The 57671-nt window shown below is 74.8% G+C and carries 39 protein-coding genes (1 of these 39 cut by a window edge); 25 read left to right on the top strand and 14 right to left on the bottom strand.

The annotated features are described in order from the left end of the window. The 4 genes in view from ACIPSC_RS23465 to ACIPSC_RS23450 are tightly spaced (at most 41 nt apart) and all read left to right on the top strand, a layout consistent with a single transcriptional unit that may run on beyond the window. Window positions 1–609: the final stretch of a hypothetical protein gene (locus ACIPSC_RS23465; protein WP_400828042.1), read on the top strand. The gene continues 738 nt to the left of window position 1, outside the view; 609 of the gene's 1347 nt are visible here — the last part of the coding sequence; its start codon lies off the left edge, out of view; its stop codon occupies window positions 607–609. Further along, complete coding sequence (locus ACIPSC_RS23460; protein ID WP_400828041.1) at window positions 606–2813, top strand: hypothetical protein; 2208 nt, start codon at window positions 606–608, stop codon at window positions 2811–2813. The genes ACIPSC_RS23465 and ACIPSC_RS23460 overlap by 4 nt, the downstream gene beginning before the upstream one ends. Window positions 2814–2854: 41 nt before the next feature. Then, entirely contained in the window at window positions 2855–4024 is a 1170-nt protein-coding gene (locus tag ACIPSC_RS23455) for an AAA family ATPase (RefSeq protein WP_400828040.1), read from the top strand. Beyond that, window positions 4021–8157: a TIR-like protein FxsC gene (locus ACIPSC_RS23450; RefSeq protein WP_400828039.1), complete on the top strand. Its 4137-nt coding sequence runs from the start codon at window positions 4021–4023 to the stop codon at window positions 8155–8157. The genes ACIPSC_RS23455 and ACIPSC_RS23450 overlap by 4 nt, the downstream gene beginning before the upstream one ends. A gap of 50 nt (window positions 8158–8207) precedes the next feature. Here the strand turns inward: ACIPSC_RS23450 and ACIPSC_RS23445 are convergent, their stop codons facing one another. From ACIPSC_RS23445 to ACIPSC_RS23435, 3 genes are all read right to left on the bottom strand, one after another. Continuing rightward, entirely contained in the window at window positions 8208–9248 is a 1041-nt protein-coding gene (locus tag ACIPSC_RS23445; RefSeq protein WP_400828038.1) for a hypothetical protein, read from the bottom strand. Further along, complete coding sequence (locus ACIPSC_RS23440; protein WP_238859173.1) at window positions 9235–9756, bottom strand: SigE family RNA polymerase sigma factor; 522 nt, start codon at window positions 9754–9756, stop codon at window positions 9235–9237. Before ACIPSC_RS23440 ends, ACIPSC_RS23445 begins: the two co-directional genes overlap by 14 nt. A gap of 461 nt (window positions 9757–10217) precedes the next feature. Beyond that, window positions 10218–11723 carry a M1 family metallopeptidase gene (locus ACIPSC_RS23435; RefSeq protein WP_400828129.1) on the bottom strand — a complete coding sequence of 502 codons (1506 nt, stop codon included), beginning with the start codon at window positions 11721–11723 and terminating at the stop codon, window positions 10218–10220. Window positions 11724–12181: 458 nt separating this feature from the next. Here ACIPSC_RS23435 and ACIPSC_RS23430 point away from each other — a divergent pair, with 458 nt between their 5' ends. Next, on the top strand, window positions 12182–13099 hold the full coding sequence (locus tag ACIPSC_RS23430) for a carbohydrate kinase (RefSeq protein ID WP_400828037.1): 918 nt from the start codon (window positions 12182–12184) through the stop codon (window positions 13097–13099). Window positions 13100–13148: 49 nt separating this feature from the next. On the opposite strand, the gene ACIPSC_RS23425 is transcribed toward ACIPSC_RS23430, so the two are convergent. Further along, window positions 13149–13691, bottom strand: coding sequence for a GNAT family N-acetyltransferase (locus ACIPSC_RS23425; RefSeq protein WP_400828036.1), 543 nt, complete (start codon window positions 13689–13691; stop codon window positions 13149–13151). Between the two features lie 420 nt (window positions 13692–14111). On the opposite strand from ACIPSC_RS23425, the gene ACIPSC_RS23420 reads away from it, so the two are divergent. Continuing rightward, on the top strand, window positions 14112–14900 hold the full coding sequence (locus ACIPSC_RS23420) for a polysaccharide deacetylase family protein (RefSeq protein ID WP_400828035.1): 789 nt from the start codon (window positions 14112–14114) through the stop codon (window positions 14898–14900). Window positions 14901–14982: 82 nt separating this feature from the next. On the opposite strand, the gene ACIPSC_RS23415 is transcribed toward ACIPSC_RS23420, so the two are convergent. Continuing rightward, on the bottom strand, window positions 14983–15420 hold the full coding sequence (locus tag ACIPSC_RS23415) for a YchJ family protein (protein WP_400828034.1): 438 nt from the start codon (window positions 15418–15420) through the stop codon (window positions 14983–14985). A 470-nt stretch (window positions 15421–15890) separates the two neighbouring features. On the opposite strand from ACIPSC_RS23415, the gene ACIPSC_RS23410 reads away from it, so the two are divergent. The 3 genes from ACIPSC_RS23410 (at window position 15891) to ACIPSC_RS23400 (ending at window position 27146) form a co-directional block, all read left to right on the top strand. Next, the gene (locus ACIPSC_RS23410) at window positions 15891–20915 is read left to right on the top strand and encodes an amino acid adenylation domain-containing protein (RefSeq protein WP_400828033.1); all 5025 of its coding nucleotides are present in this window, start codon (window positions 15891–15893) and stop codon (window positions 20913–20915) included. Beyond that, window positions 20912–26428 (top strand): amino acid adenylation domain-containing protein, encoded by a 5517-nt coding sequence (locus tag ACIPSC_RS23405; protein WP_400828032.1) that lies wholly within the window; start codon window positions 20912–20914, stop codon window positions 26426–26428. Before ACIPSC_RS23410 ends, ACIPSC_RS23405 begins: the two co-directional genes overlap by 4 nt. Before the next feature lie 214 nt (window positions 26429–26642). Further along, complete coding sequence (locus ACIPSC_RS23400; protein WP_400828031.1) at window positions 26643–27146, top strand: hypothetical protein; 504 nt, start codon at window positions 26643–26645, stop codon at window positions 27144–27146. Between the two features lie 78 nt (window positions 27147–27224). On the opposite strand, the gene ACIPSC_RS23395 is transcribed toward ACIPSC_RS23400, so the two are convergent. Next, window positions 27225–27881 (bottom strand): NADPH-dependent F420 reductase, encoded by a 657-nt coding sequence (locus ACIPSC_RS23395; RefSeq protein WP_400828030.1) that lies wholly within the window; start codon window positions 27879–27881, stop codon window positions 27225–27227. Between the two features lie 156 nt (window positions 27882–28037). Here ACIPSC_RS23395 and ACIPSC_RS23390 point away from each other — a divergent pair, with 156 nt between their 5' ends. After that, window positions 28038–29630 (top strand): PQQ-binding-like beta-propeller repeat protein, encoded by a 1593-nt coding sequence (locus ACIPSC_RS23390; protein WP_400828029.1) that lies wholly within the window; start codon window positions 28038–28040, stop codon window positions 29628–29630. 221 nt (window positions 29631–29851) lie between these two features. On the opposite strand, the gene ACIPSC_RS23385 is transcribed toward ACIPSC_RS23390, so the two are convergent. Together ACIPSC_RS23385 and ACIPSC_RS23380 are read right to left on the bottom strand one after the other, a co-directional pair. Then, a complete protein-coding gene (locus ACIPSC_RS23385) occupies window positions 29852–30937 on the bottom strand; it encodes a polyprenyl synthetase family protein (RefSeq protein WP_400828028.1) in 1086 nt (361 codons plus the stop codon). Next, window positions 30934–31353 (bottom strand): hypothetical protein, encoded by a 420-nt coding sequence (locus ACIPSC_RS23380; RefSeq protein ID WP_400828027.1) that lies wholly within the window; start codon window positions 31351–31353, stop codon window positions 30934–30936. Before ACIPSC_RS23380 ends, ACIPSC_RS23385 begins: the two co-directional genes overlap by 4 nt. A 452-nt stretch (window positions 31354–31805) precedes the next feature. Here ACIPSC_RS23380 and ACIPSC_RS23375 point away from each other — a divergent pair, with 452 nt between their 5' ends. Next, window positions 31806–32210 (top strand): hypothetical protein, encoded by a 405-nt coding sequence (locus ACIPSC_RS23375; protein WP_400828026.1) that lies wholly within the window; start codon window positions 31806–31808, stop codon window positions 32208–32210. Between the two features lie 104 nt (window positions 32211–32314). Here ACIPSC_RS23375 and ACIPSC_RS23370 read toward each other — a convergent pair whose 3' ends face one another. Further along, a complete protein-coding gene (locus tag ACIPSC_RS23370) occupies window positions 32315–33967 on the bottom strand; it encodes a cytochrome bc complex cytochrome b subunit (protein WP_400828025.1) in 1653 nt (550 codons plus the stop codon). A gap of 375 nt (window positions 33968–34342) precedes the next feature. Here ACIPSC_RS23370 and ACIPSC_RS23365 point away from each other — a divergent pair, with 375 nt between their 5' ends. Then, window positions 34343–34750, top strand: coding sequence for a hypothetical protein (locus tag ACIPSC_RS23365; RefSeq protein WP_400828024.1), 408 nt, complete (start codon window positions 34343–34345; stop codon window positions 34748–34750). Window positions 34751–34846: 96 nt separating this feature from the next. Here the strand turns inward: ACIPSC_RS23365 and ACIPSC_RS23360 are convergent, their stop codons facing one another. Next, a complete protein-coding gene (locus ACIPSC_RS23360) occupies window positions 34847–35272 on the bottom strand; it encodes a DUF2267 domain-containing protein (RefSeq protein ID WP_400828023.1) in 426 nt (141 codons plus the stop codon). A 256-nt stretch (window positions 35273–35528) separates the two neighbouring features. Here ACIPSC_RS23360 and ACIPSC_RS23355 point away from each other — a divergent pair, with 256 nt between their 5' ends. From ACIPSC_RS23355 to ACIPSC_RS23335, 5 genes are all read left to right on the top strand, one after another. Continuing rightward, window positions 35529–35897 (top strand): STAS domain-containing protein, encoded by a 369-nt coding sequence (locus ACIPSC_RS23355; protein ID WP_400828022.1) that lies wholly within the window; start codon window positions 35529–35531, stop codon window positions 35895–35897. Window positions 35898–36160: 263 nt separating this feature from the next. Continuing rightward, window positions 36161–40393, top strand: coding sequence for a HAMP domain-containing protein (locus ACIPSC_RS23350; RefSeq protein ID WP_400828128.1), 4233 nt, complete (start codon window positions 36161–36163; stop codon window positions 40391–40393). Continuing rightward, window positions 40390–42939: a SpoIIE family protein phosphatase gene (locus ACIPSC_RS23345; protein WP_400828020.1), complete on the top strand. Its 2550-nt coding sequence runs from the start codon at window positions 40390–40392 to the stop codon at window positions 42937–42939. The genes ACIPSC_RS23350 and ACIPSC_RS23345 overlap by 4 nt, the downstream gene beginning before the upstream one ends. 150 nt (window positions 42940–43089) lie before the next feature. Continuing rightward, the gene (locus ACIPSC_RS23340; RefSeq protein WP_400828018.1) at window positions 43090–43746 is read left to right on the top strand and encodes a hypothetical protein; all 657 of its coding nucleotides are present in this window, start codon (window positions 43090–43092) and stop codon (window positions 43744–43746) included. Between the two features lie 73 nt (window positions 43747–43819). Next, window positions 43820–44173: a hypothetical protein gene (locus ACIPSC_RS23335; RefSeq protein WP_400828017.1), complete on the top strand. Its 354-nt coding sequence runs from the start codon at window positions 43820–43822 to the stop codon at window positions 44171–44173. A gap of 53 nt (window positions 44174–44226) precedes the next feature. On the opposite strand, the gene ACIPSC_RS23330 is transcribed toward ACIPSC_RS23335, so the two are convergent. Next, window positions 44227–45141 carry a LysR family transcriptional regulator gene (locus ACIPSC_RS23330; RefSeq protein ID WP_400828015.1) on the bottom strand — a complete coding sequence of 305 codons (915 nt, stop codon included), beginning with the start codon at window positions 45139–45141 and terminating at the stop codon, window positions 44227–44229. Window positions 45142–45212: 71 nt separating this feature from the next. Between ACIPSC_RS23330 and ACIPSC_RS23325 the strand changes: the two genes are divergently transcribed. Continuing rightward, window positions 45213–45995, top strand: a complete 783-nt coding sequence (locus tag ACIPSC_RS23325; protein WP_400828013.1) for an NAD(P)-dependent oxidoreductase — start codon at window positions 45213–45215, stop codon at window positions 45993–45995. Window positions 45996–46095: 100 nt separating this feature from the next. On the opposite strand, the gene ACIPSC_RS23320 is transcribed toward ACIPSC_RS23325, so the two are convergent. Both ACIPSC_RS23320 and ACIPSC_RS23315 read right to left on the bottom strand, forming a co-directional pair. Further along, window positions 46096–47433: an FAD-dependent oxidoreductase gene (locus tag ACIPSC_RS23320; RefSeq protein ID WP_400828011.1), complete on the bottom strand. Its 1338-nt coding sequence runs from the start codon at window positions 47431–47433 to the stop codon at window positions 46096–46098. A gap of 178 nt (window positions 47434–47611) precedes the next feature. Continuing rightward, a complete protein-coding gene (locus ACIPSC_RS23315; protein ID WP_400828010.1) occupies window positions 47612–49372 on the bottom strand; it encodes a serine/threonine-protein kinase in 1761 nt (586 codons plus the stop codon). Window positions 49373–49539: 167 nt separating this feature from the next. On the opposite strand from ACIPSC_RS23315, the gene ACIPSC_RS23310 reads away from it, so the two are divergent. Continuing rightward, window positions 49540–50739, top strand: a complete 1200-nt coding sequence (locus tag ACIPSC_RS23310; RefSeq protein ID WP_400828008.1) for an RNA-guided endonuclease InsQ/TnpB family protein — start codon at window positions 49540–49542, stop codon at window positions 50737–50739. Between the two features lie 71 nt (window positions 50740–50810). Then, on the top strand, window positions 50811–51359 hold the full coding sequence (locus tag ACIPSC_RS23305) for a hypothetical protein (RefSeq protein ID WP_400828006.1): 549 nt from the start codon (window positions 50811–50813) through the stop codon (window positions 51357–51359). Here the strand turns inward: ACIPSC_RS23305 and ACIPSC_RS23300 are convergent. Continuing rightward, window positions 51340–52221 carry an MBL fold metallo-hydrolase gene (locus ACIPSC_RS23300; RefSeq protein WP_400828004.1) on the bottom strand — a complete coding sequence of 294 codons (882 nt, stop codon included), beginning with the start codon at window positions 52219–52221 and terminating at the stop codon, window positions 51340–51342. The genes ACIPSC_RS23305 and ACIPSC_RS23300 overlap by 20 nt on opposite strands. A gap of 151 nt (window positions 52222–52372) precedes the next feature. Between ACIPSC_RS23300 and ACIPSC_RS23295 the strand changes: the two genes are divergently transcribed. The 5 genes from ACIPSC_RS23295 to ACIPSC_RS23275 all read left to right on the top strand — a co-directional run bounded on the left by ACIPSC_RS23295 (window position 52373) and on the right by ACIPSC_RS23275 (window position 57583). After that, window positions 52373–53428 (top strand): AraC family transcriptional regulator, encoded by a 1056-nt coding sequence (locus tag ACIPSC_RS23295; protein WP_400828003.1) that lies wholly within the window; start codon window positions 52373–52375, stop codon window positions 53426–53428. Window positions 53429–53837: 409 nt separating this feature from the next. Next, entirely contained in the window at window positions 53838–54932 is a 1095-nt protein-coding gene (locus tag ACIPSC_RS23290; protein ID WP_400828002.1) for a sugar ABC transporter substrate-binding protein, read from the top strand. 113 nt (window positions 54933–55045) lie between these two features. Then, window positions 55046–55834, top strand: a complete 789-nt coding sequence (locus ACIPSC_RS23285; protein WP_400828001.1) for an ATP-binding cassette domain-containing protein — start codon at window positions 55046–55048, stop codon at window positions 55832–55834. Then, entirely contained in the window at window positions 55831–57108 is a 1278-nt protein-coding gene (locus ACIPSC_RS23280; protein ID WP_400827999.1) for a sugar ABC transporter permease, read from the top strand. Before ACIPSC_RS23285 ends, ACIPSC_RS23280 begins: the two co-directional genes overlap by 4 nt. Window positions 57109–57346: 238 nt before the next feature. Then, window positions 57347–57583: a hypothetical protein gene (locus ACIPSC_RS23275; protein WP_400827998.1), complete on the top strand. Its 237-nt coding sequence runs from the start codon at window positions 57347–57349 to the stop codon at window positions 57581–57583. Window positions 57584–57671: the final 88 nt, after the last annotated feature.

Genomic DNA, 57671 nt, shown 5'->3' with positions numbered 1-57671 from the left:
GGCGGACAACGGCTGCTGGAGCGCCACCGCGGCGCCCTGACCGTCGGCGCCACCCCGGCGCTCGGCGACATCCTCCGCTACCAGGCGCGCGGCGGCCCGCTGCGCGCCTACCTGGCCGACCGGATCGCCGCCGCCCCAGGCCCGACCGTGGTGATCGGCCACAGCCTCGGCGGCATCGCGCTGGTGGACTGCCTGGCGCTCGCCGCCGCCCGGGGCGAGACGCCGGCCGGGCTGCGGCTGCTGGTGACCGTCGGCTCCCAGGCACCGTTCCTGCACGAGCTCGGCGCGCTCAACGGGCTGGAGCCGGGCGCTGCGCTGCCCGCCGGATTCCCCGAGTGGCTGAACGTCTACGACCCCGGGGACGTGCTCGGCTACCGGGCCGCCCCGGTCTTCCCCGGCGATCCACGGGTCACCGACCACGAGCTGAGCAGCCGTCAGCCCTTCCCGTACTGCCACAGCGCCTACTTCAAGCTCCCCGCCCTCTACGACCGGATCGCCGCCGCACTGGACGGCGCGGCCGCGCAGGAGGCCGCCGCCGTACCGGAGGCCGCCGCGCCGCCCGCCGTCCCCCGCGCGAGGCGTGCGGGCGACGCCCGGGCCGCCGGGTGACCGTCGCCGCCGACGTCGACCCCGCGGGCCTCGCGCCCGAGCGGGTGTTCGCCCTCGTCGTCGGCATCGAGTCCTACGGCGTGGGCGCCGACTGGAACCTCCGCGGCCCGGCCCGCGACGCCGTCCGCTTCGCCGAGTGGCTGACCGGCCCGGCCGGGGTGCCCGCCGCCAACGTCCGGCTCTTCCTCTCCCCGCTGCCGGCCCCGCCGGTGGTGCCGCCCCGGCCGCGGCCCACGCCGCAGTCGTACGCACGGCGCGTCGGCGCCGCCGAGGCCGGCCCGGACGGGGCGCCGCCGCGGCCCTGCCCGGGCACGCCGGGCACCCCGTCGGCCAACGGCGGACCGCCACGCTCCGCCCTGCCCGGGCACGCCCGGCTCCCCGCCGCACGCCCGGCCACCAGCCGGGAGATCGAGGACGCCCTGCTGCGCGAACTGCCCGCCTGCGAAGGCGACCTGCTGCTCATCTACTGGGCCGGCCACGGCTACGCCGGCGAGCACGACCAGCTGCTGCTGCCGTTCGCCGACGCCTCGGCCCCGCCGATCCGCCACCTCGACCTCGACTCGGTGCTGCGGTTCTGGCGCTCCAGCAAGGTCCACCAGCGCTTCCGCCAGGTGGTCTCGATCGGCGACGCCTGCCGCCTGGACGTCCGCTCCGGCGTCCGCTCGACCTTCGGCCGGGTGGACTACGGCACCGGCAGACCGGTGCGCGGCCGCCGCACCTTCGTCCTCTACGCCGCCCAACCCGGCCTTCCCGCCCAGAACCTCGACGGCGGCGGCCGCCTCACCGACACCCTGCTGGCCCGGCTGGCCGGCCGCAGCCTCGACGACAGCCTCCGCCACCTGCCCGACATCGCCCGCGAGGTGCACGCCGACCTCGCCGCGCTCGCCGACCGCGGCCAGGCCTGGCAGCAGATCCAGTGGCGGATCAGCGACTGGGACGGCAACCCGGTCCTCGACGACGGCTGGCCGGACGAACCGGCCGGCGCGCCCCGCCTCGACGACCAGGCCTGGGCCGAGCTGGACCGCCTGCTGCCCGGCCCCGGACTGCCGCCGGACGCCTACCGCGCCTACCGCTGGGCCTTCGAGGCGGCCGGCTGCGCCCCGCCGGGCCCGGTGCTGCCCGCCGCGGAGCCGATGGCCGTGGTCCGCGACCTCGACCACCGGCTCGGGTCCGCCGACCGGCGCCTGCCGCTGCCGCTCGCCTTCGTCCGCTACCTGGCCGCCCGCGAGGCCGACCCGGTGCGCGCCGAGCGGCTGGCCGACTGGGTCCGCCGCACCGGCGGGCGGCTCGGCGCCGAGGCCGTCCCCGCCCCGCCGGCGCCGGAACGCGACGGCCGCACCGAACTCCACGTCGAACTCACCGAGTCCAGCGACGACGACGCCTACCTGGCCCGGATCTGGCTGCACCGGCGCGGCTTCGAGGCGCTCTGGGAGTCCGGCCGCCCGCTGCCCCTGCGGGCCGTCCGCGCGGAGCTGCTCCGGCAGCTGTTCGGCCCGGCCGTCGGCCCGGACCTGCGGCGGATCGAGTTCCACGTCCCCGAGCCGCTGCTGGAGGAGGAGTTCGAGTGCTGGCCGCTGCCCACTCGGGGCCGCCGCAGCGCCGAACTCGGCGGCGCCTACGAGGTGCTGGTCCGCTGCCCGGACGAGCGGACGCACCAGTCGGGGCGGCGCTGGCGGCGCAAGTGGGCCTGGTACCGGGAGCACGGCGGCCGGCACCCGGACGCCGTCCACGCGCTCACCGAGGGCACCGCGCTCGATCCCGGGCTCGCCGACCGGCTCGGCGCCGAGGGCCACCCGGTCTGCGCCCTGCTCGACCGGTACGCCGTGCCGGTCGCGGAGCGGCTGGAGCTGGTGCTGGACGCGGGCCTGCCGATCGCCGTCTGGCGGCGCACCGGTGGCGCGCGCCCGGCCGCGTGCGCCCGCCCGGCGGGCCGCACCGCCGATCGCCCCGAGGACCGCCCGGCCGGCCTGCCCGGCTGCCCCGCCGAGTCCGGCCTGGCCGCCCTCCTCGCGCCCGGCGCCGGCCCCGGTGGCGCCCCCGGGGACGACGGGAACGGCCTCGACCTCGACCGACTGCCCGCCGCCGTCTGGAAGCTGCGCATCGGATCCGCCGCCGGCGGCTGCGCCGGCTGCCCGTCCGCGCGGCGCCTCGGACTGCTCTGGGACGACCCCGACCACCGCCCGCAGACCAGATCGCTGTCCTGACGGGGGATCGCCGTCCTGACAGGAAGGGAAGGAAGCAGCACATGAAGGACTGGTGGATCTACCAGGGCGAGGGCACCCCGGAGGAGCGGCTCTCCCGACTGGCCGGCAAGCAGCCGCCCTGGCGGGACTTCGACGGCACCCCCGACCCGCACTACCGGGCCCCCGGGGCCACCGGGCAGGCCTGGGAGCGGACCGCCCGGCGCGGCACCGGCTACGTGCCGGACGAGGCCGAGATCGACACCGTCAACACGGCCCTCTACCTCAGCCGCCCGCTGCTGGTCACCGGCAAACCCGGTGTCGGCAAGTCCACCCTGGCCTACAGCATCGCCACCGACCTCGGCCTCGGCCCGGTCCTGCACTGGCCGATCACCAGCCGCAGCACCCTGCGCGACGGCCTCTACCGCTACGACGCGATCAGCCGGCTGCACGACGCCAACCTCCAGCAGCTCAGCGGCGACGGGGCCACCGGCGGCCCGGCCGCGGCCCGCCCGGCGGAGCCGGACCACTCGATCGCGCCCTACCTGCGGCTCGGCCCGCTCGGCACCGCGCTGCTGCCGCAGGAGCGGCCCCGGGTGCTGCTGATCGACGAGATCGACAAGAGCGACATCGACCTGCCGGGGGACCTGCTCACCGTCTTCGAGGACGGCGGCTTCGAGATTCCCGAGCTGGCCCGGATCGCCGCCCGGGAGCCGCGGGTCCGGATCGGTACCCACGACACCCTCGACACCCCGGGCGCACCGGTGCCGCCCGCACCGGCACCGGTCGATCCCGGCCCGGTCGATCCGGGCCCGGTGCCACCCGGACCGGCGACCGCCGGCCCGGTGGCCGCCACCGTCGGCGTCGACCACGGCCGCGTCCAGTGCCGCGCCTTCCCCGTCGTCGTCCTCACCAGCAACAACGAGCGCGACTTCCCGCCGCCCTTCCTCCGCCGCTGCATCCGCCTGCACGTCCGGCCACCGGGCCCGGCCAGACTCGAACAGATCATCAGACAGCGGCTCCACCTGCCCACCGAGCTCGACGACCGGCGCCGCAGCCTCGTCCAGGACCTCGTCCGGGCCTTCGAGGAGCAGCGCACCGAGGGCGACCTCGCCACCGACCAGCTGCTCAACGCCGTCCAACTCCGCCTCAGCGGAGCCTGGTCGGACGACGGCGAGCGCGACGCCTTCCTCCGGACCGTCCTGCAGAAGCTCACCGGACCGGCCTCACCATGACCGACCGGCTGCTGCGCGCCCTCGCCGAGGCCGACGCCGCCTCGGCGGCGGGCCTCGGGCCCGAGGAGCTCGCGGACATCCTCTGGCTGGCCGGCTGCCTCGACGACGCCGCCCGCGGCCGGGACCGGCCGGCCGTGCCCGCCGACCCCGGCGGCAGCGCCGGCGAGGCCGCCCCCGGCGCCGGCCCGGACGGCGGTCCGGCGGACGAACACGCCCCGGACGAGCCGCCGTTCGAGCAGCACTACGCCACCGCCGACCTCGCCGCCCCGCCCGCCGAGCCGGACCACGCTCCCGAACCCGGACCCGAGCACCTCCCCGGCGCCCCCGGGTCGGACCGCGCCGCCGAGAACGCCCCCGCCGCCCGCCGCGGCGACCTCGTCCGCGTCCCCCGTGCCGCCGCCCTCGCCGACCCGCTCGCCGTCATGCGCGCCCTGCGCCCGCTCGGCCGCCGCACCCTCGCCGACAGCCACGGCGAACCCGAACTCGACGAGGAGGCCACCGTCAGCGCCGGCGTCGACCAAGGCCTGCTGCTGCCCGTGCTGCGCCCCACCCCCGGCCGCTGGCTGGACCTCGCCCTGGTCATCGACACCCACCGCTCGATGACGCTCTGGCACGACCTCGTCGCCGAGCTGCGCCGGGTGATCGCCCAGACCGGCGTCTTCCGCGACGTCCGCACCTGGTACCTCGGCGGGACCGAGGCCGGCGGGCGGCCCGGCCTGGCCGCCCGCCCCGGCGGAGCGCTGCGCCGTCCGCAGGAGATCGCCGACCCGGCCGGGCGGCGCCTGATCCTGGTCGTCACCGACACCGTCGGCGGCGGCTGGGGCGGCCCGGCGCTGGACGCGGTGCTGCGGGGCTGGGGCCGGCACGGACCGGTCGCCGTCCTCAACGTGCTGCCCGAACGCCTCTGGTCGCGCGGCTCCGTCCGCCCCGCCCCGCTCTGGCTGCGCGCCGCCGGTCCGGTCGCGCCGAACACCGCCTGGGAGGCCGCGGCCACCCGTGCGCGCGGGCGCACCCACCGGAGGCTGCGCGCCGACGCCCCCGACCGCCCGCTGCCCGTGCCGGTGGTGGACCCGAGCCCGGCCTCGCTGGCCGCGCTCGCGGCGCTGGTCTCCGGCGGCGGCCGGCGCAGCCGGCTCAGCTGCCTGCTGGTCGGCGAGCCGGGCGCGGCGCCCGCCGGCCGGGCCGACCGGACACCGCCCGCCGACGAGGCCGACCGGCCCCCGGCTGCCGACGGCGGCCGCCCCCCGACCGCCGCGGAGCCGGCGCTGGAACGGTTCCGGGCCAGCGCGTCCCCGCTGGCGCAGGAGCTGGCCGGCCACCTCTCCGCCGTCCCGCTGGTCCTGCCGGTGATGACGCTGGTCCGCCGCGCGATGCTCCCGCAGGCCGACCACGGCCACCTCGCCGAGGTGCTGCTCGGCGGCCTGCTCGCCCCCTGGGAGGCGCCGCCGCCCGGCACCGACCCGGACGTCGTCGAGTTCGACTTCCTGCCCGGCGTCCGCGACGCCCTGCTCGGCGCCCAGCGCCGCGACACCGTCGCCCGGATCCGCCGCACCGTCCGGCACCAGGTCGCCGCCTACCTCCGCTCGCGCCGCGCCTCGGCCGCCGACTTCCCGGCCGTCCGGGTGGCCGAGGAGACGCGCAGCCGCGCGCTGGCGCCCGACGCCCTGCCCTTCGCCGAGTCGCCTGCTGCCGTTCCGGCACGGACCCCGGCCCTGGCGGCGGCCTACCTGCAGCCCGAGGAGTCCTGGGCGTCCATGACCGTCGCCGAGGCCCTCGAACGGCCCGAACTGCTCGGCGTCAGGCCCGCCGAACAGCGGCCCGGCCTGCCGTACCTCACCCCCTACCTCGACCGCCCGGTGGACGCCGAGATCCGGCGCCTGGTCGGCCGGGCCGCCCAGGGCATCTCGACCGTGCTGCTGATCGCCGGCGCCCCGGCCTCCGGCCGGACCAGGGCGTGCTTCGAGGCGCTGCGCGCCCTGCCCGCCGACTGGACGGTGTGGCGGGCGCAGAGCCTGCCGGGGCGCGAGCTCCGACCGGAGGAGCCCGAACGGTGCACGGTGGTCTGGTTCGACGAGGCGGAGCGGGTGCTGAACACCCCGCAGGGCCAGGAGTCCGACCTGGTCGGGCGGATCTCGGCCTGGGCCCGGTCCCGCTCCCGGGGCCCGCTCCTCCTGCTGGGCACGGTCCGGACGGACCGGCACGACCCGCCCGGCCCGGCCGGATCCCCCGCGGGAGGGATGCTCCGGCACGTCCGGATGCTGGAGATGCCCGAGTACTTCGACCGGCAGCAGGCCGCCGACGCCGTCCTCGGCAGCGACCCGCGGCTCGCCGAGGCGGCCCGGGTGGCCGCGGACGGAGGGGTCGTCCAGGCGCTGACGGCCGCGCCCGGGCTGCGGGCCCGGTTCGACCGGGCACCCGAGGAGGTCCGGGCCGTCCTCGACGCGGCGCTCGACGCGCTGCGCCTGGGCCATCACCGCTCCCTGCCCGCGAGCCTGCTGCGGGCGGCGGCGCCGGGCTACCTGCACACCGCACCGGCGACGGACACCTGGTTCGAGCGGGCGATGGCCGATGCGACGGCGGAGGGCGCCGGCGGGGCCGGACTGATCCGGGCGGATCACGGCTCCGGGTTCGAGGGCAGCGCCGCCCCCCGGGCGCCGTACACCCTGCACCCGCTGCTGGAGGCCTGGTACCTGGACGGCCGGACGGGCTCGGTGCCGCCGGACGCGTTCTGGGACGCGCTGCTGGCGCACGCGGACCGCGGTGACCTGAGCCGGCTCGCCCGCGGGGCCCGCAGCATCGGTGCGGACGCCAGGGCCGAGGAGCTGGCAGCGGCGGCGAGCACCTACTACCGGCACCGGTACGCGCAGTTCGTCGACTCGGGCGGCGGGGCCGAGCTCGCCGGCGCCCGGCCCTACTTCTTCCTCAGCTACGCGCACACCCCGCGGGCCGGTGCGACCGGGGCCGGCGATCCGAACCTCTGGGTGCGTCAGCTCTACCGGGACCTCTGCGAAGCGGTGCTGCAGCTGACCGACGTGCCCGCGGGCGTCCCGGTCGGGTTCATGGACGAGTCCATGCACCAGGGGGAGCTGTGGGCCGACCGGATCGCGCGGGAGCTGGCCACCTGCCGGGTCTTCGTGCCGCTCTACTCACCGCGCTACTTCGACAGCCTGCCGTGCGGTCAGGAGTGGTACACGTTCACCCGGCGGAAGGTCTACGCGGCCGACCGCGAGTCGGAGCGCACCAGCGCGATCGTGCCGGTGCTCTGGGCGCCCATGAACCGCTACCGGCTGCCCGAGGTGGCCGGCGAACTACAGTTCGACCATTCCGGCTTCGGCCCCGACTACGTGAGCGAGGGCCTGTTCGCGCTGATGAAGCTGAGCTACTACCGCTCGGCGTACGAGCTGGCGGTCCACCGGCTGGCCCGGCGGATCGTCGAGGTGGCCGAGGAGACGGTCGTCCCGGTCGGGCGCACGCTGGACCTGAGCGCCCAGCCCAGCGCCTTCGAGCCGGTCCGCCGGAGCGTGCGGGAGCTGCGCGTCCTCGTCCTCTCCTGCCGCCGCGACGAGCTGCCGGCCGGCCCGAGCCCCACCGCGTACGGGCCGCAGCGCACCGACTGGAACCCGTACGGGAGCACCCTCGGCCGTTCGCTGGCCGAGCACACGGCAGGTCTGCTCCGCGGGATGGGCTTCGAACCCACCGTGTACGACCTCGTCTCCGAGGGCGAGCGGCTGCTGGGGGAGGAGTCGCCCACGGCGCTCGCGGTGCTGCTGCTCGACCGCTGGGCCCTGCTGGACGCCGAGCGGATCGCGCTGCTGCGCCGGCTCGACCGGCGGAACCACAAGGTGGTGGCCGTGCTGGAGCCGGGCAGCCCGGACGATCCGGGCGACACGGCCGCCGGGGCGGAGCTGGCCGAGCTCAGCCGGTCCGCGCTGGCGGCCGGCGGCTTCCTGCCGGCCGGGCGACCTCGGGCGAACCGCCTGCCCGTCCTGGGCTCACTGAGCGCCTTCGAGGACGCCCTGGCCGGGGTCGCGACGGCCGCTCGCCGCGCGGTCGAGAACCGCTGGCCGGACGGCCCCCGTCGGGGCTCCGACGGTGAGGAGGGCGGGAGCCCGGGCCGCCCGCGCCTGCGCTGACCGCCGCCGGCCCGGGCCTGCCCCGGAGGCAGGCCGTGGGCCGGGCCGGCTCAGCCGGTCCCGACGGCGGGAATGTCGATGGCGTTGCCGGTAGCCCGCACCGAGTCGAGCATGTCCCCGATCACCTGCACCGTCTTTGCCGACGGCTGGTTCAGACAGGCCGACAGCCGGACCACCGTGATGGAGTCGTCCACCTCGATGGTCCGGTGGCCCACCAGTTCACGGGTGCCGCCGCGCAGCGCGCAGGTCTTGTCCAGCCCGGTGTCCCCCGGAGGCAGGACGGTCCCGACCACCTTCTGCCTCTCCGCCCACTCGGTGACGATGGTGATGCTGACCAGGCTGCCGCCCTCGCCCAGAGCGGCGAGCGGCGAGCAGTTCGCTCCCTTGCCGTCGCAGTACACGCCGGGCTCCAGCATCTGATCGGCCGCGTACCCGACGCCGGCGAGTGGCTTGGTGGACGGCTGATACATGGTGGCCCAGCCGGCCGGCAGGCTGATGACCACACTGTCGAGATCGGGGAAGCGGATCGACTGCTCGCTGTAGTAGGCCCCGGGCTTTCCGGAGGCCGGGGCCGTGCCGTCCGGGTCTGCGCCGGTCCGGCCCGAGCCCTCGTCCGGACCCGCGCTGCTGCCGGGGGTCTTGGCCTGGGACGGGGACGGCGACAGGCTGGGGTGGGGCGGGGCCGTGGTGGCCGCGCCGGGTACGCCGGCCGACCCGGGCATTCCGGCGGCTGCCGGTGTGCGGGCCGAGGGCGGCAGGGCGACCTGCGAGTGGCCCGGCGCCAGTGCGGGTGCAGCGGCCAGGGCGGCGGCGACCAGACCCGTGGTCAGCCCTGCGGCCAGGGCCGCGGCTCGCCGCCGGCTGCGGCTTCGGGCGGCCCGCTCGCGGATCCGCTCCATCCGGTCGGCGGGCGCGGGCAGGTCCGGGGCGGCCCGCTGCAGCAGGACGCGCAGCTCGCTCTCCACCTCGGCGTCGCTGCGCTCGTCACCGGGACCGGTCGCGCCACCGTCCGCGTCCCACCTGTTCCGCTCGTCCCACCTGTTCCGCTCGTCCCACTCGCTCCGGCCCCAGCCGGTGTCACGCCGCGTCACGGCGTCCCCCGTCCAGCAGCAGCTCCCGAGCCGGCAGCTTTCCGCGCAGCGCGTTCAGCGCACGGTGCGTGTTGCTCTTGACCGTGCCCGTGGAGCAGCCGAGCGCCTCGGCCGTCTCCTCCACGCTGAGGTCCTCGAAGAAGCGCAGCACCACCACGGCCCGTTGACGGGGCGGCAGCGCCCGGACGGCGGCGGCCAGCACCTGACCGACCACCACGTCCTCGAAGGGGTCGGCATGCGTCGGCGGCTCCGGCAGCTCGCCGTGCGGCAGCTCCCCGTGCCAGCGGCGGCGCCACCAGGACACGTGCGAGTTCACCAGCACCCGCCGGACGTACGCCTCCGGCCGGTCGATGGCGATCTTGTCCCACTTCGGCCAGACCTTGGCCAGCGCCGTCTGCAGCAGGTCCTCGGCCAGGTGCGCGTCTCCGGTCAGCAGCCAGGCCATGCGCAGCAGGCGCGGGCTGCGGGCGGCGACGAACTCCTCGAAGTCCGTGTTCGCTTCCCTCATCGTCCCGTCCCCGCCATGCTGCTCCAGTCGTTCCGGTGGTCTGTTCCGCCCCGGCCGGCCGGGTCGTAGGTGTTGTGTGCGTCGTCGGTGTTGGTCCCACAGCTGCTCAACGCGCTGGGAGCCCGTTCGGGTTGCGCGGCGGCGGGGGGTTTTCCGGAACGAATTCGGCGGGTGTCCGGTGGCGTCCGCGGCGGCCGGTTCGGGGCGGGGGCCGGGGCGGCAGGAGGATGGCGTCCGGGAACGGTGGACGGCCCGCGAGCCGGCCGGGACCAGGCCGGGCGGCGGGCGGGCCGTGGCACCACGATGCGTCCGCCGGTCCGCACCGTCCAGGGGCGCGCGGCGGGCGCCCGGACGCACCGGCCCGGCGCGCCCGGGCGTACGGGCGTACGGGCGTACGGGAACGTGCCGTCGGCTGTCGGGCCCGTCTGGCTGTCGGGCTGTCGGGCCGTCGGGAGCGCGTCCTACAGCGTTCCGGTGCCGCGCGGGGCGGGGGCCGAGCGCCGGGCCGTCGGGTCGACCGGGGCCACCGTCCAGTCCGGGTGACCGGGCATCGGCGGGGTGCGCTCACCGTGCAGCCAGTCGGTGAGGAAGGCGGCGACGTCACCGCCGGAGACCTCCGCGGCGGTCCGGATGTAGTCCGCCGTCGTCGCCGAGCCGCCCCGGTACCGCTGCAGGAAGGTCCGCTCGATCCGGTCGAAGGCCTCCGCCCCGACCCGCTCGCGCAACGCGAACAGCACCAGGGCGCCGCCGGTGTACCGCTGGCTGTCGAAGAGGGTGGCGGCGGTCGGTGCGGCGACCGGGCCGGAGTCGTGCCGCCACTGGTCGCCGGCGGCGTACACGTCGCGCATCCGGTCGGCGAGCGTGGCGAAGCCGGCGGAGTCGGCCCAGCCGCGCTCGTAGCGGTACATCAGGCCGTAGAAGTCGGCGTGGCCCTCGTTCAGCCAGAGGTCCGCCCAGCTGCGCGGCGAGACGCTGTTGCCGAACCACGAGTGCACCAGCTCGTGCATCATGTGCGAGCCGATCCGGTTCTCGGCCTGGCGCAGGAAGTTCGGCTTGTAGAGGGTCAGCGTCTGCGTCTCCAGTCCGGTGAAGTCGAAGGCGGCCGGATCGTCGGTGTCGGCGGGCAGCAGCCCGTAGGTCTCGAACGGGAACGGCCCCAGGTGCTGCTCGGCCCACTCCAGCTGCGCGGGCGTCAGGGCGAGGGCGGACTCCAGGTCGGCGGCGCGCGCCGTCGGGACGACGTCCCGCAGCGGCAGCCCGCCCGGGCCGGTGCGCTCGCGCACGGTGTAGGTGCCGACCGAGACCTGCACCACCTCGGTGGCCACCGGCTCGCGCGAGACGTACCACCGGGTGGTCGTAGGCCCGTCGTCGCCCGCCGCGCCGGTGCCGCCCCCGGCCGCGGTTCCGCCGCTCGACGGACCGCCGTCGTGCCCGGTGGCCGCGAGGTGGCCGGTCGCGACGCCCAGCAGGCCGTCCGGGGCGGTGACGGCGACGGTGAAGCGGGCCTTGTCGCTCGGGTGGTCGTTGCAGGGGAAGACGGTGTGCGCGCCGTCGGGCTGGCCGGCCACCGCGAAGCCGTCCGCCGTCGGCACCCAGCCGGTGTGCGGGAGGTGCGCCCGCGGGTCGGCCGTGTACTCGACCGTCACCTGGAGGACGGCGCCGCGCCGCATGGGCCGGTCCGGGACGACCGTCAGCTTCTCGTCGTGGGTGCGGAACCCGGCCGCCCGCCCGTCGACCCGGACGGCGTGCACGTCCAGCCCCAGTGCGTCCAGCTCCAGGCTCGGCAGTGCGGTCAGCGCGCGGGCCGTCAGCACGGCGGTGGCGTCCACCGTGCGGGTCGCGGGCCGGTAGCGGAAGGCGAGGTCGTAGGCGAGCGCGTCGTACCCCGTGGTGCCGAGCGAGGGGAAGACCGGATCGCCGACGCCCGAGGGCGCCCCGTTCTCGGCGGCGGCCGCGTCCGGCAGCATGGTGGTGCCGAGCAGCACCGCGGCGAGCGCGAGGGCGACGGGGCGGCTGGAACGGAGCCTGAACAGGGTGATCACCGCTTTCGGACATCGAGCACAACGTCGGGCCGCCTGCGACCCGACGCCGCTCCGCGACCATTCGAGCACGGATCGTAGCGGACTGCGCCGACAGTCCGGCCGGCCCCGCGCGACACGCGGGCATCCCCCGGACGGCCGACTGTGGTGGCCGACCGGCTGCGGACTGTCATAACGTTCGAAGTGCTCCGCCCCCTGACGGACGGGGCCACGGCCGTCGGAGAACCTGGCCAGGTCCGGCGGCCGTCCTTTCTGCCCGCGCCCTGCCCGGTCCCGGACTCCGGGCAGGGCCGGTCTCCGCCGCCGCGCCACCGCCCCCGTAGGCTGGTCCGCCGAAGCACCCGGCGCGGCCCGCGCCGGCCGCCCGGACGGCAGGAGCAGCAGACGTGACCGGCACCGCCCCGCACTTCCTGGTGGTCGGCGAATGCGTCGCCGACATCGTCCGCACCGACGGCGCCGCCGACCGCGTCCACCCCGGCGGCAGCCCCGCCAACGTCGCCTACGGGCTGGCCCGGCTCGGCCTGCCGACCGTGCTGCTCACCCAACTCGGCGCCGACGCCAACGGGCGGCTGATCAGGGCGCACCTGGAGTCGGCCGGCGTCACCGTGCTGGCCGAGCCCGCCGAGGGCGGCCGGACGCCCTCGGCCGTGGTCCGGCTCGACGCGGACGGGCACGCGCAGTACGCCTTCGACATCGGCTGGAGTCTGCGCGACCGCCCGGACCGCGAACTCCCCGGCCCGCCCGGCCACGTGCACCTCGGCTCGATCGCCGCGGTCACCGAGCCCGGTGCCTCGGCGGTGCTGGCGCTGGTCGAGCGGCTGCGCGGCCGGGCCGAGGTCAGCTACGACCCCAATGTGCGGTCGGCGCTGATGGGCGGTCACGGGGCGGCCGTCCGGCGGGTGGAGCGCTGTGTGGCGCTCAGCGGCCTGGTCAAGGCCAGCGACGAGGACCTCGCCTGGCTCTACCCCGGGCAGGACGCCGAGGACGTCGCCCGATACTGGCTCGGCCTCGGGCCGGCCGCGGTGGCGGTCACCCGCGGGGCGGCGGGCGCCTTCGCCGTCACGGCGGACGGCCGCCGGGCCGAGGTGCCGGCGCGACAAGTCGCGGTCGCGGACACGGTGGGGGCCGGTGACTCCTTCATGGCCGCCCTGCTCGGCGCCCGCTGGGCCGGCGCGGGCCTGGATCAGGCGCTCGCCCGGGCCGTCACCGCCGCGGCCCTGACCGTCTCCCGCCCCGGCGCCAACCCGCCCGACACTGCCGAACTCCGGGCCGCCCTCTCCGCCGAGGCCGCCGGCCGCGCCTAGGACCGGACAGACCCTAGCGCCGCTCCCGGGGCCCGCCCGGGAAGCGGGCTCAATTGCTCCCGGCCGCCCCGGCGGTGAGGTCCTTGCCGTACCAGATCTGGGCGTACGGGCCGCTGCTGTAGGCCGGTATCTCGCGGTAGCCGTGCCGGGTGTAGAGGGCGCGGGCCTCGACCAGGTCGAGCCGGGTGTCGAGCACGATCCGTTCGGCGCCGAGCTCGCGGGCGGCCGCGTCGACGGCGGCGAGCAGCCGGGCGCCGCCGCCGGTGCCGCGCACCGCGTGCCGGACGAAGACCCGGGTGAGCTCGACGGAGCGGTCGTCCAGGACGCGCAGGCCGGCGCAGGACTGCGGTTCGCCGTCGTAGCGGCCGAGAAGGAAGGCGCCGGTGGGCCCGGCGAGGTCGTCGCTGGGGGAGTCGGCCAGTCCGGTCTCGATCTCCTCCGGGGTGCCCTCGCGGCCGAGGTGGAGGCGGTAGTACCGGTTGGCGACGTCGGTGTAGTACTCACGCAGCAGCGCCGCCGCCTCGGGGGAGCCGACATCGGCCCGGGAGACGGTCCAGAGACCGGTGGCGGTGTGCGGCGTGCTGATCGTCATGCGCGCATTGTCGACGACCGCCCCGGCCGGTGGCGAACGAATATTCGGACCGGCCGCCCCTTGGGGCGCGCGAGCCGCGAATCGCGCGGGGTCGAGAGGGTGGTTGCGCCGGGCGGGTGACGTGGGGATTGGGCGGCAGGTGTGTCGGGGGAGCACTGCTCCATGGACAGACCATCAGCTAATCGTATTTATGGGGGGTCGAGGGGGCGTCCGCAGCCGGGCCGTACGGCCCGTAGCGCCGGGGCCGGAGTGGTCGCGGTGATCTGCCTGTCGGTCACGGTGGCCGGGTGTACCGCACCCGTCGGCCCGGGCGGGCCGTCCGCGGGGCCCGGCGCCAGTGCCGCCCCGGCCGGGGGTGCGACGGAGGCCGGGGCGGGTGCCGGGCAGGCGGCCGACCGGGGCGCGCCCAGGCCGCCGGCCGTGCCGCTGACCCTGCCGGGCCTGGCCCGGGCCGAGGAGGAGAGCCGCAGCGAGGCGGTGGCCCGTCAGCAGGCGGCCGTCCGGGCCGGGCTGGCGACGGCGCGCCGGTGGGGGCTGGAACGGCTGCCCGAGCAGGCGCCGCAGCGGCCGGCGGTCCGGCCGGAGCTGAAGGCGGCGCAGGGCGTGAAGCTCGCGCCCGGGCGGCCCCCGGTGGTGTACCGCGTCCCGACCGACCAGAAGATCGTCTTCCTGACCGTCGACGACGGGGCGGAGAAGGACCCGGAGTTCTCCCGGATGGCCGCCGAGCTGGGCGTCCCGCTCAGCGTGTTCGTCGCCGACTACCTGGCCCGCGAGGACTACGGCTACTTCCGCCGGCTCGCCGCCCAGGGCGACATGGTGAACAACCACACCATCAACCACCGGGACCTCAGGCTGCTCGGCTACGAGCAGCAACGCGACGAGATCTGCCGGCAGCAGGACCAGCTGGAGCGGCAGATCGGCGTCCGGCCGCGGCTGTTCCGGCCACCGTACGGCGAGTACACCGACGACACCCTGCGGGCCGCCGCCTCCTGCGGCATCGAGGCGGTGCCGCTCTGGAACGAGGAGGCCTTCCCCGACCGGATGGAGTACCGCTACGACGACCAGCGGCTGCACCCGGGGGACATCATCCTCACCCACTTCCGCGGCACCTCCCTGTGGAACGGCACCATGACCGACCTGCTCCGCAGGGTGGTGAAGGTGGTCGGCGCGCAGGGCTTCACCCTCGCGCGGCTCGACGACTACCTGTAGGGCCCCCGCGCAGTCCCCCGGCCCCCGCGGAGCCCCCGGCCCCCGGACCCCGTGGCCCGCGCCCCGCCCGGGCCGCCCGGTATCAGCCGAAGGAGAGCGCGTCGACGTAGACCCAGGCGCCCTCGTACCGGACGAAGCGGCTGTGCTCGGTGAGCACGCCCTCCTCCCGCCCCTCGGTGTAGTGCGCGCGGAAGGCGACCGTGCCCTCGGCGTGGAACGCGCCGCCCTCCGTGGTGGAGAGCACCTCCAGCCCGGTCCAGCGCAGGGCCGGGTCGAGGTCGACCGCGTCCGGCCGGGTGTCGGGGTGCCAGCTGCGCAGCAGGTAGGCCTCGTCGTGGGCGACGAACGCGCTGTAGCGCGAGCGCATCAGGGCCTCGGCGGTCGGCGCGGCGGCCTGGCCCCGGTGGTAGCGGCCGCAGCAGTCGCCGTAGGCGGCGGGCAGGCCGCACGGGCAGGGCGAGGACGGCAGCAGCCGGGGTGCGGGGGCGGCGGCGCGGGGTGTGGAGCGGCGTCGGGACATGGCGTCCATTCTGGCGCGTCCGCGGAGCGCTGTCCGCCGGGGGTGGCGGAGGTGCCGCGGGGGCGGTCCCGTCCGGTGCCGGAACGCCCCTGTGGGGCCGGACCCCGGACCGCCCCGGACCGCCCTGCCCCGCCTCAAGAGAAAGTAAAAGGGCAGGTCAAAGCCTTGTGTGCACGGAGTGCCCACAAGGTGCGCACACCTGCTGCCGACGGCGCGTCAGGTGGCCCGCCAAGAAGGTAGCGGTACCGGGCCCGGATGTCAGGGGGATCTGACAATCCGGCAAAATCGTCAACGAACCGTCACCCCTCCGCGGCGCTGCGTGAGGGCCGGAAAGCGATCTTTCCGGCATATCGAACGAGTGTGGGACTTGTGCTGGTCATCCGGAGATCTTTACCCCACCATCTCCGGTGGCACACCGCCCGAATCCGGCCGACCACAAGTCGGCGCAGGGCCATCCCTCAGGAGAGTTGATGAGTTCGACGGGACATCCGCCGCTCGATCCGACCGATTCGCTGGCCGCACTGTTCGACGCCCAGGTCAGACGCACCCCGCAGGCCACCGCCGTGATCGACGGCGAGCGGCGCCTGACCTACCGTGAACTGGCCATCGAAGCCGATGCGTTGGCCGGCAGACTGGCCGGATCCGGCGTACGCGCCGAGACCCTCGTCGGGGTCTGCCTACCGCGATCGGCGGACCTCGTGGTCACCCTGCTGGCGGTGCTGCGCGCCGGCGGCGCGTACGTACCGCTGGACCCGGCGTACCCGCAGGACCGGCTGGAGCTGGTGATCGGCGACGCGCAGGCGCCCGTCGTGGTCACCGACCGCGCGCACGAGCACCTGCTGGCCGGCGCCGGCGCCACCCTGCTCCACACCGACGGCGACGGCCCCGCCGCGCCCCTCCCGCCCCTCGCCCCGGCCACCGGCAGCCCGGCCGCCGGGACCGACGTCCTCGCCTACGTGCTCTACACCTCCGGCTCCACCGGCCGGCCCAAGGGCGTCTCGGTCACCCAGCGCGGCGTCAACGCCATGCTCCGCTGGGCCGCGAACACCTACACCCCGGCCGACGTGGCCGGCGTGCTCTTCGGCACCTCGGTCTGCTTCGACATCTCGGTCTACGAGCTCTTCTTCCCGCTCGCCGTCGGCGGCACGATCGTGGTGGCGGAGAACGTGCTCGCCCTGCCCGACCTGCCGGCCCGCGACGAGGTGACGCTGGTCAACACCGTGCCGAGCGCCATGGCGGCGTTACTGCGCGGCGGCGGCCTGCCCGGCGGCGGGGGTCTGCCGGGCAGCGTACGCGTCGTCAACCTGGCGGGCGAGGCGCTGCCGCGCCACCTGGCCGACCAGGTCCACGCCCAGCCGCAGGTCGAGCGCCTGTACAACCTGTACGGACCGACCGAGGACACCGTCTACTCCACCTGGTCGCTGGTCGGCCGGAACGAGTCCGGCGAGCCCGTCATCGGCCGCCCGCTCGACGGCACCACCGGCCACGTGCTCGACGAGCAGCGGATCGCCGTGCCGGACGGCGGCATCGGCGAGCTCTACCTCGCCGGCGAGGGCCTGGCGCGCGGCTACCACGGCCGCCCCGACCTCACCGAGGAACGCTTCGTCACCGTCGGCGGCGAGCGCTGCTACCGCACCGGGGACCTCGTCCGCCGGCTGCCGAGCGGCGACCTGGAGTACCACGGCCGCGTCGACCACCAGGTGAAGGTGCGCGGCTTCCGGGTCGAACTCGGCGAGATCGAGGCCGTTCTCGCCGCCCACCCCGCCGTCGAGGCGGCCGCCGCCGTCGTCCAGCGCGACGCGACGGGCGACTACCTGGCCGCCTTCGTCCAGCCCGCGGCCGGCGGCGCCGAACCGGCCGCCGCCGAGCTGCGCGCCCACTGCGCCGCCTCGCTGCCCGGCTACATGGTGCCGCTCGCCGTCGCGGTGCTCGACCGGATGCCGCTCACGCCCAACGGCAAGACCGACCGCAAGGCCCTGCCGCCGGTGGCCCGCGGCCGGGGCGGCCAGGAGGTGTTCACCGCCCCCCGCACGCCCGTCGAGGCCCGGATCGCCGGACTCTGGCAGCAACTCCTCGGCGTCCCCGCGGTCGGCGTGCACGACGTCTTCCTCGACCTGGGCGGCCACTCGCTGCTCGCCGCCGGCCTGCTGGCCCGGATCGAGCGCGAGTTCGGCACCCGCGTCCCGCTCGCCGAGTTCTTCGCCGCGCCGACCGTCGCCGCGCTGGCCGTCCGGGTCGCCAACGGCGGCGGCGGACGCCCCTCCGTCGCACCGCCCGAGCGCGCCGCCGCCCTGCCCGCCCGCCCCACCGCGTTCCAGCGCGAGCTCTGGCTGCACGAGTCCGTCCAGCCCGGCTCCGCGCTCTACAACGTGCCGCTGCGGGTGCGCGCCACCGGCGACCTCGACCTCGACGCGCTCGGCCGCGCCCTGACCGAGGTGGTCCGCCGGCACGAGGTGCTGCGCACTGCATTCACCGGCCGCGACGGCGAGCCGGTCGCCGAGGTCCGCCCGCCCTACCCGGTCGACGTGCCGCTGCGCGACCTCACCGGCGCGGGGGAGGAGGAGCTCGACGCCGCGCTGCGCGCCGAGGCCGCCCGCCCGCTCGACCCGGCCACGGGACGCCTGCTGCGCGCCCTCGCCCTGCGCACCGGAGACGGCCGGCACGAGCTGCTGCTCACCGTCCACCACGCCGCGATGGACGGCTGGGCGGCCGGGCTGCTCCTCGCCGAGCTGGGCCGCGCCTACCGGGACGGCGAGCTCGCCGAGCCCGCACTGCAGGTCTCCGACGTCGCCCGCTGGGAGGAGCGCGCCCACGCCGCCGCCCGCGAGGACGCGCTGCGCTGGGGCGGGCGGCTGGTCGGCCTGGACGCCGACCAGCACCTGCCCGGCGACCGCCCGCACCCCGACCCGCAGGACACCGCCGGCCGCCGGACCGCCCGCCGGCTCGACGCCGAACTGGTCCGCTCGGCCGAGCGCTGGGCCGCGCAGGAGGGCGCCAGCCTCTACATGGCGGTGCTCGCCGCGCTCGGCGGCGTGCTGCACCGCTACACCGGGCGCACCGACCTGGCCCTGCTCAGCCCCTTCGCCGTCCGGCCTGTGCCGGAGCTTGAGCAGGTGCTCGGCTCGCTGATCAACACCGTCGCGCTCCGCTTCGACGCCGACGGCACCGACACCTTCCGCGGCCTGGTCGCCAAGGTCCGCCCGGTGGTGCTGGAGGCCGCCGAGCACAGCGGCTTCCCCTTCCTGGAGCACGCCCGCCGGTTCGGCGGCACGGCCGGGCTGACCGCCTCGCCGATCGCCCAGGTGCTGCTCGCCGTCCAGAACCACCCCGTCCCGGGCATCGAACTCCCGGGCCTCAGCCTGCAGTTCGTCGCCGAGGTCTGCAACGGCACGGCCAAGACCGACCTCTCGCTGTTCCTGGAGTTCCCGCCCGAGGGCCCGCTGCTCTCCGCCGAGTACCGCACCTCGCGCTACGACGAGCGCTCGGTGCACGCCGCGCTCGACCACCTGGTGACGCTGCTCGCCGCCGCGGTGGCCGAACCCGACCGGCCGATCGGCGAGTTGGCGATGCTCTCGGCCGCCGACCTGGCCCTCGCCGAGACCGGCCGGCGCGCCGCCACCCCCGTGCCCGGTCTGCAGCTGCACGAGCTGGTCGCCGCCCAGGCGGCCCGCAGCCCCGAGGCGGTCGCCGTCTCCGCGGCCGACGGCGTCCTCGACTACGCCGGCCTGGACGCCGCCGCGAACCGGCTCGCACACCTGCTGGCCGCCCGCGGAGCCGGGCCCGGCACGCTGGTCGCGGTCGCCGTCCGGCGCGGCCGGCTGCTGCCCGCCGCCCTGCTCGGCGTGCTGCGCAGCGGCGCCGCCTATCTGCCGCTCGACGTCGACCAGCCGCTCGGCCGCAACCGCGGGGTGCTGGACGACGCCGGTGCCACCCTGCTGGTCGCCGAGCGGGCCACCGCCGGAGACTCGCTGCTCGACGGCCGGACCGCCGTCCTGGTCGACGGCCCGGAGGCGGCCGCCGCGCCGCCGACCGCGCCGGCCCCGCCCGCCGCGGTCGGCCCGGAGGACCCGGCCTACCTGCTCTACACCTCCGGCTCCACCGGCCGCCCCAAGGGCGTGGCCGTCCCGCACCGGGCGATCGTCAACTTCCTCACCTCGATGGGCCGCGAACCGGGCCTCACCGAGAAGGACGTGATGGCCGCGGTCACCACCGTCACCTTCGACATCGCCGGCCTGGAGCTCTGGCTGCCGCTGGTCACCGGCGCCCGGGTGGAGATCGCCGACCGCGCCACCGCCACCGACGGCCGCGCGCTGGCCGACTGGCTGGAGCGGCGCGGCGTCACCCACCTCCAGGCCACCCCCGCCACCTGGCGCATGCTGCTGGAGGCCGACTGGCCCGGCCGCCCCGGCCTGACCGCGCTCTGCGGTGGCGAGGCGCTCACCGCCGACCTCGCCGAGGCGCTGCTCAAGCGCACCGACGCGCTGTGGAACCTCTACGGCCCGACCGAGACCACGGTCTGGTCCACCGTCCAGCGGGTCACTCCCGAACTGGCTGCCCACGGCGGGGTGGTGGCGCTCGGGGCACCCGTCGACAACACCCGGCTGCACCTGCTGGACGCCGGCGGCCGGCCGGTGCCGGTCAACGGCATCGGCGAGCTCTGCATCGCCGGCGCCGGCGTCGCGCTCGGCTACCACGGCCGGCCCGACCTCACCGCCGAACGGTTCACCGCCGAACCCGGCGGTCCCGCGGGCGCACCGATGTACCGCACCGGGGACCTCGCCTGCCGCCGCGCCGACGGCCGGCTGGAGTACCACGGCCGTACCGACGCCCAGGTCAAGCTGCGCGGATTCCGGATCGAGCTCGGCGAGGTCGAGGCCGCGCTCACCGCCGTCCCCGGTGTCGGCGCGGGCGCCGCCCGGCTCACCGACACCCCGGCCGGGCCGGTGCTGGCCGGCTACGCCGTCACCGACGGCACGCTCACCGAGGAGGCGCTGCGCGCCGCCCTGGTCGGCCGGCTGCCGGACTACATGGTCCCGGCCGCACTCGTGCTGCTCGACGCGCTGCCGCTGACGCCCGCCGGCAAGGTGGACCGCGCCGCGCTGCCCGCGCCGGTCCTCGGCGGCGCCGGGGCACCGCCCGAGGGGGACTGCGAGGAACTGCTCGCCGACCTCTGGCAGGAGGTGCTCGGCGTCCCGGCGGTCTCCCGGCACGACGACTTCTTCGCACTCGGCGGCCACTCGCTGCTCGCCACCCGGCTGGCCGCACGGGTGCGTGACACCTTCGAGATCGACCTGCAGCTGCGCACCGTCTTCGAGGTCCGCACCCTGGCCGCGATGGCGCGCCGGATAGAGGACCAGCTGCTCGACGACCTCGACGGACTCGACGGACTCGAAGAACTGGACGAGCTCGACGGCCCGGACGCCGCCGGCGCGTTCGCGGACGACACGGACGACACGGACGCCGGCACCGGCGCCCGCACGGGGGAGAACGCATGACCGACCAGAACACCGCGGGGGCCCGCCCGGCCGTCCCGCTCGACCCGGACGCCAGACGGCAGGAACTGCTCCGCCGCCGGCTGGCCAAGGCCAGGGCCGCCAAGGACGGCCGGCAGACCGGCACCGCCCCCGCCCGGGGCGGCGTCCCGCGCCGGCCCGAGGGCGCCCCGGTGCTGCTCTCCTCGGCCCAGCGCCGGATGTGGTTCCTGGCCCAGTACGAGCCCGACAGCGCCGCCTACCACATCCCGCTCGCCCTCCACCTCGACGGCGAGCCCGACACCGCCGCCCTCGGCGCGGCCCTGGCCGACGTGCTGGCGCGGCACGACGTCCTGCGCACCGTCTACCGCACCGTCGACGGCGACGTCCGCCCCGAACTGCTGGACGCCGCCGGCGCCGTCCTCACCACCGCCGACGTGCCCGCCGGCGAGGTGGAGCAGCGGCTCGCCGAGGAGGCCCGGCGGCCGTTCGACCTCGCCGCCGACCTGCCGGTGCGCGCCGCCCTGCTGCGCACCGGCGGGAGCAGCGTGCTCAGCCTGGTGCTGCACCACATCGCCGCGGACGGCTGGTCGATCGGCGTTCTCTTCGCCGACCTCGCCACCGCCTACGCGGCGCGGCTGGAGGGCCGTGCGCCCGCCTTCGACCCGCTGCCGGTCCAGTACGCCGACGTCGCGCACTGGCAACAGACCGGCCTGGCCGAGGAGCTGGCGCGTCAGGAGGCCTGGTGGCGGGAGCGGCTGAGCGGCGCCACCGCCACCGTCACCGTGCCCACCGACCGGCCCCGGCCGGCGGTGGCCGACACCCGCGGCGAGCGGATCACCGCCGACTTCGGCGCCGAGCGCAGCGCCCGGGTGCGCTCGCTCGCCGAGCGCACCGGCAGCACCACGTACATGGTGCTGCTGGCGGCGCTGCAGACCGTGCTCTCCCGCTACACCGGCACCGAGGACGTGGTGGTCGGCACCCCGGTGGCCGGGCGCACCCGCAGCGAGACCGAGCCGCTGGTCGGCTGCTTCGTCAACACCCTCGCGATGCGTACCGACCTCTCCGGCGACCCGACCGTCCGGCAGCTGCTGGAGCGGGTCCGTGAGGGGACGCTCGGCGCGTTCGGCCACCAGGACCTGCCGTTCGAGCGGCTGGTCGACGCCCTGGGCCTGGAGCGCGAGCTCGCGCACACCCCGCTCTTCCAGGTCATGCTCAACGTCCACAACCAGGCCGAGGCCACCGTCGAACTGCCCGGCCTGACGGCCGACTGGCGGCCCGTCGGCACCGACACCGCCAAGTTCGACCTCTCGGTGGCCGTCGTCGACCAGGGCGGCGACCTCACCGCCGACCTGGTCTGGCGCAGCGAGCTGTACGACGAGGCGACCGTCCGCCGCGTCTTCGGCCACCTCACCACGGTGCTCGACGCGATGGCCGCGGACCTCGACCGCCCGCTCGCCGAACTGCCCCTGCTCACACCCGCCGAGGAGCGTCTGCTCACCGAGTGGGACGACACCGTGCGCGGCTGGGACCTCGGCGAGACCCTGCACGGCCTGGTCGAGGAGCAGGCCCGGCGCACCCCCGACGCGCCGGCCGTCCGCGGGGCCGACGGCGTGCTCGACTACGCCGGGCTCGACGGCCGCGCCAATGCGCTGGCGCTGCGGCTGCGCGCGCTCGGGGTCGGCCCGGACCGCCCGGTCGGCCTGCTGATGGAGCGCTCGGCCGCGCTGGTCGTCGGCATGCTCGGCATCCTCAAGGCCGGCGGCGCCTACCTGCCGCTCGACCCGGTCTACCCGGACGAGCGGATCCGCGCCCTGCTGGCCTCCGCCGGGGCCGCCGCGGTGGTCACCACCGCGGACCTCGCGGGCCGGCTCGACGCCGCCACCCCGGTGGTCGTCCCGGACGGCTCGACCGCCGCGCACGGCCCCGAGGTGGACGTCCGCCCCGAGCACCTCTGCTACCTGATCTTCACCTCCGGCTCCACCGGCGCGCCCAAGGGCGTCGCCGTCGAGCACCGCAACTACCGCAACTACCTGCACGGCCTGCGCGAGCGGATCGGCGGCGACCAGCAGGGCTGGAACTGGGCGCTGGTCTCCACCTTCGCCGCCGACCTCGGCACCACCAACGTGTTCGGCGCGCTCACCGGCGGCGGCTGCCTGCACCTGCTCACCCGTGACCAGGCGACCGACCCGGAGGCCTTCGCCGCCTACGCGGCCGAGCACCGGATCGACGCCATGAAGCTGGTCCCCAGCCACCTGGAGGGCCTCGCCGCGCACGGCGGCGGCCTCGGCGGGATCCTGCCCGGCCGGCTGCTGATCTGCGCCGGCGAGGCGCTCCGGCCGGACCTGGTCGCCCGGATCCGGACCGCCCGGCCGGACCTGCTGCTGCACAACCACTACGGGCCGACCGAGACCACCGTCTCCATGCTCGGCGCCCCCGTCCCGGCCGACCTCGGGGACGCGGCCACCGCGCCGCTCGGCCGGCCCTTCGGCAACGTCGGCGCGCACGTCCTGGACGCCCGGCAGCGGCCCGTCCCGGTGGGCGTCCCCGGCGAGCTGTACGTCTCCGGCGGCGGCGTCGCCCGCGGCTACCTCGGCCGCGACGACCTCACCGCCGAGCGCTTCACCCAGGTGCGCGGCCGGCGCTGCTACCGCACCGGCGACCTGGTCCGGCGGCGCCCGGACGGCGCGGTCGAGTTCCTCGGCCGGGTCGACCACCAGGTCAAGATCCGCGGCTTCCGGGTCGAGATCGGCGAGGTCGAGGCCGAGCTGACCGGCCGCCCCGAGGTGCGCGAGGCCGTGGTGGTGGCCCGCGGCGAGGGCGCCGCCCGCAACCTGGTCGGCTACCTGGTGCCCGCCGACCCGGCCGCCGCCCCCGAACCGGGCGAGCTGCGCGCCGCGCTGCGCAGCCGACTGCCCGACTACATGGTGCCGGCCGCCCTGGTCGTCCTGGACGCCCTGCCGCTGAACGCCAACGGCAAGGTCGACCGGGCCGCCCTGCCGGAGCCGGTCGCCGTCCAACCCGTCTCGGGTGGCGGCGAATTGGCCACGGAGACCGAGCACGAGGTGGCCGCCGCGTACCGGAGCGTCCTGGTCGCCGACGAGATCGGCGCCGCGGACGACTTCTTCGCGCTCGGCGGCGACTCCTTCTCCGCCGTGCACGCCGTCCGCCTGATCGGTCGCGGCCTCTCGGTGATCGACCTGTTCCAGCATCCCACCGTCCGCGAACTCGCCGCGCTGCTCGACGCCCGGGCCGGCGGCACCGCGGACGAGGGCCCGCGCACCCTGCTGCACAAGCTCACCCGCGGCAACGCGCCCGCCGGGCTGAACGTCGTCTGCGTGCCCTACGGCGGCGGCAGCCCGATCACCTTCCAGCCGCTCGCCGACGCCCTGCCGGCCGGCCACCGGCTCTACGCCGTCGAGCTGCCCGGCCACGACCCGAGCCGACCCGACGACGAGCTCACCGAACTCGACGCTCTGGCCGACCGGTTGACCGAGCAGATCACCGAACGCGTCGACGGCCCGGTGCTGCTCTACGGCCACTGCCTCGGCGGTGCGCTCGCCACCGCGCTCGGCTCCCGGCTGGAGGCGGCCGGCGTCGAGCTGCGCGGCGTCGCCCTCGGCGGGACGTTCCCCGCGGCCCGGCTGCCCGGCCGGTTCGCCGAGTGGATGGCCAAGCGGCTGCCCGGCGACCGGATGCTCTCCAACCGCTCCTACCTCGACTACCTTCGCGCCATGGGCGGCTTCACCGACGTCTACGACCAGGCCGAGCAGGACTTCCTGGTCCGGGCGCTGCGCCACGACGTGCGGCAGGCCGAGGAGTTCTACACCCGCGCCTACGGGGACGGGCGGCCGGCGCCGATCGCGGCGCCGATCCTGTGCGTCGTCGGCGAGAAGGACCGCGCGACCCAGCTCTACGAGGAGCGGTACGCCGAGTGGGAGCACTTCGGCGACACCGTCGACCTGGCCGTGATCCCGCGCGCCGGGCACTACTTCCTCAAACACCAGGCCGACGAACTCGCCCGCGTCATCTCCGAGTTCGGCGCCACCGGCGCGGTGGCCGAGCAGGTCGCGGCCAAGCGCCCGGCCGCCCGGGCCGACCTCTCCACGTTCGCCAAGGTGGCGATCGGGCAGTTCGTCTCGATGATCGGCACCAGCCTCTCCACCTTCGCGCTGGGCGTCTGGGTCTACCAACAGACCGGCTCCGCCTTCGACTTCGCGATGATCTCGGTGGTGGCGGTGCTGCCGGCCGTCCTCCTGCTGCCGATCGCGGGCGCGCTGGCCGACCGCGTCGACCGGCGCAAGATCATGATTGTCACCGACACCGTGGCGGCCGCCGCCATGCTCTCGCTCGGGCTGCTGCTCTGGGCCGACCTGCTGGAGGTCTGGCACATCTACGTGGTGGCCTGCATCGGCGCGGTCTGCTCGGCCTTCCAACGCCCCGCCTACCTCGCGGCGATCACCCAGCTCGTCCCCAAGCGGTACCTGGGCCAGGCCAACGGACTGGCCCAACTCGGCACCGGCGCGGGCGACATGATGGCCGTCCTGGCCGGCGGCGTGCTGGTCTCGCTGATCGGCCTGCACGGTGTGGTGCTCTTCGACATGGCGACCTTCCTCACCGGCGTCACCTGCCTGCTGCTGGTGCGCTTCCCGGACGCGATGTTCGACAAGCAGGAGGAGCCGCTGCTGCGCGAGGTCGTCACCGGCTGGCGCTACATCGTGCGCCGGCACAGCCTGGTGGCGATGGTGGTCTTCTTCGTCGTCTTCAACTACCTGTTCGCGGTGGCCACCGTGCTGATCACCCCGATGGTGCTGGCCGGCGGATCCGCCGTCCAGCTCGGCGTGATCACCGCGGTGGGCGGGGTCGGCGCGATGACCGGCGCGCTGGTGATGGCCCTGTGGGGCGGCACCCGGCGGCGTGCCATCGGCATGATCGGCTTCACCTCGGTGGTCGGCCTGGCGGCCGTCGTGGCCGGGAGCCGGCCACAGGCCGCGCTCACGGCCTGCGGGCTCTTCGTCCTCTGGGGCGCGCTGATGATCCTCAACTCGCACTGGATGGCGCTGATCCAGACCAAGGTCGGGATGGAGCTGCAGGGTCGCGTCCTGGCCACCAACCAGATGCTCGCCATGTCGATGATGCCGCTCGGCTTCCTCACCGCCGGGCCGCTCTCCGACCACGTCTTCGAGCCGCTGATGCGCCCCGGCGGCGCGCTCGCCGACTCGGTCGGCATGGTCCTCGGCACCGGTCCGGGCCGCGGGGCCGGCCTGCTGCTGGTCCTGGTCGGCCTCGTGCTGGCGGTCTGGGGCCTGCTCGGCCTCGCCTACCGCCCGCTGCGCCTGATCGAGGACCTGCTGCCGGACGCCCTGCCGGACGCCGAGATCGGCGACAAGGACGCCATCCAGGCCGAGGCCGACCGCCGGCTGGCCCTCGCCGAGGCCGCCCGCTCGGGCGGTGCGGACGCCGTGGTGCCCGGCGCCCGCCCTGCTCCCGCCGCGGACCGGTCCGAGAACCGCGTCCCCGCCGGCGCCGGCCGGTAGCCCGTCCCGCCCCGCTGCCCGACGCCGGGCAGCGGGGCGGGCCGCCACCCGGCCGGGTGACCGTGGGTGACCGATGGGACGCAAGTGGTGATCATGTTGTTCGCGTGCGACGCTCCGGACGGAGGTGGCACCGTGCGGCTGACCTGGACGGCCTCGCCGGCTGCGACTTCCGGGCCGCGCTGCACAACGACGTCATGATGGAGGTGTACGCCTGATGCGTACTCCGGTGTACGAGCTCCACATCAGGCCCATGTTCCGGGCCACCGACCGGGAGCACATGGCCTTCTCCCTCGACCTCTGGGACTTCGACTCCGTGGTCGCCAACGCCGACCTCGTCCTCGAACGCATCGACGGCGGAGGGATGCCCCCGGACGACCACGCCGGGCCGTGGCCCGACGAGTGGGTCGCGCTCTTCCGCCGCTGGCACGAGACCGGGCACAAGCGCCTCCAGGTCGGCACGGCGGCCTTCACCCTGGCCCGGACGGCCTCCGCCGTGACCATCACCGCGACCGGGACGTTCCCCGCCGCCGGCTTCGAGGGCTGGCTCCAGCTGGAGAGCGAGACCGACACCGCGAGGACCTACGTCCTCTACTACGAGGCCCCGGACAGCCCGGCCGCCGGGACGCCCGAGTCGTTCACCCGGAAGGAGCGGTACGACGCCACCGACACCCGCACCGTCTTCGTGCGCGACAGCGCGGGGGTGCACGAGCTGCGCTGAGCCCGCCGGGCCGCCCGCCCTTCCGCGCGCCTGCCGAGCCCGCCGAGCCGCAACCGGCCCGGCGGGCTCGGGCCCGTCCTACTGGGCGCGCCGGATGGAGTAGTTGAACTCCGCCGTGCCGAAGCTGCGCATCAGCCGCAGCCAGAACGGCATCAGCATCTCCATGCCGCGGGCACCCGCGATGTCCCCGAGGTCGATCACCGACTCCGCCGGCCAGCCGAACTCGCCCAGCAGGGCGACCGCCTCGGCCTTGGCACCGGCGTCGTCCCCGGCGATGAACAGGTTGTGCTCGCCCGCCAGCCGGCCCGGCTCGACCATCAGCGGCGCGGTGACCGTGTTGAGGGCCTTCACCACCTTGGCGTCCGGGAACTCCCGCTGGATCTGCTCGCCCACGCTGTCCGTGTTCACCGGGTCCAGCGAGACCTCGCCCTCGGCCGAGAAGACCAGCGGGTTGGAGATGTCCACCAGCAGCTTGCCGGCCAGCCGCTCGGCGCCGGCCGCCCGCAGGGCCGCCAGCGAGACCGTCCCCGAGGTGGCGTTCAGCACCACCTCGCCGAAGGCCGCCGCGTCCGCGAACGTCCCCGCGTGCCCGGTCGGGCCCGCCTGCTCCGCCCAGGCCAGCCCCGTCTCGTTGTCCTTGGTCCGCGAGCCCAGCGTCACCTCGTGGCCGAGCGCCACCAGCTTGTCCGCGATCGTGCGGCCGACCATACCGGTGCCGATGATTCCGAATCGCACAATTTCTCCGTCTCTTCGGGCCCGCGCCCCGTGACCCGGGCCGCGATGACGATAGTTCAACCCGCCCGGCCCGTGCGGGGAATAGCCAATACGGGCGACCGCCGACTGGACCACCTCCGCTGGTGGCGGCCGATGCGGCGCCGAACCATGGGCGCCATGAACCGAACCAACAGACCGTACGCCCGGGCCGCCGCCCTGCTCGCCGGCCTCGCGCTGCTCGTCCCCGTCGGCGCCGCCCGCGCCGACGTCACGACCGTCTCCTTCGGCACCGACCGGACCGCCTGGGACCGCAACGAGCCCGGCCTCTCGCCCGAGGAGGTCGCCAAGTCCGACTTCGGTGTCCGCTTCTCCGTGCCGCTCGACGGCCAGGTCTTCGCCCAGCCGCTGGTGATCGGCCCGACCGTGGTCGTGGCCACCGAGACCAACCACGTCTACGGGATCGAGGCGAAGACCGGGAAGATCACCTGGCACCGGGCGATGGGCGCGGCCTGGCCCTCCGCGGCGATCGGCTGCTCCGACCCGGGCCCCAACGTCGGCACCACCTCCACCCCGGTCCACGACCCGGCCACCGGCACCGTCTACCTCACCAGCAAGGTCAACGACGGCCCCGACGACAAGCACCCGCACTACTACGTGCACGCCGTCGACGCCCAGAGCGGCGCCGAGCGCAGCGGCTGGCCGGTCACCGTCCAGGGCGACCCGGTCAACGCCCCCGGCAAGCCGTTCAGCGCCTACCGCTCGCTCCAGCGCCCCGGACTCCTGCTGCTCGACGGCTCGATCTACTTCGGTTTCGGCTCGCTCTGCGGCATCGGCGACTACATCGGCACCCTGGCGGGCCTCGACACCCGCACCCGCAAGCTCACCCTCTGGTCCACGGTGGCCGGCTCCGACACCCAGCGGGCCTCCATCTGGATGGCCGGCAGCGGCCTCGTCTCCGACGGCCCCGGCCGGATCATCCTGTCCACCGCCAACGGCCAGGGCGCCGGTGCCTCGCCCGCCCAGGGCCCCGGCAGCAAGCCGCCCGGCGGCCTCGGCGAGTCGGTGATCCGCTTCGCCGTGAACAGCGACGGCACCTTCACGCCGAAGGACTTCTTCAGCCCCACCAACAACGCCACCCTCGACAAGAAGGACACCGACCTCGGCTCCGGCGGCCCGGTCGCCCTCCCCGCGACCGTCTTCGGCACCCCCGCGCACCCCCGGCTGCTGGTCCAGGTCGGCAAGGACGGCCGGATCTTCCTGCTCGACCGGGACGACCTCGGCGGCATGGGCCAGGGCCCCGGCGGCACCGACAAGGCGGTCGGCATCGCCGGCCCGTACGGCGGCGTCTGGGGCCATCCCGCGGTCTGGGGCGGCGACGGCGGATACGTCTACACCGTGGAGAACTTCGGCAAGCTGCGCGCCCTGAAGTACTCCGTCAACGCCGCCGGGAACCCGCAGCTGACCAGCGCCGGTACCAGCGCCGAGGACTTCCTCAAGATGTCCGGCTCACCCGTCGTCACCTCCGACGGCACCCGCTCCGGCTCGGCCCTGGTCTGGGTGATCTGGTCCGGCACCGGCCAGTACGGCGAGGGCGGCGAGCTGCGCGCCTACGACGCGGTGCCGGTCGGCGGCACGCTGAAGTTGCGCCGCTCCTTCGCGCTCGGCACGGTCAGCAAGTTCTCCGTCCCGGCCACCGACAAGGGCCGGATCTACGTGGGCACCAAGGACCACCACCTGGTCGCCCTCGGCCGTCCCTCGGCCTTCGCCTGACCGGTGGGCGCGGGCGCCCCGGGCCTGCCCCAGAGACAGGCCCGGGGCCGCCGCGCCGTCAGAGCCGGACCGTCACGGTCTTGGGCCGCTGGTACTCCTGGAGGGCCGGGGCGGACAGGACGGCCAGGTCGGTAGCGGGCGAACCGGCCCTCGCCGATGAAGTGCAGCAGCTCCCCGCCGGTTCCCCGTCCGGGGCCGGGCGGCCACCACGGCCGACGGACTCAGCGGCCCCGGGTCACCACGAAGCCGGGCAGCGCCAGCAGGAACTCCCGTGCCTCGGCGGCCCCGTCGGACGGCTCGGCCGGCGCGGGCGCGGCCTCCATCACCTCGGCGATCTCCCGCTCGGCGGCGGCCACCAGCCCGTCCGCCGCCGCCCGGGCGCTCTCCACGCACCCGTACGCGGTCAGCCGCTCCGACAGCCAGCGGACCTCCTCCGCCGCGTTCGGGCCCCGCTGCGCCCGCGTCCCCTCCAGGTAGCGCTCGGTGCGGGCGCGCTCCGCCGGGGTGCAGCGCTCCAGCAGGTGGATCAGCAGCAGGGTGCGCTTGCCCTCCCAGAGGTCCCCGGCGATCTCCTTGCCGTAGTCGGCCAGCGTGCCGACCAGGTTGAGCACGTCGTCCTGGATCTGGAAGGCCGCGCCCAGGTACCAGCCGAACCGGTCCAGCCGGGTGGCCGCGGTGTGGGCACCCTCGGCGACGAGCAGCCCGGCGCGGCACGGGTAGAGGAAGGTGTACCAGGACGTCTTCTTGAGACACATCCGGTAGTAGTCGGCGGGCACCAGGTCGCACGCGTTGTCGCGGATCCAGGCGATCTCCATCGCCTGCCCCTCCAGCGACTGGCGGCACATCAGCTCGGTCTCCTCGAACAGCCGCCAGGCCAGCTCGCCGCCGAGCTCCCGCCGGTTGGCCATCAGCCGGCGCAGCCCGAGCAGGTTGGTCGCGTTGCCGACGTTCAGCGCCACCTCGACCCCGTACGCGGCGGAGAGCGTCGGCAGGCCCCGGCGCAGCTCACTGCCGTCCTGGATGTCGTCGTGGATCAGGAACGCGTTGTGGAACATCTCGACGGTCACCGCGGGGTTGAGCGCCCGCTCCGGCCGGCCGCCGAAGGCCTCGCAGGTGGCCAGGCAGAGCGCACCCCGCAGCCCCTTGCAGGGCCGGACGGGGTAGTCGCCCGCCAGGTCGTACAGGTACGGCGGGCTCTGCTCGGGGATGTGCCGCAGCAGTTCGGCGACGGTCCGTTCGCGGTAGCGGGCCAGCACCCGGTCGACCAGCGGCTCGGCGTCGGCGAGCGCCCGCGCCGGCCCCGTCACCCCTGCCGGCCTTCGGCGCCGTCGCCGGACTCGGCCCCCTCGCGCTCGGGGCCGAACGTGGCGCGCAGCGACCGGTTGGCGATGGCAGGTGCGAGGGCGCTCAGGTTGAGCAGCAGGTCGAGAATGTCGTGCGCGTTGGCCGTCAGCTGCCGGGTCTGGTCGGCGGTATCGCCCCGGGTGCTGTCCTGGACCCGGGCGCTGACGGCGTCGATCAGCTGGTGGGTGTTCTCCGAGACCCGGCGGACCAGGCGGTCGAACTCCTCCTCGTCGACCCGGTGTTCGGAGGTGAGCCGGGTCCCGGCCGCCTTCGCGTCCGCCAGCCCGGCGGCCAGCTCGCGCTCCAGCACCGCGGCGGCCTCCATCACCGCCCGCGAGCCCTGCTCGCCCAACTCACTGAACCGACCGGCGTCGGGCATGGCTGACCTCCTGGTTCGCGCCCCGGACGGCCGGGGCGGCGGGGCCGGCGGCAGGGCAGAGCGCCGCCTGGTCGCCGATCGTACCCGCTCGTGCGCGGAGCGTGTCCGCTGACTCGCCCGCTCGCCTCCGGGCGCTCGGACCCGGTGTCGACGCTTGTCGCTTCGTCGCGCCCTCCTTCGTCGGTTGCTCCCGCGCTCCGGCGCTTTCGGCACCGGCGCGCCCTTCGGCTCGGGGCGGGGGACTCGCCCGCTCCCTCCCGGTGCGGCTCGGGTGTGGGTGGCGCTCCGGGTGGGCCCCGGCGCGTCGCGGGTCGCCGCCCGTGTGGTCACTGGTAGTAGTTGCGTGGCTGCGCCGAGGGATCGTGTGGTGCCGGGCGGCCGACTCGACAAGGTGTGCGCCGCTGCCGCCGTGCTGCTTGCTGCGGTGCCCGGGTTCTGGACAAGGAGCGGTCATGGGTGGCAGGCAGCGCCGGCCGGGAGTGCGGAGCGCCCGGCCGGGCAGGAGCGCCGGGGCCGGCCGAGTGCCGGTCGACACCCGGGTGGAGATCGCCCGCCTGGAGGGCTACCTGGCCTGGGAGGCGGAGGTGTCGGCGGCCGACCGGGACGCCAAGGCGTTTGCCGCGCAGTTCTCCTGGTTGTCGTCCGGGGAGCGGGAGAGTCTCGAACAGGCCTACGCCGCCGAGCGGTTGCGCTACGCGGAGGACGTCGTCGACCGCGCCGTGGAGCGGTGCCGGCAGCTGGCGGCCCGCTACCGCGAGGAGTGCCGTCGGATCTGCGCCCGCTGGGCGGCGGTCTGCCTCTCGGTCGCGTTCGGCGTGGTGCTGCTCGCCGTGGTGCCGTTCGCGCTGCGTCCCTGACCGGCCGTCAACGCGAGGGTCGGCCGGGCGACCGCCGGCCCGGAACGACGGGGCCCGCCGCACCTCGACGGTGCGGCGGGCCCAGGCCGTTCGCCGGCCGCGGATCAGTGGTGGCCGTGGCCGCTGGCGATCTCCTGGTGCTCCTCGGCGGTGGGCTTGGCGATCTGGCTGCCCTGGCCGTAGAAGCCGCGGGAGAGCTTGGCCCGGGTGCGCTCGATCAGGCCGACCTTGCGGACGACGCCGTTCTCGTCCACCTCGGCCGGCAGCACCACCGGCTGCGGCTGCTCGTGCGAGGTGAGCGTGTACAGCCGGTCCTGCGGCAGCGGGGCGTGCACCTCGATGTACTCGCCGTGCTGCAGTCGCTGGATGACGCCGGTCTCCCGGCCGTGCAGCACCTTCTCCTTGTCCCGGCGCTGCAGGCCGAGGCACCACCGCTTGGTGATCACGAAGATCACCACGGGCACCACGAAGAAGCCGATCCGCGCGGCGTTGGTGATCGCGTTGATCGACAGGTCGAAGTGGGTGGCGAGCAGGTCGTTGCCGCCGGCGGCGAGCAGGACCAGGTAGAGGCTGACCCAGGCCGCACCGAACGCCGTCCGGACCGGCGCGTTGCGCGGACGGTCCGCCATGTGGTGCTCGCCCCGGTCACCGGTGATCCAGGCCTCCAGGAACGGATAGCCCCAGATCGCCACCAGAACCAGCGGGAAGATCATCAGCGGGACGAACACCCCCATGTTGAGGGTGTGGCCCCACAGGCCGATCTCCCAGCCCGGCATGATGCGGATCAGGCCCTCGGAGTAGCCCATGTACCAGTCGGGCTGGGCGTCCGTGGAGACCTGGTCGGGCCGGTAGGGGCCGTACGCCCAGATCGGGTTCACGGTGGCGATCGCCGACATGAAGGCGACGACGCCGAACACCAGGAAGAAGAACCCGCCGGCCTTGGCCATGTAGACCGGCATCAGCGGCATGCCGACGACGTTCTGCTCGGTCCGGCCGGGCCCGGCGAACTGGGTGTGCTTGTGGTAGAAGACCAGGATCAGGTGGGCCACCAGCAGACCGAGCATGATCCCCGGGATCAGCAGGATGTGCACGGTGAACAGCCGCGGCACGATGTCGACGCCGGGGAACTGGCTGCCGAAGATGAAGAACATCAGGTAGGTGCCGACGATCGGCACGGCGAGCACCGCGCCCTCCATGAACCGGATGCCGGTGCCGGAGAGCAGGTCGTCGGGCAGCGAGTAGCCCATGAAGCCGTCGAACATGCCGAGGATGAGCAGCCCGGCACCGAAGAGCCAGTTGATCTCGCGCGGCTTGCGGAACGCGCCGGTGAAGAAGACGCGCATCATGTGCACCAGCATGGCGGCGACGAACACGATCGCCGACCAGTGGTGGATCTGCCGCATCAGCAGGCCGCCGCGGATGTCGAAGCTGATGTTCACCGTCGAGCGGTAGGCCTCGGACATCTCGATGCCGCGGAGCGGGATGTACTGCCCCTCGTAGATCACCTCGGCCATGGAGGGCTTGAAGAAGAGGGTCAGCCAGACACCCGTCAGGATGATGATGATGAAGGTGTACAGGCAGATCTCGCCCAGCATGAAGGACCAGTGGTCCGGGAAGATCTTACGGATGTTCGACTTGGCCAGGGCGTAGATCCCGAGCCTGCCGTCGGTCCAGTCGGCGAGGGCCTCGACCTTGTTGGCGGGCTCGGCCCGCGTGCTGGTGACCGGTCCCGGGCTCGACTGCTGATCGGCTCTCACGACGGGCTCCCCGGCGTCCGCTGCGAACCGACCGGGGAGCCTGCCTGCGGGGCTGCCGGCCGGCGGAGTGTTGTGATCATGGGACCTCTCGATGCGGGGCGGCCGGGAGGCCCGGCGTCGCGGATCCGCCGATCCGCCGGCCCCGTTGCTCAAAGTGATGGAGCGCTTACTCTGCCATGCTGTCGGCAGCGGGCCGCCTGTGCACGTCCATCGGCCCGTCCGGCGGCTCGTGTCGGCCCGTCCGGGGGGTCTTCACGCCGTTCGGCCGCCGGTGGGGGCCGCCGGGGGCCGCCCGAGTGCTGGTGACATCTCGCTGAATCGTTTCGCCGCGCGCCGTGCGCCTCGAAGGCGTGGTCCCCGTCCTACGCTGCGCCAATGGTGGATCACCGTGAACTCTTCGAGGACGTGACCGCGACCCTGGCCCACGCCGGGTTCGACACCGGACGGGGGCCGTCGGGCCTGCGGATCGGCCACCGGCCGCAGGGCGTGGTGGTCGGCTGGATGCCGACGGAGGCGTGGGCCGACGGGCCGTCCGGGTGGCCGGACGGCGTGGACGGGAGGGGCGGCGTCGGAGCGGCGGACGGCGCAGCGGGCCCGTTCCCGGCCGAGGGCGTCCGGGCGGCGGTGAGCGGTGCCGTCGCCGTGGTGCTGCGGGCCTCCGGCTACCAGGTGATCGAGACCGGGGACGAGACCGTGCTGGTCACCGCCGGCCCGCCGCCGGCCGAGACCGCGCCCGACCCGCTGGTCGAGCCGGCCGCCGTCCCCGAGCAGTGGTGGGGCTGACGGCGGCGGTCGCCCAGGGCCTGTCCGGCCGATAGCGGCGATCCGCCCCCTCGGCGCGCCGGGGCCGGTGGGCAGAGGCGCCGTAGCCGGGGCGCGTCAGTCCGTGGCGGCGGCGCGGCGGGAGGGCAGCAGCTCCGCGATGTCGTGCGGCAGCACGGCGGCGATCTTGTCCATCAGCTCCGGTGCGAGCGCCGCGTCCAGGACTTCGAGGACGGCGGCCGACTCCAGGATCCCGCCGTCGTCGCTCGTGCCCGCCCGGGCCGCGACCCGGCCGGCGAAGACGGCCAGGCTGAACCGCTCGCCGGAGGCGTGCGCCAGTCCGTGCTCCTCGGCCTGGTGCGCGGCCTCCCGGACGGGGGTCGCCAGCTCGGGCGGCAGCTGGGCGGCGACGTGGGTGGCGAGCCCGGCCGGGAGGCGCTCGCCCAGCGTCTGCAGGACGGCTGCGGTGGCGCGTGCGGCGGCGGCCCGGTCCGGCAGGCCGGTGAGCTGCTGCACGGTGGCGATGATCTCGTCGTATTTCATGGCCGAGTCCCCTTCCGCCCGCCCCGGTTCCGCCCGCCCCGGCGAAGCTCTGTCTGCGAGGCTACGCCGCCCGCTTCGAGGGCGGCCACAGCACGGTGTGCCTGAGGCCCGGGCCCGCCGCCCGCCGCCCGGGGCCCGGCTCCCCGGGCAGGACCGCCACGGCTCGATCGCGCGCTCGCCCGAGCGGGTGAGCGGGGCTGTGGCGCCGCCTATGGTGGAAGGACGCGGCAGACGCGGGCGCAAGGAGCGGATCCCGATGGAGCGTCGCACGCCGAAGAACGAGGGCCGCACGGCCGGGCCCGGCGGGCTGACCGTCGCCGCCCGCCCCTGGGCCGGCGGGACCGTGCTGACCCTGCGCGGCGAGTTGGACCTGGACTCCGTCGACCTCCTCCACACCGCGCTCGACTCCGTGCTGCTGACCGCCGGCACGACCGTGGTGATCGACTGCGGCGATCTGGAGTTCTGCGACTCCACCGGCCTGAACGCGATGCTGCGCGGGCGGGCGATCGCCGACGCCGGCGGCAGCCGGATCGAACTCGCCCGCCCCCGCCCCCTCGTCCTGCGGATGCTCGAACTCACCGGGGCCGCCGACGCCTTCCGGATCCGGGACGAACCGCCCGACTGACCACAGGGCACTCCCGAGGCCGGTGCGCGGCCGGTGCCGGAGAGCCCGCCTCCGCCGTCTGTCACCGCGCACGAAGCGATGGCACAGTGGTAGCTGGGGCAGCGTGGCCGCCCCCGCGGCCCGGTGGCGTCGGGACGGCCCGCCCCGCCGTACGGCCGATCCGGAGGACGGTACCCGTGAGCGATGCACCGGTGACGCCCCCGTACGGGCCCGGGCCCGTACCCGGGGACGCCGAGCAGCGGGCCCGGGCCGCCGACCAGGGCCTGCGGCAGCTGCTGGCCGGGCTGACGGCGGTGCGCGACGGCGACTTCCGCACCCGGCTGGCCCCCGGCCAGCCCGGGGTGCTCGGGGAGATCGCCGACGTCTTCAACGGCATGGCCGACCAGCTCTCCCGGGTGGCCGCCGAGGTGACCAGGGTGGCGCGGGAGGTGGGCACCGACGGGCGGCTCGGCGGGCAGGCCGACGTCCGGGACGTCTCCGGGACGTGGCTCGACCTCACCGACTCCGTCAACGCGATGGCGGGAAACCTGACCTGGCAGGTGCGCAACATCGCGCAGGTGACCACGGCCGTGGCCCGCGGTGACCTCACCCAGAAGATCGAGGTGGACGCGCGCGGCGAGATCCTGGAGCTGAAGATCACCGTCAACACGATGGTCGACCAGCTCTCCTCGTTCGCCGACGAGGTGACCAGGGTGGCCCGGGAGGTGGGCACCGACGGGCGGCTCGGCGGGCAGGCGCAGGTCCCCGCCGTGGCCGGCACCTGGCGGGACCTGACCGACTCGGTCAACTCCATGGCGGGCAACCTCACCAGCCAGGTCCGGGCGATCGCCCAGGTGGCGACCGCCGTCGCCGAGGGGGACCTGACGCAGAAGGTCTCGGTCGCGGCCCGCGGCGAGATCCTGGAGCTGAAGACCACCATCAACACGATGGTCGACCGGCTCTCCTCGTTCGCCGGCGAGGTGACCAGGGTGGCGCGGGAGGTGGGCACCGACGGGCGGCTCGGCGGGCAGGCCGACGTCCGGGACGTCTCCGGCACGTGGCGGGACCTCACCGAGTCCGTCAACGTGATGGCGGAGAACCTCACCGCGCAGGTGCGCTCGATCGCCGAGGTCACCACCGCGGTCGCCGAGGGCGACCTCACCCAGAAGATCCGGGTCGACGCCCGGGGCGAGATCCTGGAGCTCAAGGAGACCATCAACACGATGGTCGACCAGCTCTCCGCCTTCGCCGACGAGGTCACCCGGGTCGCCCGGGAGGTCGGCACGGCCGGGAACCTCGGCGGCCAGGCCACCGTCCGGGGAGTCTCCGGGACCTGGAAGGACCTCACGGACAACGTCAACGTGATGGCCTCCAACCTCACCGGGCAGGTCCGCTCGATGTCCGAGGTGGCCACCTCCGTCGCCCGTGGCGACCTCTCGCGGAAGGTCACCATCGAGGCCAAGGGCGAGGTGGCCGCCCTCGCCGACGCGATCAACACGATGGTCGACACCCTGTCGGCCTTCGCGGGCGAGGTGACCAGGGTGGCCCGCGAGGTCGGCACCGAGGGCATCCTCGGCGGCCAGGCCCGGGTGCCGAACGTCGCCGGGACGTGGAAGGACCTCACCGAGAACGTCAACTCGATGGCGACCAACCTCACCAACCAGGTCCGCAACATCGCCCAGGTCACCACGGCGGTCGCCAACGGCGACCTCACCCGCAAGATCGACGTGGACGCGCGCGGCGAGATCCTGGAGCTCAAGACCACCATCAACACGATGGTCGACACCCTCTCGGCCTTCGCCGCCGAGGTCACCCGGGTGGCCCGCGAGGTCGGCAGTGAGGGACGGCTCGGCGGGCAGGCCGAGGTCGAGGGCGTCTCCGGCACCTGGAAGCGGCTCACCGAGAACGTCAACGGGCTGGCCGGCAACCTCACCCGGCAGGTCCGCGCGATCGCCGAGGTCACCAGCGCCGTCGCCGCCGGCGACCTCACCCGCTCGATCACCGTCGATGCCTCCGGGGAGGTCGCCGACCTCAAGGACAACATCAACGCGATGGTCGGCTCGCTGCGCGAGACCACCCGTGCCAACCAGGAGCAGGACTGGCTCAAGACCAACCTCGCCCGCTTCTCCGCCGCCATCCAGGGCCGGCGCGACATCCGGGCCGTCGCCGAGATGATCACCGACGAGCTCACGCCGCTGGTGGGCGCCCAGTTCGGCGCGTTCTACCTCGTCGAGGAGGCGCCGGAGGGCACCGAACTCGCCCTGATCAGCAGCTACGGCCGCCCGGCGGGCGAGGGCCCGCAGCGCGTGCGGCTCGGTGAGTCGCTGGTCGGGCAGGCCGCCCGCAGCCGCCGCGGGATCACCGTCGACGACCTGCCGCCCGGCTACGCCACCATCGCCTCCGGGGCCGGCCGGACGGACGCCCGCTCGCTGGTCGTCCTGCCGATCGCCCTGGAGGAGTGGCTGATCGGGGTGCTGGAGTTCGCCTCGGTGCACCCGTTCAGCCAGGTCCACCGGGACTTCCTGGCCCAGTTCGCCGAGGCCTGCGGCGTCAACATCGGTACCCTGCTCGCCAACGCCCGCACCGACGAGCTGCTCGGCGAGTCCCAGCGGCTGACCGCCGAACTCCAGGACCGCTCCGAGGAGTTGCAGCAGGGGCAGGAGGAGCTGCGGCGCTCCAACGCCGAGTTGGAGGAGAAGGCGGCACTGCTGGCGGAGCGCAACCGCGACATCGAGGCCAAGAACCTGGAGATCGAACAGGGCCGTCAGGAGCTGGAGGAACGGGCCCGGCAGCTCACCCTCGCCTCGATGTACAAGTCCGAGTTCCTGGCCAACATGAGCCACGAACTGCGCACCCCGCTCAACAGTCTGCTCATCCTGGCCCAACTGCTCGCCCAGAACTCCAGCGGCAACCTGACGGCGAAGCAGGTCGAGTACGCGGGCGTCATCCACTCGGCCGGCTCCGACCTGCTCCAGCTCATCAACGACATCCTCGACCTCTCCAAGGTTGAGGCCGGGAAGATGGAGCTGAGCCCCGAACCGTTCCCCGTCCGCGAGCTGTTGGAGTACGTCGACTCCGTGTTCCGGCCGCTCGCCGACCAGAAGGACCTGGACTTCACCGTCACCGTCGACCCAGCCGTTCCGGCCGAACTCGTCACCGACCAGGCCCGGTTGCGGCAGGTCCTGCGCAACCTGCTCTCCAACGCGGTCAAGTTCACCGACGTCGGACGGGTCGAGCTGCGGATCGAGCACGCCTCCGAGACCGACCTGCCGAAGGAACTCGGCCACGCCACGGCGGCCGTGGCCTTCCGGGTCGAGGACACCGGGATCGGCATCGCCCCCGAGCACCTGGACACCGTCTTCGGCGCGTTCCAACAGGCCGACGGCACCACCAGCCGCCGCTACGGCGGAACCGGCCTCGGGCTCTCGATCAGCCGCGAACTCGCCCGGCTGCTCGGCGGCACCATCACCATCCGCTCCGTCGTCGGCGAGGGCAGCTGCTTCACCCTCTACCTGCCGGTCGGCCCGCACGGGAGCGGGACGCGGCCGGCTCCGGCGGGCGTGAGCGAGGCGGCGGGCGCGGCAGCGGTGGACGCGGCGGCAGTGGACGAGGCGGGGAAGACGGCGGCCGGGGAGGCGGTGGCCGGGCGGGCGCCGCAGGCGCTCGTCGTCGAGCCGGAGCCGCCCGGCCTGCTCACCCTGCTCGCTCGCAGCGCGGCGGCCACGGGTGGCGAGCCGGCGCCCCCGGCCCGGATCCGCAGCGTGGGGCACCCGGCCGAGCTGCGGGCCGCGCTCGGCGACGGCCCGTACCGGTGCGTCGTCCTCGACGTCGGCGGCTCCGCCGACCTCGCCCGGGAGGCGCTCGCCGCCCTCGCCGAACACGGCGAGGACGCAGCCGCGGAGGAGGAGCCCGGCGACGAGTGGCCCCTGCTGCTCGGCTACCGCGGTGACGGCGCCGCCGGCCGCGGAACGGACGTACCGGCGGAGCCCGATTCCGGCTGGGACGGTGTCGAAATCGTCGCCGGACTCGACGAGTTGCGCGCGAGGATGGCCGCCTGCCTGGGCGGCGACCGGCGGTCCGACGCCGCCGCGGCCGACGCCCCGGCCGGCGCAGCGGGCCGCGCCCCGGCCGACGAGCCGCTCGCCGGCCGCACGGTCCTCATCGTCGACGACGACGTGCGCAACGTCTTCGCCCTCACCTCGGCCCTGGAGGAGCGCGGCGTCTCCGTCCTGCACGCCGCCGACGGCCGGGCCGGGATCGACCTGCTGCGCGCCCACCCCGAGACCGCGGTGGTCCTGATGGACGTGATGATGCCCGGTCTGGACGGCTACGCCGCGATCGCCGCCATCCGCGCCGACGAGCGGCTGGCGCCCGTCCCGATCATCACCGTCACGGCCAAGGCGATGCCCGGTGACCGGGACAAGAGCCTGGCCGCCGGTGCCGACGACCACGTCACCAAGCCGGTCGACACACCCTCGCTGCTCGACCGGATGCGCGACCGGCTGGCACCGCCATGACCGGGGTGGCCGGCCGGCAGGCCGACGACCCCGGCACGGCCGTGGTCGCCCGCGAGCTCGCCGAAACCGTCCGCCGGCTCCAGCAGGACCTCGACCGGCTCCGCGCCGAGGAACCCGCCCGCTCGGCGGTGGACCTCGCGACCGGCATCCTCGCCGAGCGGTTGCGGTGTTCCCCCGACGAGGCGGCCGTCCACCTCGCCCGGCTCGCCAGGGACGCCGGGGTGCGGGTCGCCGACCTCGCCGCGGACATCGCCGGCCGTCCCGGGGCAACGATCGAGGTCCGGGCGGGCGCGGTGGGCCGCCGCTCCGACGACGAGGCCTCGCCGGCCTCCGGGACGCGAGCCGACGACCGGTCGGCGGGACCGGCGAACCTGCCACCGACCCCGGCCCTGGCCGTCGTCCCCGATCTGCAGCAGGCCGCCGACGCGGTGCTCGGCCAGACCGCCCGACCGCTGGGCAGCAGCGCCGTCCTGGTCTGGCAGCAGCTGCCCGGGGGCGCTCTCGTGCTCGCCGCCCACGCCGGCATCAGTGCTGCGGAGGCCGAGAACTGGAGCCGGGTGCCACCGGGCGTCGACACTCCGGCCGGGCGCGTCGTCCGCTCCGGCCGGCCGCTCTGGCCGGAGCCGTCCGGCGGTGCGGACGGCCCCGGGACGCCGGACACCCCGGGGGCGGGCGACGGCCCGGGAACGGCGGAGGAGCCGGGGGCGGTGAACGGCCGCGGGGCGGTGAACGCCCCTGGGGCGGCGAGCCCGGTACAGCCGGGCGGGACGGAGACGGGGCGAGCGGGCCGGGCGACCGGGGCCGGGGAGCGGGCCGACGAGCCGGGAGCCCCGGCCGCCCGGGGTCCCGGCGACCGCGCCGTCCTCCCGCTGATCGACGGCGGCCGCTGCCGCGGCGCCCTGGAGCTCCGGTGGCCCGGACCGGCCCCCGCCCTCAACCAGTCGCTGCGCCGGCAGCTGCACGCCCTCGCCGAACTCTGCGCCGGCCTGCTCGGCGAGAGCGCCCCGGCCGGTCCGGCGGGCCCCGAGGCCGCAGCGGACCAGGCCGGACCGCTGCTCGACGGCCTGCTCACCCCCGGCCTGCTGCTCGCCCCGGTGCTCCGCGACGGCGAGCTCGTCGACTTCCGGATCGACCAGGTCAACGTCCACTTCCGCGACCCGCTCGGCCGCCCCCGAGCGGCGCTGGAGGGCACCACGCTGCTGGAGAGCTATCCGACCGCCTCGGCCACCGGCCTCTTCGACCGGCTGCAGCACGCTCACCGCACCGGCGAGCCCCAGCCGGCCGAACTGCTGCACCTGGTCTTCCAGAGCGGCTCCACCCCGCTGCCCGCGACCGTGCGGATCGCGGTCGCCCCGTGGGGCCGGCGCCTCCTGGCCAGCTGGCAGGTGGAGACCGACCGCTCCGGGGAGGGCGACCAGGCCGCCCTGCTCCGTCAGGCCCAGCGGATCGCCCGGGTCTGCGGCTTCGAGGAGCACACGGCCACCGGCCGGATCCTCTGGAACGAAGGTCTCCGCGAGCTCTACGGCCTGCCCGCCGAGGCCGACCCCGTCCCGCTCGCGCGGCTGGCCGACCACGTCCACCCGGACGACGCGCCCGCCGTCCGCCGGCTGCTCGACTCCGTGCAGCGGCGGCACCGCACGTCCGCCGCCGTCTTCCGGCTGGTGCATCCGGACGGCACCCAGCGCTACACCCGGGTCGTCGCGGAGCCGGTCCTGGACGAGGCGCGGCGGGTGACCGGCGTCCGCGGCGCGTACCAGGACGTGTCGTCCCAGCGCTGGACCGAGGTCGCGCTCGGCGCCACCCAGGAGCGGCTGGCCGACAGCGAGCAGGAGACGGCCGAGAGCGAACAACTCGCGCTCCGGCTCCAGCAGGCGATCCTGCCGGCCGAGCCGCCGCCGCTCGGTGCCACCGGCCTGAGCGCCGCCGTCCGCTACCGCCCGGCCGCCAAGCGCGACCGGGTGGGCGGCGACTGGTACGACGTCCTGCCGCTGCCCGACGGGCAGGTCCTGCTGGCCGTCGGCGACGTGGCCGGCCACGGCGTCGGCGCGGCCACCGGCATGGTGGCGCTCCGGCACTCGCTGCGCGGTCTCGCCGTGACCGGAGCGGGGCCCGGCCGGCTGCTGGAGTGGGCGAACGCCCTCGCGTTCCGTGAGCCGGGCCAGGTCACCGCCACTGCGGCGTGCGCGCTCTACGACCCGGCGGCCGGCGAGATCCGTTGGGCCCGGGCCGGCCACCTGCCGCCGATCCGGCTCGGCGCGGACGGCGCACACGTCCTGCCGCTGCCGTACGGCGTGCTGCTCGGTGCCCTGGAGGACGCGGAGTACGAGGAGTACACCACCAGGCTGGCGTCCGGGGAGGTCCTGCTGCTCTACACCGACGGCTTGGTGGAGCGGCGGGACCGCCCGGTGGAGGAGTCGGTCGACGAGCTGATCCGGGCCGCGGGCGCGCCCGGGCCCGACCTGGAGCGCTACCTCGACCACCTGCTGGAGGTCAGTCCGGCCGACACCGACGACGACACCTGTCTGATCGCCGTCCGGGTGGAGTGAGCGGCCGGGCCCGTGGGCCCCGGGGCAGTGGAGGGCGGTGCGGTCCGTCGGGCCGGGCGGGGTTCGTTAGGTCCGGCGAGGCCGGGGTAGACGCGGCGGAGCAGGAGACGAACCGGATGCGGGGGAGCACGGACTGAGAGGACGACCGCCATGCTGCTGCTCGGACTACTGCTGATGGCGACCACCGGCGCCTTCGCCGGTCTGCTGATCGCCGACAACCTCGACGGCGGCCCCGACTACACCGCGACCGTCCTCGGCAACGACGTGGCGACCCTGAGCAGCCTCGGGATCTTCCTCGCCGGCATCGCGCTCGCCCTGCTCTTCTGCCTGGGCCTGGCCATGATCGTCCGAGCCCGTCGGGCGCACCGCTCGGTGCGCCTCGGCACCGAGCCGGCCTACCGGGCCGGGGAGGCAGCTCCGGCCGCGCCGGCCGCACGGGCCGAACGCCGTCGGCCGTACGACCGCTGGTACGGCGTGCCGTACACGGAGGCCGAGCGGGCGGCGCGCAGCGGCGGGCGCGAGCCCGGGGCCGCGGCGCCGCCGTCGGACGCTCCCGGCCGGCCTGTAGCCGCGGAGGCGGACACCGGGTCCGGCGGGCCCGGAGCGCCCGGCACGCCCGGCACGCCCGGTGCGTCCGGCTCGTACGGAGTGTCCCGACCGCCCGGCATGTCCGAGGCCTCCCGTGCGCCGGACACGCCGGACACGCCGGACGCGCAGGTCGCCGAGGAGCAGGGCGGCCGGGAGGCTCCGGAGCCTGCCGTCCCGGCCCGCTCCGGCGGCCGCTTCCGGAACATGCTCGGCCGGTGACGGCAACTGCTGCGGAATCGGTGGGTGCTGACGGATTGCCGGGCGCCCCCGGGGTGGCCCTACGATGGTGATCATGACCAAGGAAACCGACCTGGACCGCGACAGAACCGACGTCCGGGTGAGCATCATCGGCGGCCACAAGCTCGACGGGAAGACCCTCCACGAGCGGACCGTCACCGCCTCGCTGATCGGTGGGGCCGACATCGACCTCAGCGACCTCGACCTCCCCGACGGGGCCGAGCTGAAGATCACCAAGCTGAGCCTGATAGGCGGCGTCAGCATCACCGTGCAGCCCGACGTCCGCGTGGTGGTCGGCGGCGTGCGCCTGGGCGGCGTGAGCGACGACGGCCCGACCGTGGCCGGCGGCCCGACCGTCCGGGTGGACGCCTGGGGCCTGCTCGGCGGGGTACGGGTCAACCGGGTGTGAGCCCGTAGAGATCGGTCCGGGGGAGCCGATGACCGGGCGTCGCCGACGTCCGGTCAGTCCCGCCGGCCGGACGTGGCGGCCTGGGCACCTTCCGCAGCCTCGCGCAGCAGAGTGAGGAAGGCGGCGGTGGCCGGCGGCAGCGACCGGGCCCGGAGCGTGGCCGTCTGCACCAGCCGCACCGGTGTGTCCTCGGGGTGCAGGGCGACCAGCGCGACGTCGGGCCGGGCTGCACGGGCGGCCAGCGAGGGGATCAGCGTCGCCCCGAACCCGGCGGCGACCAGCCCCAACTTGCCCGTCCACCCCGCCACCACGTACTCGACACGCGGCCGGAAGCCGCTGCGGACGCAGGCGGCGAGCAGGGTGGACTCGGTGTTCCGGCTGCCCGCGATCCAGTCCTCCCCGGCGAGTTCGGCCAGCCGCAAGCGGTCGCACGAGGCCAGTGGGTGATGCCGGGGGAGAGCCACCAGGACGGGGTCCTGGACCAGCGGGCGGAGGTCGAACAGCTCGCCGTCGTAGCCGTGTTCGGGATAGCCGGCGACCACGGCGAGGTCGATCGCCCCGTCCTGGAGCCGGCCGAGCAGGTCCGCCGAGAGGCCCTCGGTGAGCGAGATCGCCACCTTCGGACGTGCCGTGCGGAAGGCCGCCAACGCCTCCGGTACGAGCGCCGCGTTGGCGCTGTCGAACGCGCCGACCCGCAGCCGGCCGAGGTTCAGATCGGTGAGCGCCGCCAACTCCCGCCGGGTGCCGTCGAGCCGGTCGAGCATCGCCTCGGCGTGCGGCAGCAGGGCCCGGCCGTGCTCGGTCAGCCGGACGCCGCGTGCCAGCCGGTCGAACAGCACCACGCCGAACTCGGCCTCCAGCGTGGAGATCTGACGGGATATCGCCGACTGGGTGAACCCCAACCGATCCCCGGCGGCGGTGAACGAGCCCAGGTGTGCGGCGGTGCGGAAGACTTCGAGCCATGCCATGTCCATACCGCATGGCTACCATGCGAGACATTCGCTTGTCGCCTGCCTCCGCCCTCCCTAGCGTGGAGGCCATGGAGAAGATCGCATTTCTTGGACTCGGCCGCATGGGCCTGCCGATGGCCCGTCGACTCGCCGGCACCGGACACCCGCTGACGGTCTGGAACCGGACGCCCGGCCGCGCCGAGGGCCTCACCGAGGCCGCGAGCCCGGCCGAGGCGGCCCAGGGCGCCGGCATCGTCATCACCATGCTGGCCGACCCGGCGGCGGTCGAAGCGGTGGCCGGGCAGGTCGCCGACGGGCTCGCGCCCGGCACGCTCTGGATCGACATGTCGTCCATCGGCCCGGACGCCACGGCCGCCCTGCGTGACCGGCTGCCCGACGGCGTCGCCCTGGTGGACGCTCCGGTGCTGGGCAGCGTCGGCCCCGCCGCCACCGGCGGGCTGACCGTCGTGGCGGGCGGACGGACCGAGGACCTCGACCGGGCACAGCCTGTGCTGGAGACGCTCGGCACGGTGCTGCGCTGCGGCGGACCGGGCTCCGGCGCGGCGCTCAAGCTCGTCGTGATCAGCGCGATGGTCGGGGGAGTGGCACTGATCGGCGAGACACTGGCGCTCGCCGACTCACTCGGCCTGTCGGAGGAGCTCGCCCTCGGCGTCCTGGCCAACGGGCCGCTGGGCGGAGCGGTGGCCCGTGCGCGCAGCCGGGACTCGGACTTCCCGATCCGGCTGGCCGCCAAGGACGTCGGCCTGGGGGCCGGCGGCCCGGTGCTCACCGCCGTCCGCGACCAGCTGCTCGCCCACCCCGACCTCGCCGAGCAGGACCTCTCCCGGATCGTCGACGCGATCCGCGGGTAGGCGCGCCGCGTCGGCGGCAGCGCGCCGTCGGCGGGGTGTGGACCCGCCGGCGGCGCACCGGGGGCGGTCGGCGGTCTGACACGGGTCGGCCACGGGCCGGCTACCGCCCGCGGGACGGCGCGGTGAGGACCTTCAGCGCCACGGCCGGGTGGAACAGCAGCGCGGGGGAGCCGACCATGTTGACGACCCGGACGAACCGCGCCCAGACCGCTGCGTCCCGCACGGACACACGCAGCAGCCGCTCGTTGTACCAGTGCGCGATGCGCGCGGCGAGCGGCTGCCCGCCCGGGCTCCACATCAGGTCCGAGTTGGTGGAGAGCGTCCACGGCGGCAGCACCAGCCGGGCCAGCCGGCGCTGGTAGGCCCGGGCGAGACCGTCCAGGCCCTGCTCCGGCCCGCGGTCGGCGAGCATCCGGCCCAGCAGGTCCGCCCCCATGGCGGCGACCGTCAGGCCCTGGCCGTAGACGGGGTTGAAGACGCAGACGGCGTCCCCGAGGGCGACCAGCCGCTCCGGCCACTCCTTGACGGCGTGGTACTGGCGCCACTGGTTGTCGAGGTTGGTGTAGCGGTGGGTGGGCTCCTGGACGGTGCGCTGCTCGATCTGCTCGGCCAGGTGCGGATTGCCCAGCCCCTTGGCGAACGCCAGGTAGCCGCTGTCGTCGGTGGGCGGTTCGTCGTCGTAGGCGAACAACGAGCAGGTCCACCGGCCGCGTTCGACGGCCAGCAGCACCCCGGCCTGCCGCACCTCGGGGGCGAAGAGCATCTGGTAGGCGATCTGGTAGTCCGCCGGCCGGTCCTCGGGCCGGTCGAAGTTCATCGACGTGTAGGTGACCCTGGCCTTCACCACGCGCTTCGGCGGCACCGCGACGCCGTCGGCCCGCAGCCAGTCCTCCAGCTTGCTGGTGCGGCCCGACGCGTCGACGACTAGGTCGGCGGTGAGCTCCTCGGGGTCGGCCCCCGCGGTGGCGTACCGCACGCCGCGGACCCGGCCGGAGGCGTCCCGCAGCAGCCCCTCGCACCGGGTGCCGGGCATCGGTGTGACCTCGGGGAGGTCCAGCACCCGGCGGCGGATCCGCCGCTCCAGCTCGTCCCGGGTGAAGCTCTGGATCATCACGCCGGTGGGCTGCCTCGGTGCGAACCCGCCGGGGAGGAGGAAGTCGATGCCCAGACCGTAGTCGAACACGGGCGCGCCGTCGGCCTCCAACTCGCCGCGCAGCCCCGGGAAGAGCTGCTCCAGGAGCTCGCCGCCCCGGGCGAGCATCGCATGCGCGTGGTAGCCCTGCGGTGCACTGGGGTGGACTCCGGTGTCCGCGTCCACGTGGTCCCGCTCGACGAGCACGACCTCGCCGAAGTGGTCGGCCAGGGCCCGTGCGGCCACCAGCCCCGCGTAGCCGCCGCCGATGACGACGGCCCGTCCCGATGCGTACTTCCTGCCCATGCGGCCTCCGTGCCGAGATTCCGGGGTTCGGGGTTCACGATCGCGGAACCTGTGCCCGAACTCCCCCTTCCCGCACGGAAGTCCATCCGAACGAGCGACGGACGCCCGTTCGGTGACGGCGGAGGGGGCGGAGGGGGCGGTGGCGACGGCGGTGGCGACGGCGGTGGCCGGCGCGGAGTCAGGAGAGCTTGCGCAGGGCCTTGGTCATCAGGGTCGAGGTCTCCTCGGCGGGTGGGAAGGGGTAGCTGCCGGTGGCGAAGAACTCGACGAGGTATCCGCCCCGCGCGGCGGTGAACTTCTCCACGACGGCGGGAGCGTAGGGGCTGCCGCCCTCGCTGCAGGTCAGTGTCTCCCGGCGGCCCACGATGTCGAGGCCGGGGGCCTGCGGGGCGGGCAGGGCGGTGATGGTGACCTCGCAGCGATAGGAGCTCCGACCGGTCTTGAGGTCCACCGTGAAGGACGAGCACTCGGCGATCTCGTCCCGGACGGCCTGCATGTGCCGGGCCGCGGCGGCGGGATCGGCCTTCCGGAGGCCTTCGTTGAAGCCGTAGTGGGTCCTCGCGTCGCTGCCGTCCCGGACGTACTCCACGGTGTCGTCCTCCGAGTGCTTCCAGACGACCTGCCGGTTGCGGGCCGCGCACGGCCAGCTGCCGGAGACGGGCTTCAGGTAGCCCATGTCGCCCGCTCCCCAGTCGGTCCTGTAGCCGGCCGGCAGCTCGTTCTTCTGCAGGAGCTTGGACTGGATCTCCCCGGTCCCGGAGAAGTAGGGCACGGCGAAGGCCACACCCAGCGCGGTGACGCCCGCGACGAGGGAGGCCGTGATCACGCCCCACCGCCGCTTCGGGCGGCTGCCGGGGGCCCTCCCGGGCACCTCGGGTGCGGGAACGCCCGGTGCCGGCGTCTCCGGCCCGAACGTGGTCGGCGCGGCAACAGGCGCGGCCGTAGCCGGCGTGGGCGTCGGAACCGGCACGGTGAACGGCGTGGTGGGCGCGGGGACGACCGGCCCGGTCGGGTGGGCGGCGATGACGTGCGTGGGCGCCTCGCTGCCGGCCGGCGTCGCGATCGCCGCCGCGGGGACGGGCACGGCGGCCGCGGCCGACCCCGCGAGGAGCGCGGTGGCCGCCTCGACGGTGAGCCGTTGCCGCGGGTCCTTGGTCATCAGACCCTGGATCACCGTCGCGAGGGTGCCGGTGTGCCGCAGCGGCGGGGCCTCCTCGGAGACCGCGGCCAGCAGCGAGGCGGTCGGCGTGGCCCGCCGGAACGGAGACCGCCCCTCGACGGCGTGGTACAGCGCGACGCCGAGGGAGAAGAGGTCCCCGGCCGGCCCGTCGCCCTCGCCCTGGATCCGCTCGGGCGCCATGTACTCGACGGAGCCGATGATGGCGCCGGACACCGTCAGCGCGGTCTCCTCGTGCCGCAGGGCGATGCCGAAGTCGGTCAGCAGGATCTGGCCGTCGTCGGCCAGCATGATGTTGGCCGGCTTCACGTCCCGGTGCACGATGCCCGCCGCGTGCGCGGCGCCGAGGGCGGAGAGCATGGCGGCGGCGATCCGGGCGGCGTGCTCGGGGGCGAGCGGCCCGCCCGCCTCCAGCCGGTCGGCGAGCGAGCTCCCCGCGACCAGCTGCATCACCGTCCACGGCACCCCGTCCGCCACCACGACGTCGTGCACGGCGACGACGTGCGGGTGGTCGCGGAGCCGGGCGGCGCTGCGCGCCTCGCGCTGGGCCCGGAGCAGCCGCTCGCTGGTCTCCGCGGCGTCCATGGCCGGGGCGAGCCAGACCTGCTTGACCGCGACGTCGACGTGCAGCACGGTGTCGGCCGCCTGCCAGACCTGCCCGAACCCGCCCGCGCCCAGCCGGCGCACCAGCCGGTACCTGTCCACGATGACCAGGCCCTCGCGCGCCTCTTCGCCTGCCGTACCGCCCACCGCGGCTGCCATCGCCGTCCCCCCTCGTCGACCGGCGCCATCCCTGATCTTGCAGGGTATCCCCGGCTTCAGCCGGGGAGGGAATGCATCCTTGGTCCGGAGCCGAGAAGCGGCGGAGATCACTGCGTTGTCAGTGGCGTGCACTAGCTTGATCGCATCTACGGAAGGGGGTGGGCCGGGTGATCCGTGCGTACAAGTTCCTCATCAGGCCCACCGTGGGGCAGGCGCAGGCCCTCGCCGAGATGCTGCGGGACCACTGCTCGCTCTACAACGGGGCGCTGCAGGAGCGCCGGGATGCCTACCGGCACGTCTCCAAGACCTCGATCAAGTACGGGCAGCAGTCGGCGCAGCTCAAGGACATTCGGGCGTTCGACCCGGAGCGTCAGGGCCGTTGGTCATTCTCCTCGCAGCAGGCCACGCTGCGCCGTCTGGACAAGGCGTTCACCGCGTTCTTCCGCAGGATCAAGGCCGGGGAGAAGCCCGGATACCCGCGGTTCCGGGGCGTCAACCGGTTCGACACGGTGGACTTCCCCAGGGACGGCGACGGCTGCCGCTGGGACTCCACCCCGCACGATCCGGTGACCCGCGTCCGCTTCCAGGGCGTCGGACACGTCAGGGTCAACCGGCACCGCCCGGTGGCCGGCAAGGTCAAGACCGTCTCGGTGAGGCGCGAGGGCAGGCGCTGGTACGTCATCCTCACTGCCGAGCAGGCCGAACCGGAACCGCTGCCCGCGACCGGCAGCGTGGTCGGCATCGACCTCGGGATTGCCAACTTCCTCGCCGACTCCGACGGCGGGTTCGTGCCCAACCCCCGCCACGGCCGGAAGGCCGCCGCGCGGCTCGAAGCCGCCCAGCAGGCACTGGGCCGGTGCGAGCGACGCGGCGACCGCCGACGCAAGCAGGTTCAGCGCGTCGCCGGCCTGCATCGCAAGGTCCGCCGCCAACGTCTCGACCACGCCCACAAGACCGCGCTCGACCTCGTACGTCGGCACGACTTCATCGCGCACGAGGACCTCAGGATCCGCACCATGGTGCGCACCCCCGCGCCCAGGCCCGACCCCGACCGGCTGGGCGCCTTCCTGCCCAACGGCGCTGCCGCGAAGGCCGGGCTCAACCGCTCGATCTCGGATGCCGGTTGGGGGGTGTTCCTGACGATCCTGCACGCCAAGGCTGAAAGCGCCGGACGGGAAGTGATCGTCGTGGACCCCCGCAACACCTCCCGGCGGTGCCCCGCGTGCGGGCACACCGCCAAGGAGAACCGGCCCACACAGGAGCAGTTCCACTGTCAGCAGTGCGACCACCGGGCGCACGCCGACACGGTGGGCGCTGTGAACGTTCTACGGGCCGGGCTGGTCCGTCGCGACGCCCGCAAGGGTTAGCGAGAAGCCCCCACGCTTACGTGGAGGAGGAGTCACGATAGCGATCACGCCTCGAAGAGGGAGTGCACCTGATGGACCTGATCGACACCACCGCGCTGCGTGAGGCGTACCGGGCGCTGCTGGACGCCGCCGCCGAGGTGGCCGACGCCGGCGACCGGGTCCTCGCTCCGCCGGAGGGGGAGTGGAACGCCGACCGGATCCTCGCGCACGTCGCCCTCGTGACAGCGGCGACGGTCGGAGCCGCCGCCTCGATCGCCGCGGGCGCGAACACCACCTACGACAACCGCCCGGCGCAGGACACCTGGACGATCGACCGCGTCATCGAGCGAGCCGGCGGCTCGGCGGGGCTCCGGGAGCGCATCCGCTGCCAGGCGGAGTCGCTCTGCGCGTTCGGCGGCGCCGCGTTGAGCGGACCGGAGCTGGACACGCCCGTGCCCACCCTGCTCCTGTCCCACGGCGCCGTGCTCGTGGACGCGCCGGTGCCGCTGCGAGACCTCGTCAACGGCCTCGCCGTGGCCGAGATCCCCGGCCACACCGAGCAGTTGCTCGCCCTGCTGCCGCAGGGTGGTGGCCGGGGAGGCCGGGCGGTCCCGGGCCGGGTCAGCCTGCCCAGCGGGTGACCTCGAACCCTGCGCCGTTGCGCCGCACTTCGGCCGCCCCCGTGCCGCCGAAGTGCGCCGGGATCACCAACTCGCCATCGTCCGCCGCCCGCTGGAGGACGCGCAGGCGGCTGGCAGCGGCCCGCTCGGGATCCTCGCAGAAGCAGCTGTTGGAGCCGGGGTGCAGGATCTGGACCGGACTGTGCATCATGTCACCGACGAACGCGGCCCGTTCACCGTGCGAGGCGAGCCGCAGCACCGAGGAGCCGGGGGTGTGGCCGGGTGCCTCCTCCAGGGTGAGGGCGTCGTCGATCCGGTACTCGCCCTCCCAGAGCACCGCCTTCCCGGCCCGCTCGATCGGCAGGACGCTGTCGGCGTACATCAGCCCCTGGGCGCTGGTCCGGTCCTGCTCGGCCTGGGCGGCGAGCCAGATGTGGTCGGCGGCCGGCATCAGGTAGACGGCGTTGGGGAAGGCCGGTACCCAAGTCCCGTCCTGGTCCATGGTGTTCCAGCCGATGTGGTCGACGTGCAGGTGGGTGTTGACCACCACGTCGACGTCCTCCGGCTGCACGCCGGCCTCCGCGAGCCGGCCGAGCAGGTCGCTGGGCCGCCGGTGGAACAGCGGGTTCCCCGGGCGGTCCCGGTCCCGGCCCACTCCGGTGTCGACCAGGACGGTGCGGCCGCCGTGGCGCACCACCCAGGTCTGCAGCGCCCCGACGTGGCTGTCGGTCGCCGGCTCCCAGTGGTCGGGCGCCAGCCAGTCCTCGTTCTCCTTCCAGACCTCGCCAGCCAGGCCCGGCACGATCGCCTGTGCCGGGGCGAACGGCCCCTCCCACTCCCTGACCCGGGTGATCTCGGCGTCGCCGAGCACGATCCGCTCCACGGTGTTCCCTCCCGATGAGCTCCTGCGGCGGCCCCCTCGGCCCCGCTGCTGAAGAGCGTAGGAGTTACGTGATGAGCCGTTCAATGCGCGATTGGCTCGTCCAGATACGACAGCGGCTCAGATCGGCGCCACCGGCGCTATCCTGGCCCGCATGGACGTGGTGAGCGATGCGATCGCGGCGGTGCGGATCGGGCGGCCTGCCACCAACCGGCTGCGGGTCGCCGGTCGGTGGAGCGCCCGGATCCCCGGCTACGACGGGGCCGGCTTCCACGTCGTCCTGGAGGGCGGCTGCTGGCTGCTCCCGGACGGCGGAGCGCCGCTGACCCTGGCCGCCGGCGATGCGGTCCTACTGCCGCACGGCACCGGGCACGTCCTCGCGGGTGCGCCGCTGGAGCCGGCGGAGGTGGAGCGCGCGGTGCCGGTCGACCGGCTGCTCGGCCCGGGCGGGTCGGTGCCGGGACGGCGGCCGCCGCGGGCCGCCGTGGACCTGCAGCACCGGGTGGCCGGCGGCCCGGTGGCCGAGCTGCTGTGCGGGAAGTACCGGCTGGAGCACAGCCGCACCCATCCGCTGATGCGCGAGCTCCCGGACGTGCTGCACCTGCCGACCAGGGTCGGTAGCCACCCCGAACTGCGGGCCGCCGTCGATCTGTTGGGCGGCGAGGTGGTGGCGGACCGGGCCGGCGGCGCGCTCGCCGTGCCCAGCCTGGTCGACCTGCTGCTGGTGTACCTGGTCCGGGCCTGGCTGGAGCGCGGGCCGGATGCCGGGCCGGATGCGAGGCCGGGCGTGGGTGCCGACGCCGAGGCCGGCTCGGGCACCGGGACCGCCCGCGGGCGGTGGCCGGCGGCACTCAGCGACCCGGTGGTGTCCGCGGCGCTGCGCGCGGTGCACGAGGATCCGGCCCGGGACTGGAGCGCGGACGGGCTCGCGGCGCGGGCCGGCGTCTCGCGGGCCACCCTGACCAGGCGCTTCACCGCGCTGGTCGGCCGCCCGCCGATGGCCTACCTCACCTGGTGGCGGATGACCCGGGCCGCGACCCTGCTGCAGGAGACGGACGACCCGCTGGAGGCGATCGCGCGCCGCGTCGGCTACAGCACGCCGTACGCGCTGTCGCATGCATTCAGTCGGCTCTTCGGCACCACTCCGGGCCGCTACCGCGCCGCCCGCGCCGAGGGTGCGACCGCCGCCGGCCGGCCGGCCCTCGCCTGACCGGCCCGCGCCCGGTCCGGCCCTGGCTGAACCGCCGCCGTCCATCAGGTGGCCTTCGTTCCGCTACCGATCAAAGTCTTGAACACAAGAGTTGTTTTGCCCTGCCCCTGTCAAGGGAATGTGCTCAAGAAGAGGTGGATCGATGGTGGATCGCCACGGTTCCATCACCGCTGGTCCGTACCAGGGGGAGGGGTGCAATCGCGGTTATTCGCCCGTTCTGTCCGACCCTGTCGGGTGGGTGTTCGGAGTTTCCTCCAAGTTTCAACGCTGGGTAGGCGTTCACAAAGATAACGAATAGCCGTCGACTCGGCCTGTCTTGAATTTACTTATTGACGTCATGCGAGACGGCCGGGTTAACTCCTCCCACCCCGCCGCAGCGCTGCGGCACCGTCAGGGAGGCACCCCCCACATGAACGCAACGATGCGTCGCGTCGTCATCGGCACCGCCGCGGTCTCGATGGCCCTGTCCATGGCCGCCTGTGGCAAGGCCGGCGCAGACAAGAAGGACAGCGCGAGCTCCGGCGACAGCAAGTCCATCGGCCTGCTGCTCCCGGAGAACGCCTCCTCCACCCGTTACGAGTCCTTCGACCGGCCCTTCATCGAGGCCAAGGTCAAGGCGCTGTGCCCGGACTGCAAGGTGCAGTACAGCAACGCCGAAGGCAGCGCGTCCAAGCAGAAGCAGCAGTTCGACACCCTGATCGCCCAGGGTGTGAAGGTGATCATCCTGGACGCCTTCGACGCCAAGTCCACCCAGTCCTGGGTCAAGGAGGCGGCCGACAAGGGCGTCAAGGTCGTCGCCTACGACCGCCTGGCGACCGGCCCGGTCTCGGCCTACGTCTCCTTCGACAACGAGAAGGTCGGCGAGCTCCAGGGCCAGGCCCTGGTCGAGGCGCTCGGCGCCAAGGCCGCGGACGCCAACATCGTCATGATCAACGGTGACGAGGCGGACCCGAACGCCGCCAAGTTCAAGTCCGGTGCCCACAAGGCGCTCGACGGCAAGGTGAAGAAGGTCGTCTACGAGCAGTCCGGCGAGTGGAAGCCCACCGTCGCCGGCCAGAAGATCGGTGCCGCGATCACCCAGCTCGGCAAGGACGGCTTCCAGGCCGTCTACTCGGCCAACGACGGCATGGCCGGCGCCATCATCACCCAGCTGAAGTCGGCCGGCATCACCGTCCCGGTCGGCGGCCAGGACGCCGGTCTCGACGCCGTCCAGCGCATCGTCGCCGGCGACCAGGCCTACAGCATCTACAAGGCCTACAAGCCGCTCGCCGACAGCGCCGCCGAACTGGCCGTCAACCTCCTCCAGGGCAAGGACCTCAAGTCCGTCGCGCCCTCGACCATCGACAGCGACACCGACAAGGGCATCCCGGCCAAGCTGCTGGAGCCCAAGATCGTCACCAAGGCGAACATCAACGACACCGTGATCGCCGACGGCCTCTACAAGGCCGCCGACATCTGCGCCGGCGACTACGCCGCCGCCTGCGCCGCAGCCGGCCTCAAGTAACGCGCCCGCCGGGCCCGGTGGCCACGGCGCTCCCCACCACACCAGGGGAGCGCCGGCCCCGGCGCCCGCGCACCCACCACACCCACCCCGCCCCGAGCACTACCCCGCAGGAGATGGTTCACGTGACAGGCGCACCCGTACTGGCGCTGCGCGAGGTCTCCAAGCGCTTCGGCGCCGTCCAGGCACTCACCGACGTCGACCTCGACGTCCACGCGGGCGAGGTCGTCGCCCTGGTCGGCGACAACGGCGCCGGCAAGTCCACCCTGGTCAAGACGATCGCCGGGGTTCACCCGATCGACGAGGGCTCCATCAGCTGGGAGGGGCGCGAGGTACGCATCGCCCGCCCCCAGGACGCCCAGGCGCTCGGCATCGCCACCGTCTACCAGGACCTCGCCCTCTGCGACAACCTCGACGTCGTCGCCAACCTCTTCCTCGGCCGTGAGCTGCGCCGCCACGGCACGCTGGACGAGGTCGCCATGGAACGCCGCGCCAAGGAGCTCCTGGACACCCTCTCGATCCGGATCCCCAGCGTGCGGATCCCGATCGCCGCCCTCTCCGGCGGGCAGCGCCAGGTCGTGGCGATCGCCCGCGCCCTCGTCGGCGACCCGCGGATCGTCATCCTCGACGAGCCCACCGCCGCCCTCGGCGTCGAGCAGACCGCGCAGGTCCTCGACCTGGTCGAGCGACTGCGCGAGCGGGGCCTCGGCGTGATCCTGATCAGCCACAACATGGCCGACGTCCGCGCGGTGGCCGACACCGTCGCCGTCCTGCGCCTCGGCCGCAACAACGGCACCTTCCCGGTCGCCGGCACCACGTCCGAGGAGATCATCTCCGCCATCACCGGCGCCACCGACAACGCCGTCACCCGGCGCCAGGCACGCATCGCGGAGGAAGCGAAGTGAGCACCAGCCAGACCACCCCCACCGCCGAGACTCCCGCCACCCCCGCCTCCCCGGCGGTGGACCCGCGCCTTCTGGTGCGCCAGGGCGGTGTCGCCGGCTACGTGGACGAGTTCCGCCGCAAGATCAAGAGCGGTGACCTCGGCTCGCTGCCGGTCGTCATCGGCCTGATCCTGATCGCCGTCATCTTCCAGAGCGTCACCGGCCACTTCCTCCAGGCCGACAACCTGACCAACATCACCAAGTGGATCGCCGGCCCCGGCCTGATCGCCGTCGGTGTGGTCTTTGTCCTGCTGCTCGGCGAGATCGACCTCTCGCTCGGCTCCATCGCCGGTGTGACCGCGGCGATCACCTCCGTGCTGGCCGTGCGCGAGGGCCTCAACGAAGGCCTCGCCATCCTGATCGCGATCGCCGCCGCGGTGGCCATCGGCGCCCTGCACGGCTTCTTCTTCGCCAAGATCGGCGTGCCCGCGTTCGTCGTCACCCTGGCTGGCATGCTCGCCTGGAGCGGCCTCCAGGACTACGTGCTCGGCAAGCTCGGCACCATCAACAACATCAACGACGGTGTCGTCGCCAACCTGGACACCTACTTCATCGGCGACGGCGACATAGCCTTCGCCTGGGTGCTCGCGATCCTCGCGATCGGCGTCTTCCTGGCCGGCCAGCTCATCGAGGCCCGCCGGCGCACCGCCGCCGGCCTCCCGGGCCGGACCACCGGCGAGATCGCGCTGCGCACCGGCGCCCTGGCGGTGCTCGCCCTCGTCGGCGCGTACACCCTCAACCAGGACCGCGGCCTGCCGTTGCCCTTGGTGATCCTGCTCGGCGTCGTCGTGCTGACCGACTTCGTGCTGCGCCGCACCTCGTACGGCCGGAAGATCTTCGCGGTCGGCGGCGGCATCGAGGCCGCGCGCCGGGCGGGCATCAACGTCGCCCGGGTCCGGATCTCGGTCTTCATGATCTCGGCCGCTCTGGCCGGCCTCGGCGGTCTGTTCATCGCCTCGCAGCAGGGCTCCGCGGACAAGGCGCTGGGCAGCGGCAACGTCCTGATGAGCGCCATCGCGGCCGCGGTCATCGGCGGCACCAGCCTCTTCGGCGGGCGCGGCAAGACCTGGTCGGCGCTGCTCGGCATCCTGGTCATCCAGTCGATCACCACCGGCCTGGACATGGTCCACGCCGCGCAGGCCATCCAGTACATGATCACCGGCGCGGTGCTGCTCGCCGCCGTCGTGCTCGACTCGGTCTCGCGCCGTACCCAGAAGTCGTCGGGTCGCGGCTGACCCGCACCCCGAGACCGGCCCGGTACCCACCCCCACGGGTACCGGGCCTTGGCGTGTTCCGGGGCGGTTCGGCGTGTCCCGGCGCGTTGCGGGTCGGTCGGGGGTGAGGGGCCGGGCCGTGCGCTCAGGACGTTCGTCCCTGCCGGGCGGCGGGCGGCTCCCCGCACCCTGGAAACCGTGCGCCCCGGCCCGGGGAGGTCGGCGCGCGAACCCGAGTGAACGAGGAAGTGTTCCCGCCATGCCCGCCGAGTCGATCGCACACCGTCTGGTGAACGCGTTCTTCAGCCACTGCCACGAGTGCGACGAACCGGCCGACCCCCACTGCCACCCCCGGGCGCACTGGCGGCTCTACCTCGACCTCGACGCGGAGACCCTCGTGCGGATCCGCCGGTGGGCCCTGGACCCGGCCAGCCACGCCGGCACCGAGGCGGAGCGGGCGATTCTGCTGCACTGGCTGGACGCCCAGGAGGCCTGAGCGCGGCGGCCCGGCGGCGGCCCCGAGCCCCGCCCCCCCCCCCCCGCCCGCGGGCGGCCCCCCCCGGCCCGCCCCGCCACCCGCGCCC

Origin of the sequence: Kitasatospora sp. NPDC090091 (assembly GCF_044747365.1) — a bacterium.
Classification (GTDB): domain Bacteria; phylum Actinomycetota; class Actinomycetes; order Streptomycetales; family Streptomycetaceae; genus Kitasatospora.
Note: the sequence above shows the minus strand (reverse complement) of the source record. Positions and strands in the feature narration are given on the sequence as shown.

Bases quoted from the DNA above. Each gene is read 5' to 3' on its own strand.
- ACIPSC_RS23390 (WP_400828029.1), top strand. From the start codon at position 28,038: ATGAACCGAACCAACAGACCGTACGCCCGGGCCGCCGCCCTGCTCGCC.
- ACIPSC_RS23335 (WP_400828017.1), top strand. From the start codon at position 43,820: ATGACCAAGGAAACCGACCTGGACCGCGACAGAACCGACGTCCGGGTG.
- ACIPSC_RS23320 (WP_400828011.1), bottom strand. From the start codon at position 47,433: ATGGGCAGGAAGTACGCATCGGGACGGGCCGTCGTCATCGGCGGCGGC.
- ACIPSC_RS23305 (WP_400828006.1), top strand. From the start codon at position 50,811: ATGGACCTGATCGACACCACCGCGCTGCGTGAGGCGTACCGGGCGCTG.
- ACIPSC_RS23400 (WP_400828031.1), top strand. From the start codon at position 26,643: ATGCGTACTCCGGTGTACGAGCTCCACATCAGGCCCATGTTCCGGGCC.
- ACIPSC_RS23435 (WP_400828129.1), bottom strand. From the start codon at position 11,723: ATGCTGCCGGACGCGGCCGCCGCCGAGAACGGGGCGCCCTCGGGCGTC.
- ACIPSC_RS23355 (WP_400828022.1), top strand. From the start codon at position 35,529: ATGGAGCGTCGCACGCCGAAGAACGAGGGCCGCACGGCCGGGCCCGGC.
- ACIPSC_RS23455 (WP_400828040.1), top strand. From the start codon at position 2,855: ATGAAGGACTGGTGGATCTACCAGGGCGAGGGCACCCCGGAGGAGCGG.
- ACIPSC_RS23295 (WP_400828003.1), top strand. From the start codon at position 52,373: ATGGACGTGGTGAGCGATGCGATCGCGGCGGTGCGGATCGGGCGGCCT.
- ACIPSC_RS23345 (WP_400828020.1), top strand. From the start codon at position 40,390: ATGACCGGGGTGGCCGGCCGGCAGGCCGACGACCCCGGCACGGCCGTG.
- ACIPSC_RS23290 (WP_400828002.1), top strand. From the start codon at position 53,838: ATGAACGCAACGATGCGTCGCGTCGTCATCGGCACCGCCGCGGTCTCG.
- ACIPSC_RS23405 (WP_400828032.1), top strand. From the start codon at position 20,912: ATGACCGACCAGAACACCGCGGGGGCCCGCCCGGCCGTCCCGCTCGAC.
- ACIPSC_RS23275 (WP_400827998.1), top strand. From the start codon at position 57,347: ATGCCCGCCGAGTCGATCGCACACCGTCTGGTGAACGCGTTCTTCAGC.
- ACIPSC_RS23285 (WP_400828001.1), top strand. From the start codon at position 55,046: ATGGTTCACGTGACAGGCGCACCCGTACTGGCGCTGCGCGAGGTCTCC.
- ACIPSC_RS23375 (WP_400828026.1), top strand. From the start codon at position 31,806: ATGGGTGGCAGGCAGCGCCGGCCGGGAGTGCGGAGCGCCCGGCCGGGC.
- ACIPSC_RS23340 (WP_400828018.1), top strand. From the start codon at position 43,090: ATGCTGCTGCTCGGACTACTGCTGATGGCGACCACCGGCGCCTTCGCC.
- ACIPSC_RS23360 (WP_400828023.1), bottom strand. From the start codon at position 35,272: ATGAAATACGACGAGATCATCGCCACCGTGCAGCAGCTCACCGGCCTG.
- ACIPSC_RS23410 (WP_400828033.1), top strand. From the start codon at position 15,891: ATGAGTTCGACGGGACATCCGCCGCTCGATCCGACCGATTCGCTGGCC.
- ACIPSC_RS23440 (WP_238859173.1), bottom strand. From the start codon at position 9,756: ATGAGGGAAGCGAACACGGACTTCGAGGAGTTCGTCGCCGCCCGCAGC.
- ACIPSC_RS23425 (WP_400828036.1), bottom strand. From the start codon at position 13,691: ATGACGATCAGCACGCCGCACACCGCCACCGGTCTCTGGACCGTCTCC.
- ACIPSC_RS23330 (WP_400828015.1), bottom strand. From the start codon at position 45,141: ATGGCATGGCTCGAAGTCTTCCGCACCGCCGCACACCTGGGCTCGTTC.
- ACIPSC_RS23315 (WP_400828010.1), bottom strand. From the start codon at position 49,372: ATGGCAGCCGCGGTGGGCGGTACGGCAGGCGAAGAGGCGCGCGAGGGC.
- ACIPSC_RS23450 (WP_400828039.1), top strand. From the start codon at position 4,021: ATGACCGACCGGCTGCTGCGCGCCCTCGCCGAGGCCGACGCCGCCTCG.
- ACIPSC_RS23325 (WP_400828013.1), top strand. From the start codon at position 45,213: ATGGAGAAGATCGCATTTCTTGGACTCGGCCGCATGGGCCTGCCGATG.
- ACIPSC_RS23415 (WP_400828034.1), bottom strand. From the start codon at position 15,420: ATGTCCCGACGCCGCTCCACACCCCGCGCCGCCGCCCCCGCACCCCGG.
- ACIPSC_RS23380 (WP_400828027.1), bottom strand. From the start codon at position 31,353: ATGCCCGACGCCGGTCGGTTCAGTGAGTTGGGCGAGCAGGGCTCGCGG.
- ACIPSC_RS23365 (WP_400828024.1), top strand. From the start codon at position 34,343: ATGGTGGATCACCGTGAACTCTTCGAGGACGTGACCGCGACCCTGGCC.